Source organism: Sphingobacterium sp. BIGb0116, assembly GCF_024808035.1.
GTDB classification, from domain to species: domain Bacteria; phylum Bacteroidota; class Bacteroidia; order Sphingobacteriales; family Sphingobacteriaceae; genus Sphingobacterium; species Sphingobacterium paramultivorum.
Window position 1 is genome coordinate 288,358 of sequence record NZ_JANUDT010000003.1, and the last position, 57,671, is coordinate 346,028.

General features: G+C 40.6%; 56 protein-coding genes and 1 tRNA gene (1 of these 57 running past the window's edge). 30 read left to right on the plus strand and 27 right to left on the minus strand.

What is annotated here, in order from left to right:
* The 4 genes from M2419_RS10075 to M2419_RS10090 form a co-directional block, all read left to right on the plus strand.
* Positions 1 to 322, plus strand: partial view of a DUF4838 domain-containing protein gene (locus M2419_RS10075; protein WP_259254908.1) — the 3' portion only. 1,814 nt of this gene lie to the left of the window's left edge; only the last 322 of its 2,136 coding nucleotides appear in the window; its start codon lies beyond the left edge, outside the window; it ends in the stop codon at positions 320 to 322.
* Positions 303 to 848 carry a DUF1573 domain-containing protein gene (locus M2419_RS10080; RefSeq protein ID WP_259254910.1) on the plus strand — a complete coding sequence of 182 codons (546 nt, stop codon included), beginning with the start codon at positions 303 to 305 and terminating at the stop codon, positions 846 to 848. Before M2419_RS10075 ends, M2419_RS10080 begins: the two co-directional genes overlap by 20 nt.
* 165 nt (positions 849 to 1,013) lie before the next feature.
* A complete protein-coding gene (locus tag M2419_RS10085; protein WP_153845952.1) occupies positions 1,014 to 1,430 on the plus strand; it encodes a hypothetical protein in 417 nt (138 codons plus the stop codon).
* A 39-nt stretch (positions 1,431 to 1,469) separates the two neighbouring features.
* Entirely contained in the window at positions 1,470 to 3,062 is a 1,593-nt protein-coding gene (locus M2419_RS10090; RefSeq protein WP_259254911.1) for an AraC family transcriptional regulator, read from the plus strand.
* Positions 3,063 to 3,066: 4 nt separating this feature from the next.
* Here the strand turns inward: M2419_RS10090 and M2419_RS10095 are convergent, their stop codons facing one another.
* The 7 genes from M2419_RS10095 to M2419_RS10125 form a co-directional block, all read right to left on the minus strand.
* Positions 3,067 to 4,620, minus strand: a complete 1,554-nt coding sequence (locus tag M2419_RS10095; protein ID WP_259254912.1) for a M20/M25/M40 family metallo-hydrolase — start codon at positions 4,618 to 4,620, stop codon at positions 3,067 to 3,069.
* 118 nt (positions 4,621 to 4,738) lie between these two features.
* Positions 4,739 to 5,839: a DNA alkylation repair protein gene (locus M2419_RS10100; protein WP_259254913.1), complete on the minus strand. Its 1,101-nt coding sequence runs from the start codon at positions 5,837 to 5,839 to the stop codon at positions 4,739 to 4,741.
* Between the two features lie 84 nt (positions 5,840 to 5,923).
* Entirely contained in the window at positions 5,924 to 6,334 is a 411-nt protein-coding gene (locus tag M2419_RS10105; RefSeq protein ID WP_153845955.1) for a glyoxalase/bleomycin resistance/extradiol dioxygenase family protein, read from the minus strand.
* A gap of 96 nt (positions 6,335 to 6,430) precedes the next feature.
* Positions 6,431 to 7,114 (minus strand): ATP-dependent Clp protease proteolytic subunit, encoded by a 684-nt coding sequence (locus M2419_RS10110; protein ID WP_153845956.1) that lies wholly within the window; start codon positions 7,112 to 7,114, stop codon positions 6,431 to 6,433.
* Between the two features lie 12 nt (positions 7,115 to 7,126).
* Positions 7,127 to 7,399, minus strand: a complete 273-nt coding sequence (locus tag M2419_RS10115) for a hypothetical protein (RefSeq protein WP_153845957.1) — start codon at positions 7,397 to 7,399, stop codon at positions 7,127 to 7,129.
* The gene (locus M2419_RS10120) at positions 7,380 to 7,913 is read right to left on the minus strand and encodes an RNA polymerase sigma factor (RefSeq protein ID WP_259254914.1); all 534 of its coding nucleotides are present in this window, start codon (positions 7,911 to 7,913) and stop codon (positions 7,380 to 7,382) included. The genes M2419_RS10115 and M2419_RS10120 overlap by 20 nt, the downstream gene beginning before the upstream one ends.
* Positions 7,914 to 8,066: 153 nt before the next feature.
* On the minus strand, positions 8,067 to 9,023 hold the full coding sequence (locus M2419_RS10125; RefSeq protein WP_153845959.1) for a helix-turn-helix domain-containing GNAT family N-acetyltransferase: 957 nt from the start codon (positions 9,021 to 9,023) through the stop codon (positions 8,067 to 8,069).
* Positions 9,024 to 9,197: 174 nt separating this feature from the next.
* Between M2419_RS10125 and M2419_RS10130 the strand changes: the two genes are divergently transcribed.
* The gene (locus M2419_RS10130; RefSeq protein ID WP_153845960.1) at positions 9,198 to 9,977 is read left to right on the plus strand and encodes a class I SAM-dependent methyltransferase; all 780 of its coding nucleotides are present in this window, start codon (positions 9,198 to 9,200) and stop codon (positions 9,975 to 9,977) included.
* A 940-nt stretch (positions 9,978 to 10,917) separates the two neighbouring features.
* Positions 10,918 to 11,235 (plus strand): YegP family protein, encoded by a 318-nt coding sequence (locus M2419_RS27485; RefSeq protein ID WP_409049508.1) that lies wholly within the window; start codon positions 10,918 to 10,920, stop codon positions 11,233 to 11,235.
* Between the two features lie 185 nt (positions 11,236 to 11,420).
* On the opposite strand, the gene M2419_RS10135 is transcribed toward M2419_RS27485, so the two are convergent.
* A tRNA-His gene (locus tag M2419_RS10135) sits at positions 11,421 to 11,494 on the minus strand.
* A gap of 202 nt (positions 11,495 to 11,696) precedes the next feature.
* On the opposite strand from M2419_RS10135, the gene M2419_RS10140 reads away from it, so the two are divergent.
* On the plus strand, positions 11,697 to 12,257 hold the full coding sequence (locus M2419_RS10140; protein WP_153845962.1) for a DUF4230 domain-containing protein: 561 nt from the start codon (positions 11,697 to 11,699) through the stop codon (positions 12,255 to 12,257).
* Between the two features lie 134 nt (positions 12,258 to 12,391).
* On the opposite strand, the gene M2419_RS10145 is transcribed toward M2419_RS10140, so the two are convergent.
* Complete coding sequence (locus M2419_RS10145) at positions 12,392 to 12,607, minus strand: hypothetical protein (protein ID WP_088161489.1); 216 nt, start codon at positions 12,605 to 12,607, stop codon at positions 12,392 to 12,394.
* A 207-nt stretch (positions 12,608 to 12,814) separates the two neighbouring features.
* Here M2419_RS10145 and M2419_RS10150 point away from each other — a divergent pair, with 207 nt between their 5' ends.
* A complete protein-coding gene (locus tag M2419_RS10150) occupies positions 12,815 to 13,471 on the plus strand; it encodes a response regulator transcription factor (protein ID WP_182332113.1) in 657 nt (218 codons plus the stop codon).
* Positions 13,472 to 13,613: 142 nt separating this feature from the next.
* Here the strand turns inward: M2419_RS10150 and M2419_RS10155 are convergent, their stop codons facing one another.
* The 4 genes from M2419_RS10155 to M2419_RS10170 all read right to left on the minus strand — a co-directional run bounded on the left by M2419_RS10155 (position 13,614) and on the right by M2419_RS10170 (position 16,164).
* Positions 13,614 to 13,865, minus strand: a complete 252-nt coding sequence (locus tag M2419_RS10155) for a Rho termination factor N-terminal domain-containing protein (protein ID WP_182332111.1) — start codon at positions 13,863 to 13,865, stop codon at positions 13,614 to 13,616.
* Positions 13,866 to 13,952: 87 nt separating this feature from the next.
* Positions 13,953 to 14,507, minus strand: coding sequence for a type 1 glutamine amidotransferase domain-containing protein (locus tag M2419_RS10160; protein ID WP_259254915.1), 555 nt, complete (start codon positions 14,505 to 14,507; stop codon positions 13,953 to 13,955).
* 177 nt (positions 14,508 to 14,684) lie between these two features.
* Positions 14,685 to 15,419 carry a metallophosphoesterase gene (locus M2419_RS10165; RefSeq protein WP_259254916.1) on the minus strand — a complete coding sequence of 245 codons (735 nt, stop codon included), beginning with the start codon at positions 15,417 to 15,419 and terminating at the stop codon, positions 14,685 to 14,687.
* A 1-nt stretch (position 15,420) separates the two neighbouring features.
* The gene (locus tag M2419_RS10170; protein WP_159726798.1) at positions 15,421 to 16,164 is read right to left on the minus strand and encodes a nucleotidyltransferase; all 744 of its coding nucleotides are present in this window, start codon (positions 16,162 to 16,164) and stop codon (positions 15,421 to 15,423) included.
* Positions 16,165 to 16,394: 230 nt separating this feature from the next.
* On the opposite strand from M2419_RS10170, the gene M2419_RS10175 reads away from it, so the two are divergent.
* Together M2419_RS10175 and M2419_RS10180 are read left to right on the plus strand one after the other, a co-directional pair.
* Positions 16,395 to 16,880, plus strand: a complete 486-nt coding sequence (locus M2419_RS10175; RefSeq protein ID WP_259254917.1) for a DUF421 domain-containing protein — start codon at positions 16,395 to 16,397, stop codon at positions 16,878 to 16,880.
* Positions 16,881 to 17,014: 134 nt separating this feature from the next.
* Positions 17,015 to 17,248: a hypothetical protein gene (locus M2419_RS10180; RefSeq protein ID WP_153845969.1), complete on the plus strand. Its 234-nt coding sequence runs from the start codon at positions 17,015 to 17,017 to the stop codon at positions 17,246 to 17,248.
* A 33-nt stretch (positions 17,249 to 17,281) separates the two neighbouring features.
* Here the strand turns inward: M2419_RS10180 and M2419_RS10185 are convergent, their stop codons facing one another.
* Together M2419_RS10185 and M2419_RS10190 are read right to left on the minus strand one after the other, a co-directional pair.
* Positions 17,282 to 17,782: a hypothetical protein gene (locus M2419_RS10185; protein ID WP_259254918.1), complete on the minus strand. Its 501-nt coding sequence runs from the start codon at positions 17,780 to 17,782 to the stop codon at positions 17,282 to 17,284.
* Positions 17,783 to 17,855: 73 nt separating this feature from the next.
* Positions 17,856 to 18,464 (minus strand): DUF4142 domain-containing protein, encoded by a 609-nt coding sequence (locus M2419_RS10190; RefSeq protein ID WP_259254919.1) that lies wholly within the window; start codon positions 18,462 to 18,464, stop codon positions 17,856 to 17,858.
* Positions 18,465 to 19,121: 657 nt separating this feature from the next.
* On the opposite strand from M2419_RS10190, the gene M2419_RS10195 reads away from it, so the two are divergent.
* Together M2419_RS10195 and M2419_RS10200 are read left to right on the plus strand one after the other, a co-directional pair.
* On the plus strand, positions 19,122 to 19,709 hold the full coding sequence (locus tag M2419_RS10195; protein WP_182332102.1) for a ferritin-like domain-containing protein: 588 nt from the start codon (positions 19,122 to 19,124) through the stop codon (positions 19,707 to 19,709).
* A gap of 124 nt (positions 19,710 to 19,833) precedes the next feature.
* Positions 19,834 to 20,010, plus strand: coding sequence for a hypothetical protein (locus M2419_RS10200; protein ID WP_200845522.1), 177 nt, complete (start codon positions 19,834 to 19,836; stop codon positions 20,008 to 20,010).
* Between the two features lie 4 nt (positions 20,011 to 20,014).
* Here the strand turns inward: M2419_RS10200 and M2419_RS10205 are convergent, their stop codons facing one another.
* Both M2419_RS10205 and M2419_RS10210 read right to left on the minus strand, forming a co-directional pair.
* A complete protein-coding gene (locus M2419_RS10205; protein ID WP_153845973.1) occupies positions 20,015 to 20,506 on the minus strand; it encodes a low affinity iron permease family protein in 492 nt (163 codons plus the stop codon).
* A gap of 136 nt (positions 20,507 to 20,642) precedes the next feature.
* Positions 20,643 to 21,521, minus strand: coding sequence for an AraC family transcriptional regulator (locus tag M2419_RS10210; protein WP_153845974.1), 879 nt, complete (start codon positions 21,519 to 21,521; stop codon positions 20,643 to 20,645).
* Between the two features lie 167 nt (positions 21,522 to 21,688).
* On the opposite strand from M2419_RS10210, the gene M2419_RS10215 reads away from it, so the two are divergent.
* The 7 genes from M2419_RS10215 (at position 21,689) to M2419_RS10245 (ending at position 29,265) form a co-directional block, all read left to right on the plus strand.
* The gene (locus M2419_RS10215) at positions 21,689 to 22,117 is read left to right on the plus strand and encodes an L-rhamnose mutarotase (protein WP_182332099.1); all 429 of its coding nucleotides are present in this window, start codon (positions 21,689 to 21,691) and stop codon (positions 22,115 to 22,117) included.
* Between the two features lie 41 nt (positions 22,118 to 22,158).
* Positions 22,159 to 23,205: an alpha-L-fucosidase gene (locus M2419_RS10220; protein WP_153845975.1), complete on the plus strand. Its 1,047-nt coding sequence runs from the start codon at positions 22,159 to 22,161 to the stop codon at positions 23,203 to 23,205.
* Positions 23,206 to 23,253: 48 nt separating this feature from the next.
* Complete coding sequence (locus M2419_RS10225) at positions 23,254 to 24,474, plus strand: enolase C-terminal domain-like protein (protein WP_153845976.1); 1,221 nt, start codon at positions 23,254 to 23,256, stop codon at positions 24,472 to 24,474.
* Positions 24,475 to 24,483: 9 nt separating this feature from the next.
* Positions 24,484 to 26,127 carry a sodium:solute symporter gene (locus M2419_RS10230; RefSeq protein ID WP_153845977.1) on the plus strand — a complete coding sequence of 548 codons (1,644 nt, stop codon included), beginning with the start codon at positions 24,484 to 24,486 and terminating at the stop codon, positions 26,125 to 26,127.
* A gap of 57 nt (positions 26,128 to 26,184) precedes the next feature.
* The gene (locus M2419_RS10235; RefSeq protein WP_153845978.1) at positions 26,185 to 26,955 is read left to right on the plus strand and encodes an SDR family NAD(P)-dependent oxidoreductase; all 771 of its coding nucleotides are present in this window, start codon (positions 26,185 to 26,187) and stop codon (positions 26,953 to 26,955) included.
* A gap of 99 nt (positions 26,956 to 27,054) precedes the next feature.
* Positions 27,055 to 28,221, plus strand: coding sequence for an alpha-hydroxy acid oxidase (locus M2419_RS10240; RefSeq protein ID WP_153845979.1), 1,167 nt, complete (start codon positions 27,055 to 27,057; stop codon positions 28,219 to 28,221).
* Positions 28,222 to 28,605: 384 nt separating this feature from the next.
* The gene (locus M2419_RS10245) at positions 28,606 to 29,265 is read left to right on the plus strand and encodes a DUF6266 family protein (RefSeq protein ID WP_259254924.1); all 660 of its coding nucleotides are present in this window, start codon (positions 28,606 to 28,608) and stop codon (positions 29,263 to 29,265) included.
* A gap of 98 nt (positions 29,266 to 29,363) precedes the next feature.
* On the opposite strand, the gene M2419_RS10250 is transcribed toward M2419_RS10245, so the two are convergent.
* Positions 29,364 to 29,534 (minus strand): hypothetical protein, encoded by a 171-nt coding sequence (locus tag M2419_RS10250; RefSeq protein WP_167512273.1) that lies wholly within the window; start codon positions 29,532 to 29,534, stop codon positions 29,364 to 29,366.
* 79 nt (positions 29,535 to 29,613) lie between these two features.
* Positions 29,614 to 31,218: a fimbrillin family protein gene (locus tag M2419_RS10255; protein WP_259254926.1), complete on the minus strand. Its 1,605-nt coding sequence runs from the start codon at positions 31,216 to 31,218 to the stop codon at positions 29,614 to 29,616.
* A gap of 511 nt (positions 31,219 to 31,729) precedes the next feature.
* Here M2419_RS10255 and M2419_RS10260 point away from each other — a divergent pair.
* The 7 genes from M2419_RS10260 (at position 31,730) to M2419_RS10290 (ending at position 45,029) form a co-directional block, all read left to right on the plus strand.
* Positions 31,730 to 32,059 carry a DUF6660 family protein gene (locus tag M2419_RS10260; protein ID WP_153845982.1) on the plus strand — a complete coding sequence of 110 codons (330 nt, stop codon included), beginning with the start codon at positions 31,730 to 31,732 and terminating at the stop codon, positions 32,057 to 32,059.
* A 152-nt stretch (positions 32,060 to 32,211) separates the two neighbouring features.
* Positions 32,212 to 36,534, plus strand: a complete 4,323-nt coding sequence (locus M2419_RS10265; RefSeq protein WP_153845983.1) for a CusA/CzcA family heavy metal efflux RND transporter — start codon at positions 32,212 to 32,214, stop codon at positions 36,532 to 36,534.
* A 7-nt stretch (positions 36,535 to 36,541) separates the two neighbouring features.
* A complete protein-coding gene (locus M2419_RS10270; RefSeq protein WP_153845984.1) occupies positions 36,542 to 37,852 on the plus strand; it encodes an efflux RND transporter periplasmic adaptor subunit in 1,311 nt (436 codons plus the stop codon).
* A 34-nt stretch (positions 37,853 to 37,886) separates the two neighbouring features.
* The gene (locus M2419_RS10275) at positions 37,887 to 39,920 is read left to right on the plus strand and encodes a heavy metal translocating P-type ATPase (protein ID WP_259254928.1); all 2,034 of its coding nucleotides are present in this window, start codon (positions 37,887 to 37,889) and stop codon (positions 39,918 to 39,920) included.
* A gap of 162 nt (positions 39,921 to 40,082) precedes the next feature.
* A complete protein-coding gene (gene dinB, locus M2419_RS10280) occupies positions 40,083 to 41,267 on the plus strand; it encodes a DNA polymerase IV (RefSeq protein ID WP_153845986.1) in 1,185 nt (394 codons plus the stop codon).
* A complete protein-coding gene (gene dnaE, locus M2419_RS10285) occupies positions 41,248 to 44,184 on the plus strand; it encodes a DNA polymerase III subunit alpha (RefSeq protein ID WP_259254929.1) in 2,937 nt (978 codons plus the stop codon). Before dinB ends, dnaE begins: the two co-directional genes overlap by 20 nt.
* 47 nt (positions 44,185 to 44,231) lie before the next feature.
* Complete coding sequence (locus M2419_RS10290; RefSeq protein ID WP_153845988.1) at positions 44,232 to 45,029, plus strand: GIY-YIG nuclease family protein; 798 nt, start codon at positions 44,232 to 44,234, stop codon at positions 45,027 to 45,029.
* Between the two features lie 42 nt (positions 45,030 to 45,071).
* Here the strand turns inward: M2419_RS10290 and M2419_RS10295 are convergent, their stop codons facing one another.
* Positions 45,072 to 46,670 carry a sulfatase gene (locus M2419_RS10295; RefSeq protein WP_088161508.1) on the minus strand — a complete coding sequence of 533 codons (1,599 nt, stop codon included), beginning with the start codon at positions 46,668 to 46,670 and terminating at the stop codon, positions 45,072 to 45,074.
* 170 nt (positions 46,671 to 46,840) lie between these two features.
* Between M2419_RS10295 and M2419_RS10300 the strand changes: the two genes are divergently transcribed.
* Positions 46,841 to 48,043 carry an MFS transporter gene (locus M2419_RS10300; protein WP_153848675.1) on the plus strand — a complete coding sequence of 401 codons (1,203 nt, stop codon included), beginning with the start codon at positions 46,841 to 46,843 and terminating at the stop codon, positions 48,041 to 48,043.
* Between the two features lie 62 nt (positions 48,044 to 48,105).
* Here M2419_RS10300 and M2419_RS10305 read toward each other — a convergent pair whose 3' ends face one another.
* The gene (locus M2419_RS10305) at positions 48,106 to 48,906 is read right to left on the minus strand and encodes a GNAT family N-acetyltransferase (RefSeq protein WP_153848674.1); all 801 of its coding nucleotides are present in this window, start codon (positions 48,904 to 48,906) and stop codon (positions 48,106 to 48,108) included.
* A 7-nt stretch (positions 48,907 to 48,913) separates the two neighbouring features.
* A complete protein-coding gene (locus M2419_RS10310; protein WP_182332083.1) occupies positions 48,914 to 49,903 on the minus strand; it encodes a GlxA family transcriptional regulator in 990 nt (329 codons plus the stop codon).
* 176 nt (positions 49,904 to 50,079) lie between these two features.
* Here M2419_RS10310 and M2419_RS27490 point away from each other — a divergent pair, with 176 nt between their 5' ends.
* Positions 50,080 to 50,199 (plus strand): EthD family reductase, encoded by a 120-nt coding sequence (locus tag M2419_RS27490; RefSeq protein ID WP_202883770.1) that lies wholly within the window; start codon positions 50,080 to 50,082, stop codon positions 50,197 to 50,199.
* A gap of 51 nt (positions 50,200 to 50,250) precedes the next feature.
* On the plus strand, positions 50,251 to 51,177 hold the full coding sequence (locus M2419_RS10315; protein WP_227550369.1) for an SRPBCC family protein: 927 nt from the start codon (positions 50,251 to 50,253) through the stop codon (positions 51,175 to 51,177).
* A gap of 42 nt (positions 51,178 to 51,219) precedes the next feature.
* Here M2419_RS10315 and M2419_RS10320 read toward each other — a convergent pair whose 3' ends face one another.
* Entirely contained in the window at positions 51,220 to 52,089 is an 870-nt protein-coding gene (locus M2419_RS10320; protein WP_159726778.1) for an alpha/beta hydrolase, read from the minus strand.
* A 246-nt stretch (positions 52,090 to 52,335) separates the two neighbouring features.
* Between M2419_RS10320 and M2419_RS10325 the strand changes: the two genes are divergently transcribed.
* Positions 52,336 to 53,205, plus strand: coding sequence for a pirin family protein (locus tag M2419_RS10325; protein WP_182332082.1), 870 nt, complete (start codon positions 52,336 to 52,338; stop codon positions 53,203 to 53,205).
* A gap of 115 nt (positions 53,206 to 53,320) precedes the next feature.
* Here M2419_RS10325 and M2419_RS10330 read toward each other — a convergent pair whose 3' ends face one another.
* The 4 genes from M2419_RS10330 to M2419_RS10345 all read right to left on the minus strand — a co-directional run bounded on the left by M2419_RS10330 (position 53,321) and on the right by M2419_RS10345 (position 57,460).
* Positions 53,321 to 54,757, minus strand: coding sequence for an MFS transporter (locus M2419_RS10330; protein ID WP_227550368.1), 1,437 nt, complete (start codon positions 54,755 to 54,757; stop codon positions 53,321 to 53,323).
* 224 nt (positions 54,758 to 54,981) lie between these two features.
* Complete coding sequence (locus M2419_RS10335) at positions 54,982 to 56,217, minus strand: TCR/Tet family MFS transporter (RefSeq protein ID WP_327196885.1); 1,236 nt, start codon at positions 56,215 to 56,217, stop codon at positions 54,982 to 54,984.
* A gap of 135 nt (positions 56,218 to 56,352) precedes the next feature.
* Positions 56,353 to 56,823 carry an OsmC family protein gene (locus M2419_RS10340; protein ID WP_153848669.1) on the minus strand — a complete coding sequence of 157 codons (471 nt, stop codon included), beginning with the start codon at positions 56,821 to 56,823 and terminating at the stop codon, positions 56,353 to 56,355.
* A gap of 184 nt (positions 56,824 to 57,007) precedes the next feature.
* On the minus strand, positions 57,008 to 57,460 hold the full coding sequence (locus M2419_RS10345; RefSeq protein WP_153848668.1) for a DinB family protein: 453 nt from the start codon (positions 57,458 to 57,460) through the stop codon (positions 57,008 to 57,010).
* Positions 57,461 to 57,671 lie beyond the last annotated feature (211 nt).

Consider the following 57,671-nt stretch of genomic DNA (forward strand, 5'->3'; position numbering starts at 1 on the left):
TAATCAGGGCTGGTTCCTAGCGGGTGAAGATATCGTGGTTGACGGTATCATCCATAATGAGTCCGAGCAGAAAAAGAGATTTACACTACGTTGCCTGGTGCATGCCAAGCATCGAATGCTAGTGCCAGATCATGTTGAATTCTTTTGCAATGGCCGCAAAGTAGCAACTTATACGGCCGATGATTTTGAATTACAATCGGGAGTTGCTGTGTTGGAAAGGGAGGTCGGACTGGAAAAAAATGGAACGGTTCAACTAAGAATATACAAGAGTAAGGATATTAAAAAATCAGTAATTGCCTGTGATGAGATACGGATATATTAAAAATGCAATTTTCGCAGCTGTTATGCTGCTATTGGGGTCATGTATGGATATCGCAAACCGCAAGACCAGTATAGAAATTGAAGATAATGAGCGGCACTATTATCCATTGCTAGCCGGCCAGGAAAAAGATCTTTCTTTCAACTTGAAAAATATAGGTAAGAATCCGATGATGATCACTGATATCATTACTTCCTGTGGCTGCCTGAAAGTTGAAGAAGGGTTAGGGGCATTTTCCATCCCCCCAGGTAAGGAACGCTTATTGACATTCAGTTACAATAGCGCAAAAAATGTGGGTTACGTCAAACATTATATTACGTTATACGGAAATTTTGAGAAATCACCCATTCGCGAAATAATATTTGATATCAATGTGGTGCCAAATGCGCTGTATACGAAAGATTATGAAGAGCTCTATAGTGAAGAGATCCGGGCGCAGGGTGGATTGAAAACCCTGGTAGACGGTGCAGAAAATAATAAGGGATATTTTATGGATGAAGATTTTAATAAGAGCATTCATGACAAATAGCTATGGGCTATATCTTGGGAGATGTAATTCCTGTTAATTATTAGTTTATAATACGTTAGTGATGTCAGTCATTTTCGAGATGATAGTTGTCATTTTTAACAAAAATTTAAAATAGGATATTTAGCGCCGATGATAGGTTTGCCTATATGGTTATTTATCTAATATATGGATACTGTAATATACGAGCCGAAAGAATTGCTGGTGGCCTTGATTGAATTGGAGAAAAGGTTAGCCACGGCACTTGGAAAATATTGCCCAAATAATGAGTTACTATTATCAGAGGATCTGGATAAGGCACTCGAGGATTTTTTGCAATTGCGTGAAGTCGCCGACAATGAGATCGGTTATCTTTCCTCACAATTGGCCCTTATACATTTGGAACGGGAAATAGAGCGTACGATCGAAGTTGTTATTGATTCCAATAATCTACGCGCATACTACGATTACAATGAATATGTCGTGAGGAAAGATGTAAAAAAGTTAGTGCAAAAAAGACAATGGCAGACCAAAGATGTGTTCTTGGCTGCGTTACTCGGAGGACTATTGACACTACTGCTGTCGTGGTTTTTTGTTTTGGATTAGAATATAAGTTTTACGAATATTTTACTGCTGTATAGGTTTATGATGAAGCCATTTATTTTTGTTTTTTTATTATTTCTCGTTTTGCTACAGCATAGTTACGGCCAGAAATTAAAGGAGGATCAGTTCAACAAACGTTACCTGGATGTTGTTGTATCTTTGGTAGCCATTGACATAAAGGAGGCGGAACGCGTTGCAGACTCTTTGCGACATGTCGCTAATACCGATGAACAGAAAATTAAAGTTTATATGTTGTGGTCTAAGCTTTATGAAAATAAAGGTGATATGAAACAGAGTATTCAAAGTGCTATGCGCGCGGATACAATCTCCAATGCAACCATGAACTTTTCCTGGCAGGCAACGACCTCGGGCTCACTGGCAACCTCGTTCCGTCAATTGGGCCTACTGAAAGCATCCGAGAGTTTTTTGAGAAAAGCTGAAGTTTCCAATGAAAATCAAACTGATCCGATCATGAAAATGCTTACACGTATCAATATTTTACATGAAAGAGCATTTCATAGTTTTGCCCAGGGTAATTATTTGGATGCCAAAGCATATGTGGTTAAGGCTTCATCCTATATTCAACACAATGCCAATGATGATAAAAAGGCATTGCTCATTAAAGCTACAAATGATCAGCTTATGGGAATTTGTGCCTTGAATTTAGGCGATTTGGCGGCTGCAGATTCCTTTTTGAACTCTTCCTTCGATAAAATTAAAACGGTTGAAAGTAATCTCAAACCATATATCTATCGTGCTCAGGCCGAAGTGGCACTTGCACGCAATGATCTGAAAAACGCAAAGAAATACCTGGATTTGGTACAACCTTATCTCGAAAATGGTAGCATAGAGGAACTAAGCATGTTAACCTACGAAACGTTGTCAAAATATTATAAGGAAAGTATAGATGAAAAAAAGTCACTTCAATATCGTTCCCTTTTTATTGACCTCAAGGAGAAAAGAGACAATGTAGCGAAGAGTATTTCCGATGATCTCATAGAAAACCTCAATGAAAGAAAGTTTTTTTATAGGAATAGGTTAATCTTCGCATTGGGCGGTATCACTGTGATCTTACTTTTGGCGACTGGCGTGATCTTGTTTTTTTATGAAAAACAACGGAATTATCGAAAAAAGTATGTTGATCTAATGGAAAAACAACCTGCAAAAATGGTTATTGGCAGCCCGCAGATCAAGCCCGAACTTCTGCTAAATGAGCGCGTAGAAAATCCGGGCAATATCAAAGCGAAAGAGGTTAATATGTCTAAAGAAACGGAAGACCGATTATATCAGTTCCTGCTCAAAAAAGAAGCCGAGTTATTTTATCTGGAAAAGGGAGTTACACTGAGCCAGCTTGCAGCCAGCATGGGAACGAACAGCCGTTATGTAACCTATATCATCCAAAAGTTCAAAGGCAAAGACTTTTACGATTATCTCCAGACAAGGCGGATTGATTATATTGTGGATAAGATCCGTACTTCTCCGGAGCTCCTGGATTTTAAATTATCCTATCTTGCAGATATGTGTGGCTTTGCATCATTAAGTAAATTCTCTTCTTCCTTTAAAACCGTTACCGGAATGCCACCTTCGGCATTTGTACATTTTGTAAAAATGGAAATGGAGCAATATAACCTTTAGCAAGCTAGTTCGTTTTGGCACTAGTTTCATCGTCGTAGTGACGCATAATGTAATAAAAATAGTCTATCATCTTCAGGTAGTTTTCAATGCTGATGTATTCATTGGTACTATGCATACTCTGCTGTTCAGCGTGATTAATTTTAATGGGCATAAAGCGATAAATATGATCACTGAGATTTTGGTATTTGATAGCGTCGGTTCCGCCAACGGTCAGGTAAGGCGTAACAATAAGATCAGGGTATAGTCTGCGGATAGAAGCTTCCATCATCTTATACGCTTTAACGTCTGTTGGTGAGACTTTGGATGCTTCTCGGGCATTGTCGACCTGTTCGATCTCAACATCAAACCCGCTTGTAGCCTGCTCGACATGATTCCGAACTTCCTGTAGGGTGTTTTCAGGCAATAGCCTAAAATTGACGACAAATTGAACTTCAGGTGAAAGTACATTGGGGGCATCGCTGCCCTTCATCATCGTCAGTGCCGTAGTTGTTCGCACGAGGGCATTAGTCGAATGGTTTTTCGTTAGTTGAGCCAGAAGTAAAGGTTCCATAATCCAGCGATTAGCGATCGCAAAGCGGGAGGCAAAAGGCATACTACCACCAACCTGTTGAAAGAAGTTTTGGATAATAGGGCCGATCTGTGCTTTCATCTGGTGATTTTCTAAGCGCTGCATGATGACTGCCGCTTTACCAATTGCACTCGTTGTTGATGGCATCGAAGAGTGCCCACCAAGACCTTTAACCTTTATTTTCAGAGATAAAAATCCCTTCTCCGCACAACCGATCAATGCTACATCGGAGCTGATTCCCTTGACCGAGCCCTTTTCCAGAATGAGTCCACCCTCGTCATAAACGGCTTCGAATTTAAGGCCTTTTTCTTTGAAGTAGTCTGCTATTTTAGCTGCGCCGCGTACGCCACCAACTTCTTCATCAAAACCAAAAGCGAGGTAGATATCCCGCTTGGGCTGTACCTGTTCTCGAACCAACTGTTCCGTAGCTTCAAGTAAGGAGAAGAGCATGCCTTTCATATCTAAGCTTCCGCGGCCATAAATGCGGCCGTTGGCTACTGCCCCCGAAAAAGGTGCATAGTCCCATTCTTCGGCTATTTCGCTAACAGGCGGTATTGCCTGGTCTCTAGGCTTAAATAGCGTTGAATCGTTGTTTTTTATAGCAGCTGAACCGGGAGGAACAACATCCATATGCGAAAGAAAGAGTAGCGGAAGCAAGCTATTGTCGCTTCCCTTGAGTCGAATGACCAGCGCGTGGCCATTGACCGTATAGGTTTCCAGAGAGCGATAGATCAGTGGAAAATTGTGCCTGATGTAACTATTAAGTTCTTCAAAAGGAACATAGTTAAATAATGTCGAGTCGCCAATAGAGATTGTGGCTATTTTGATGCCGCCGGCAAATCGGGCAACAATGCTATCATTGACCGCTGGCTGCACAGGCGTTGCAGCAGATTTTTTGACACGCGTAAACGGGTAAGTCAGCGTTCTAATTAAAAGCCCAATGATAAATAGGATAAGTAAGACAAAAAGGATTAAGAGAATTTTCTTCATAACAGACCTCATATTAACATAAGAACTTACCTTATATACGCTGGGAAAAACCTGTCCAGCGTATATCCTGTTGTTTCTAGTAGAACACGAAAGCCCTTCGTTTGTTTCTTATTTCCCGTTAAATGTGCAATAGCTCAAATTCCTGTTGAACTGTTTCTTGCCCATTGACGATAATTGAAATTTTATGTTTCCCTGCATAGAATTTCCGGGTAGTAATCAATTTGAAAGATTGCTTTCGCTCGATACGGTTTATTTCAGTTCCCTGATAGGTTCGTTCACTAATTTTAAATACCTTTCGAGATAGCTGACCATTTGACTTTTGATAATACAACCCATACTCCAGACGTAGTGATCTGGCGCTGCTGCTTCCATTCTCAATTTCAAAGGAAAAAATAAGGTGTTCACCTATTTTAACTGCCGGTGTATGGATACTGAGATTCCTAATATGAAAATCGCTACTATCCAGTCCATAAAAGCTTAGAATCGCTGGATGTCCTTGTTTGAGTAAGGTACGGCAGCCATGTTTGATGATGGCATCTGTATTTTTACCGATGCCATTCCACTGCTGAGCAATGGTCAGAACGAGATGGGGATGATCTTTGGCAATATCGTTGAGATTGTTGGCCACACTTCTTCTTACGCTCTCGGATGGGTCATTATGTAGGTTTTGGAGGATAGGCAGGATAGGGGAAGGGTCGTTTTTCAACGCTGGAATTGCCATCGCCCAGGGGAGTCGGGGCCTAGATCCTTCACTTGTAAGGCGTCGAACTTGAGGATGTGGGCTTTTGGACCATCTTTCCATTTCCGCGATCATACGAGATCCATAGTTGATAATAAATGGACGAACGGCAAATTCGCAGGTTATGAATCTCGTGACGATTTCAAATGACTGCACAGCTGTTTCAAAATCTCCGATGCCGTAAGTTTCGATATAGTCCGGAAAAATAACATATTCAAGGCCCCCCCGATGCTTCGTTTCTAGGAGATGTTCCACCACTTGTGTTAGTAAGGCCGCTGCTTCGGGAAAGGATGCCGGCATAAATTCATGTAAGGCTGCTGTGCTGTGTTTTGTACGCTGTTTCCATTCCATTTCATGAAAACTGCCTGAAAAAACGCGTTTGATAAACTGTTCTCTGTTAAAACTGTGGTCAACGCGGTGGAACTGATCGGCAATAAACTGATAAAATTCCGGTGTATATATATCTTTAATTAGGGCCATGAGTTGAAGAAATAGCTGTTAAATATCGATTAAGGAAGACAAGATACTAATTTTTAGACTTTAGTATCTTGTCATGTGAGCGGATTAGTTCGTGGCTTCTACGCCAAATTTTTTGATCGCCTCAGGGCTCAGCGGAGTGAAAAAGTTAAGCATGTTACCATCGGGATCACAAAAAAGCAATGAGCGATTACCCCAAGGCATTGTTGTCGGCTCCTGAATGATTTTTGAAGCACTATTTTTGATCCGAATATATTCATGATCTACATTTTCCACTAAAAATTCAATAATAATAGGGGCCATGTTACCAAAGATAATGGGGCTGTCGCTAAACATTTGCATCGTACGAGTACTTCCTATAGCTATGGTAATCGAACTGGTGGAAAGCTCGGCAAAATCTGGTGTAAACCATTGAGCGGTGAGCCCCAGTATTTCTTCATAGAATCTGACGGACTGCTGAATGTCATTTGCAATCAGTCGAATGGATGTTAGTTTCATGCTGATATAAATTTATTGATGACAAAGTTAAAAGGGCCATTGACAATAGTCTGTCAATAGCCCGATTGAAACTGTCAATAAATTTACTTATCCTTGCTAGATTAGTACGTCGTCAATAATTCCAAATTCTTTTGCTTCTGCAGCAACCATCCAGTGATCCCGGTCGCTGACATCATGTACGCGTTGATAGCTCTGTCCACTGTGTTTGGCAATAATATCATACAGCTCTTTCTTGATTTTCAGCACTTGATTGGCTGTAATTTCGATGTCCGAAGCCTGGCCTTGAACACCGCCAAGTGGCTGATGAAGCATCACCCGTGCGTGTTCCAGCGCGCTACGTTTGCCGGCAGCACCGCCGCAGAGTAATATCGCACCAAAGGAGAGTGCCATACCGGTGCAGATCGTTGCAACATCCGGGCTGATCAATTGCATTGTATCATAAATGCCTAATCCGGCATACACTTCGCCTCCGGGAGAGTTGATATACAGTTGTATATCTTTTTTTGGGTCGACAGATTGAAGGAATAACAGTTGGGCTTGTACGATATTGGCGATGTTGGATTCTACGGGAGCACCCATAAAGATAATACGGTCAATCATCAATCTGGAAAATACGTCCATTTGTGATACGCGCAATTCGCGTTCTTCGGTGATATATGGCGTCATGGCCAGCGGAATGCGCGACTGCTCGATGCCTGAAATATAATGATCCACCAGATCTTTTTGGACATAACAATGCCCTACCGCAAATTTGCGGAATTCATTTTTGTCAATCGTCATGATGTTAGGAATTTAGGATTTGCTAAATAGCTTTATTATTTTTTTTCTAAAAGAGACATGTTCAGGATGCGTAAATAATGCCTGCGTTATGGCTTCAATTTCCATTTTCACTTGTTTGCGCCCAAATTGCCGAATAGCTGCATAAGCTTTTTGTTGCGCAATAACCTTGTGTGCCAACTCCTCGTCCAACACCAATTTCGCTTCAAAAAGCAGTGCATCTTCCGGCTCCGCTATTCCAAAGATATACGCTTCTATCTGTTGGGTTTCATTCCATGAAGTCATCATAAACCAGGGATTTTTGTTTAACGGATTCTCTAACTTTCTCCAGGCATTTAAATTTCTGTACAGTGGCGCTCCTTGCTCCCGAATAGCCATATTCATCTGCAATTTCCTGCAGTGACATTTGATCATAATAGAAGCTTTTCAAGAGTTCTAAACATTTACGCCCAGCAGTCTCCAAAAAACGAAACAGCCTTGTGCTAGAAGGAGACTCTTCGGTTGTCAAAGCAATATCCACTTGATCCAGGGGAAGGTTTGGACTGGATTGACCATACCGTTTTAACCATAGATTTTTGGCTGTTCCAACCAAATAGCCAATATCGTTGTTTAGTGGTGCTGCTGTTAAAAGAATCTTTTCATAATACACCAGCAAAGCGTCCTGAAATACATCTTTGGCTTCATCCAAATTACCTCCCATGCGACTGATATACTTAGCCACGATGGGAAATGTACTTTTATACAAGTTCATAAAGAGCACCTGCCGGTCTATTGTTCGATTTGAATTGATCAATTGTTGCATAGCAATATCATTTATAGACATGTACCAATTTAGCGAAAAGTATCACCTTTTATTTGAAAAATTAGTTAAACAAAAATGCTTCCCCAAAAAAGGGAAGCATTCATTCGCTTATCTGAGTTAGCTTATTCCAGTTTATGTTTCTACTGCTCAAGGCTATTTTTTTAAATCCAGTTCCATCTGAATATTACATCGTTGATAAGGACTTGGATAGCCGCTAATCTTTTGGAACCCCAACTTGTAATAGAGATTGATTGCAGGTTTCAAAATGGTGTTGCTTTCGAGAAACAGTTTTGAAGCCCCTAAGGTTTTTGCTTCTTCAATAATTGCTCTTCCCAAAAGGTAGCCTATACTTTTGCCTTGCACTGTTGGGGATACCGCCATTTTTGCCAATTCATAGTCAAAATCGGGATGATTCATTTTAATAAGTGAGCATACACCTACAGGTTCATCGTTATAAAGAGCAACCATAATTTTACCCCCTTTTGCCAAAATATACTCCTCTGGATTGTCAAGTGCTTTATGGTCAGTTTCTTCCATTTCAAAATAGGTAGAAATCCATTCCTCATTCAAAGACTTAAATGCCAGGCGGTATGTTGAATTGTATGGAACAATGTTGACATCCTTACTTTCACGCATTTTCTTTTGTTCCTGAACGCGTTTCAACAAGGATTTTTGTTCAAGGAGAAATTCCCATTCAGCTAAAGCTTCCCATAGATTGTGCGTGGCTTCCTGGATAATCCCATCTATGGCGCGATCGATATCGATGCATTGAATTTTCATTCTTTCCCAAAGCATTTTTCCTTTATCGGTCAATGCAACCATATTTCGCCGTTTATCCACAGAGCGAAGGTTATCCTCTACAAGACCTGCGTTGATCATTTCTTTAACGATTTTAGTGACTGATGGCTGGGAGTGGCCAATCTCTGTTGCTATATCGGTAATTGTTTTTGAATCACCCTCAGACAAGATAAAGAACACGGGAAACCACTTGGGCGCAAAATCAATCTGATAAAGCTCATGTAATCGGGCGGCCTCTTCTGTGATATTTGAAGCCATGTAGCGCAATCTGCTTCCTAATGCTATTTTTCCTGTTTTTTCAAATAGTTCCATTGTATTATAAGTAATTATATAACCAGTTATGTAAATGTAGGAAAATAATTTAAATGTTGTAAAATTTAAATTTTAAAATTCTGCTGAAACAAAAATATGTCGTTGCTTTTTTCGTTATATTTCAATAAATTCAAAGCATAAAAAACCAGAACCCCTTAAAATAGACCGAAGGACATGAACGAGTTAGAAACTTATTTCCGAAATAATGATGCGAAGCTAATCAATAAATGGATGCATTATTTCGATGTATACGACAGACATTTTAGTCGTTTCAAAGACAAAGAGATCGTGGTGTTGGAAGTTGGGGTTTTTCAGGGCGGAAGTCTTCAGATGTGGAAGAACTATTTTGGTGATCGTGCGAAAATTTACGGTATCGACATCAATCCGCACTGTAAGGAACTCGAAGAAGAGAATGTAGAGATATTTATTGGTTCACAGTCGGACCGGAAGTTCCTACGCCAGGTAAAAGAATCCATTCCGCCGATCGATATATTGATCGATGATGGCGGCCATACGATGATACAACAGATTGTGACATTTGAGGAGCTTTTTGATCATGTGAAAGATAATGGCGTTTACCTTTGCGAAGATTTACATACATCTTATCAGGTATTTTATGGTGGTGGCCATAAAAGGAATGGTACTTTTATTGAATACAGTAAAAATTTTATTGATTACATCAATGCTTACCATTCCGAACAACGTGGACTGAAGGTCAATGGATTTACGCGTTCGGTAAGTTCCCTACACTACTATGATAGCATCTTGGTCGTGGAGAAGCATCGAAGGGATGAAGCGCCGATACATATGAAGACAGGAGCGGCGACAGTGAAAGATTTCAATGCGGCTCCCACAGGATTCGATGGATTAAAATGGAAGATTAAGAAACCTGCTTTGACCATGATCAACAAGTTGCTCCGTTTTTTCCGTATTGGCGGGTTTATGTGGCGTTAATAGTTTGTAGAGATAGCACCTTTCATGTGTATTGTGTTGTTGTTATCTGAAAAAGATGCTTAAAACGTATTTTTCCCACCGTCACAGGGTAATAAAGGGTAAACGAGTCTTGAAAAATTATAAAATAGTTGAATTTGTAAACGGAAGGAATGATTATGGCAACATGTTTTATGCTTCAATAGATTACATTTGTAATGTAACAAAAACTACATCTACAAAAGATATACTTACCTCGCTTCGGTCTCCAAGAATCCGTCAAGTTCCGCCGGAGTGGGTAAGTTTCTTTACCCAATAATATATGTTCATTTATTCCTTTAGCACTGCAATATTTAATTAATTTGTAGTCTATCCTTTTTGATATTGACAGATTCTATTGTGTTAATGTTGGATGATCTTGCCGCAATATAATGCTCCATTTCGATTTTTCCGACGTAGATCCTCGGAATTTAGTTCAGCTTTCCTTTTAGAGAAGATTTAAGTAATATGTATGCTGTTAATATATGAGTGTCAAAAGTATAGTGTATATCATTTTATAGATTGGATAATTTGGTTTATTCCTTGCGCGATTTAAATTTTTACTTATACTATTTGTTGACTTAGAATAAAAAACAATAGAAAATGAATTCAAATCATTTTTTATTGTTTTTGAAGACTGATCAGATGAAAAAAAATACTAGCCTAGTTGATAAATAAATTTGTAAACAAATGGAATGATTAGGATAATGAAAGAAAGGACTAATGAATTAGCTTTGTTCTTATTACGATATGGCAAAATTATTAGCTATAACATTTAATTTGTCTAGTTCCGGTTCCCAAAGAATCCGTCAAATAGACTGCTAAAAATCCCACCGTATCTGTATGAGTGGGATTTTTTATGTTTTATAATGAATTCCCTTGGACAGTATAACTTTTTTCAAATTGGATAAGGGGAATATTTGAGATTACATTAACGAAATATGGCGAATATCCGTTTCAATTAATCGCAGACAATGGACAGGTAATTTTAAATAGTGAATGTTATATAACTAAAGAAAATTGTTTAAATAGCATTGCTTCCATCCGTAGAAATGCAAAAGATGATACTAAAATTAAGTGTAGAGCCATCAGTGGAAAACTCTATTTTGAGTTAACAGGGACTAATGGCCAGATCATAGGTAGTGGCCTAAAGTATGAAAGCTTGGCCAGTTTAATAAATGCAATTGAATTCGTCAGATCATTTTCTGAAACAGCATTGATCAATGACCGGACTCTTTCGTGATTGGTTTAATGATCTTAGGATAATATTTAATGTCCAATAATGTAGCCCTTTATTTTTCCTGAATGATCTACTTACAAAAACCTACTACATCGAACCGTATAGGTCAGTTCAGTTTTTTTGAATAGATTAGATTAACAAGGAGTTACAAGAAAACAAAAAAGGCAGATCATTTGATCTGCCTTTTGGGTAAGTAATCGGGTTCGAACCGACGACCCCTAGAACCACAATCTAGTGCTCTAACCAACTGAGCTATACCTACCATGATTTTGATGTCACAAAAGTAGTATTATAGCTTATATGTTCCAAATGTTTTTTAAACTTTTTGACTAAACAATTGTCTATCAAAAGGTATAATTTTCAAGCGTGCCCGTTTAGCGACCCTAGAGAATAATATTTAGGTAATATTTTCAGGTTAAATGCCTAAAAAAGCAGCTTGGTCTTTAATTTGTATACTATAGTTTATGGGAAAATTTTTAAAATTTCTAATTATCGTAGCCATTTTGGCAGTGGGCGCTTGGTTCGTGTATAAAAAATATAACAGCGGACCGACAGTGGAAAGCAAACATCAGTTGTTGGTGGATCGCATTGAAGCAATGGGAAAACTGGAATTGGTCAAATACCGCTATAGCGATGTGGTGGAGCATAAAAACGTGAATACGTTTTTGCCCGACGCTAGTGTATTGTTAATAGTCAAAGCAGATGCCGTAGGCTGTGTGAATCTTACAAAGCTTAGTCCGGAAGATATCAAGGTTGTAGGGGATTCGGTTTCCATCAAATTGCCTGCTCCAGAAATCTGTTACATCAAGATCGATCATGAAGCATCCAAAGTCTATGATACGAAAATGGCTTTCTTGCGCGAAGCAGAGCTTGTGGATGAAGCTTACAAAGCCGCGGAAAAAGCTGTTGCTGATGATGTTAAGAAATCAGACATTCTGCAGCAAACCAAGGCCAATGCAACCACCGTGTTTAAACCGCTCTTACAGGGATTGGGGTTTTCGAAGATCAACCTGACTTTCGAATAAATTCAAAAAAAGCTAGGCAATGTTAACATTGTCTAGCTCTCTACAATAAATCTAATCTCCAGCCATCTCACGATGGGAGGATTTCATAATTATGCTATTATCAAGCAAAGAACAATAGCTAAGTTATATTCGTTTTACTTTTTTGTCGATGTATCGGGCTGTGGTGTTGGCGGGATTTCTCCACGGGATTCTGCAGATGTGGTATCGCGATATTGTATCGTCGTGGTATCGTTGGGAACGGAGTCCCGCATCAGTTCCTTTGATTTTTGATCATCAGTTTTAACGCCATTACATCCATAGGCTGCTAAGCAAATTAGACCGACGGCAATTAATTTTGTTGGGTTCTTCATATTATTTATTGTTTAATGATGGCATGACGCTGCATACACTCAGCCGAAGAACAAAGCTCAGGTCAAAAGGGTTTCGGATTTTAAATTAGCTATTATAATAGAAAAAGAAATCCAACCTTATATTCTTTGTTTTTAGATAAATTGTAAAAAACTTTTTACAATTGAGTACTGTTCCTATGAGTACATAAGTTCATTAAACAGACAGATATGATTCAGATATTGCTTGTCGACGACCATCATTTGGTAAGATGTGGTTTTCGGCTGATTTTAGAAACGCAAGATGATATCGCTGTTTTGGCTGATGTTGAAAGTGCTGAGGCAGCCTTGGATGTTTTAAAAATCAATCATCGACCGGATATGATCCTTACTGATATTAATATGGGCGAGATGGGAGGGATAGCCCTCATTGAATTTGCCAAACAGAAATACCCCGATATAAAAATCCTTGCGTTGACGATGGAAAATGACAAACATATAGCGGCAAATGCATTACGTGCCGGAGCAGATGGCTATTTAGTGAAGGATAGTAGTTGTGATGAGGTACTTTTTGGCATTCGGCAAGTTGCTAAAGGAGAAAAATATATCAGTGGTTCCTTAAGTGCTTCCTGTCTTAATGAGTATAAAAACTATGCGGGCAGGGCCCTGGACCTAAACCGTATTTTGTTAAAATATGATATTTCAGAACGGGAATTGCACGTTTTGGAACTAATCGCTGAGGGATATACCAATGGTGAGATTGCTGACCGTATTTTTTTAAGCAAACGTACCGTAGAAGGACATCGACAAAAACTTATCGAGAAAACCAATACAAAAAATACCGCGGGCCTTGTCCGATTTGGTTTTCATCATATGCTTTTACATTAATTGAACAACAACAATAGATGAATATGGCTACAAAGAATGAAAACCGCGTTGTCGGGACCAAAATGGAAAAAAGAAATAAAAAAGACCCGCATCTGCTGCGGGTCTTTTTTATAGTGGCCGAACCTATCCGTTAAAAACGGGTCTATTTTTTGCCCTGTTTGTCGATGGCTTTAATAAGTTCATCTTTTGTCATATCATGACGTCCTGTGATATCCATTTTCTTTGCCATTTCCAAGAGCTCAGCTTTGGTTTTTTCGGAACTTCCATTTTGTGAACTCTTAGACGCAGAAGCGCTTTTAGCAGTTGCTGGAGCTGATTTTTTTTCTTTGTTGCTGCTGTTGCCCTGCGATTGTCCTTTGGCAGTCGTATGGCTTGAACTTTTTGTTGTATTCATAATGTTCTGTTTTATTTGTTACTTATATGCTGAACATGTTACAGGTACAAAAGGTTGGTCGTTTTAATACGTTATTGGATGGTACTATTACGCTTTGTTCTTTTTTTCCATAGCAAATGCTTTGATAATGGCTTTATTAAAAGCGGGTAAATCGTCGGGCGTGCGGCTCGTAATAAGTTTATCGTCAACGACGACGTTACTGTCTTCCCATAATGCGCCTGCATTAATCAGGTCCATTTGAATGGCTTCGACAGACGTTATTTTTCTATCACGTACCAAATCCGCATTAATAAGTAATTGTGGACCGTGACAAATTGCCGCGATCGGTTTATCGCGTTCCCAAAAAGCATTGATCAAAGCAATAGCCGTTTTATTGGTTCTCAATTTATCGGGGCTTATGACTCCGCCGGGTAGCAGCAATCCATCGTACTGATCCTCTTCTGCCTCCTGAAGAGCAACATCGACAGGATAATCATTTGACCATTCATCACCATTTTTTGCGCGAACTTTTCCTTTAGTCGGTGATAAAATGTCTGTTTTGGCGCCTGCATTTTCCAGCGCTTCTTTGGGACTGGTCAATTCAATTTCTTCAAATCCATCGGCTACCAATATGGCAATCCGCTTATTTTTTAAATTTTCCATATCTAAAGTTTGTTTGTATTATATGTTTTGTGTTCTTAAAGGGAACGGATCTAAACCTATGAAGGTTTGAAATAAATTACCTTCGAGCTGGGGTTTGTCAGTTGCCATAATGTGAAGCTAAAGTTGATTTTGAATAAAAAGTATCGGATAAAGCTACACCAAATGAATAAAATTTAATTAAATATCGATAAGTGCAAAGCATGTATCGTCGCCATGATGAGCTTTCAATACAGGTACTGCCACATTATAAATCGGTATTCCGGCGGGGGATAGGGCTTTGAATTTTCCCGCATGCGCATGCCCATGAAAGGCAGCAGTAACTTTACGCCGCTGGAGCGGCTCCATTAAATGTGTTGAGCCTAAGAAAGGATAAATCTGTTCGGGTTCACCCAATACTGTTTCTGCGATAGGTGCATAATGGAGCAAAGCGACTTTTTTTATAGCTGCATGCTCTTGCTCTAACCTTGCCAAAGCGCGGTCCAGGAGCAATGATTCGTTAACAGCTTCCTGCACAAAACTTTTCATGGCATCTTCGCCGAACATCGATAACAGATAACGGTCAAATCCTCCACCAAATCCTTTTATCCCAGCAAAACCAATATTTTCGATCACGATTGCTTCGCCGTCCAAAACCGTAATTTTACTGTCGGTCAAAATTTGGCGAATCTGTTTCTGCCGTCCCTTTTCATAATCGTGATTTCCTAATACGGCGACGACCGGAACTTTGATGGATTGAAGTTCGGCAACGAGTAATTCAGCTTCTTCTTCATCACCCGTGTCGGTTAAATCACCACACAATAGCAGGACTTTTGCCTTTTCTGAAATCTCTTCAAATTTTGTTTTCCATTTTCCATGCTGATTAGCATTCATATGTATATCGCCCAAAGCGGCTATTGTTGTCTTTTTATTCATCTCAAACAGTTTTTATGGTATATGATTTATACGCCCATTCTTTAATATCGATCTCATATTGCGTCTGGTCGATGAGCGGTCCCAGGCAAACTTTCTCTAAGCAAGGAGGTAGTTCATACTGATCTGCTGCCCGCTTAATAAGCTGATCAAATAAGTCCTTTGGAAGAATATCGCGATAGTCATGCGGATAGGTAAACTGAAAGATGAGCATTTGAGCCAACAAGAGGTGCCAATGTTGATCCATCCGCGCCAATAAGCGATCCCAGTCCAGTTTCTTCCCATATTTTAGCCAAATATGGTTTATATCGGCGCTGTCGTGCCGCTCTCTGTTTTGCACATACAGTTTACACCAAACGAGTTCCTCTGCGGGCATATAACGTACTGTTGTATCAAACAGCACTCCTTCAGGCCCCCTGTCAAACCAATCTTGTTCCACAGTACAATTGTGGTTAACACTATCAAAAATAATATCAATAAAGTAGGGGGGCTTGTAAATCTTGGCCAGCCATCTCACATCCGTCAGTTCTGTTTTATAACCGCTAGCGGCAAAATGTTTGAGAATTTTTGGGTATTCGCTGCTTTTGCAAAAAATATCCATATCCTTCGTAGGCCGTATGATCCCAGTGTAGTGAAACATGGCCAAACCACCACCTACCATAAATTGACATCCGTTCTCCTGCAGCAGCCTCAATGTATCCTGAAAGAAAGCCAAGCAATCCTCAGGTGGATTATCTAAATGAATCATATTGTCTACTTTTCCTTAAAGACAGTCAAATAAATGAAGTAGTTTGTTGATAGTCAATGAAAACGTATTATCCACCTGTTTAATAGGTAAAAGTACTCAATTTAAAAATTGTTGGAACTCGGAGGGCTCTTATCGATGTTCTGAAATAAAATGTTCTGAAATAAAGTAAAGGCTCATTGCCCGATGAAGTATGGATGGGCGTATAACAAAGGTATAAAAACAGCATAAATATGGACAGTTTTTTTGGCTCTGGTGAGGATCTCACGATGTTACAGATGGGATCGCGCGCGTTTATTATGTTTATTATAGCGCTTTTTTTGGTTCGATTAGGAGGAATTCGAATTCTAGGTCGAAAGTCGGAGGTGGATTTCGTAATCATTATTATACTAGGGGCAGTGTTGGCTAGAGGAATAGTTGGCGCCTCGCCGTTCCTGTCAACGGTGTTTGCCGGCTTTGTAATGATTATTGTCAATAAAATCCTGGCCCAGGTATCGGCCCGGCTTCCCTATTTGGGTAATATGGTAAAAGGTAAGCCGGCTGTTTTATACAAGAACGGTAAAATCCAATGGGATCAGATGGATCGACTGGGGGTAAGTCGCACAGATCTACTGACGAGCTTGCGGCTAGAAACAAACAGCAAGCACCTCGATGAAGTAGATATGGCTTTGATGGAACCGAATGGTCGAATAAGCTTTACACTCAAGGAAAGAAAATAAATACTTAACAGGTAACTTTTCCTTGGTAAAACTAAACTTCTACGTTAAAAAGGATCACCTGAATCAAAGCCTGTTGACACTCCGCATAGCTAAACTGGGAAGGGTTAAAGAAGAATAAATTAAAAATATAGATTATGATTAAATACGTGTATTTGGCCATCGCATTTGCTGCAACAGCAATATCTTGCGATAATAGCGCTAATAATGGAGGAGAGGAAACTAAGATAGACACCGTAGTCAACCAAAATGGTCTACCCTTGGACAATATCCACCGAAGCCGTGGAAAAGATACGACAAAAAATGAGGATGGGAGCGCAAAAGAAGGGGTGCCATTAGACAATTTGGATCGCGATAAAAGTACGGATTGACCTGGTTGTATCTTTTCGAACAATGGCGCAAAATTATTTACTTCCAGAACGATAATAGATCCAACCTCGCAACTGTTCCAATGGGTTAGGTATTTTCAGATCTACAAGTGTATTCAACCCTAGTTCTTGGGCTAATTTTCCGAATGCATCTAAGTCATGAACTGGGTAGAATATCGCGTGCTCATTGGGTATATCCACATTCCCTTGTAACCAGCGGTAGCCCTCAGCATGTAGATTATCGATAAAGGTATCAGTAATAACCTCCAGGTAATGCATCATTTTGTTGATCCAAATAAGTTCATCCCTCGATCGTGTCGGATAGTGTTCGTGTACGTATTCGAGAATCAGTTGTTCGCCCTCCATGTCCCAGCCATCGCGAATCATCGCTAGACCCATAGACCGCACTTCTTCCTGATAAAAATCCAGCCCATAACTCATTTTAATTTCGCCCGCAATAGGGCTTTCTTCAATTTTAGCACGTAGCGCCATTTGTCTATTAAGAAGTTCATGTTTGTAGTCGAATGTTTGTTCCATGGTATTATGAGAATTAACGAAGGACAGAGCCTTAATGACTTTGTCCTCCGGAGTGAATGAATGAAATATGATTTTATTTTAATGTCGGTTTGGGTACTTTTTTCTTGATTGCTGGAGATGGCGCATTGGGTGTAATGCGCATATCACTTATCGGAGGATCTGAAGGCTGCATATTTTTAATTTGATCAAGATGTTTTTCAAATGCGGGGATTTTATCAGTAGCGAATTTCTTAAGGTCAGCATCTGTAATTGCTGTACCTGTACTTGCATCTTTGAAAAGTGAAATAGCATCCTGATGGCTCTTAACCATCAGATCGGTATAGACGCGGTCGAAATTTGCTGTGTCCGCATTATTGAGTTGGTCGATCATAACTTTGTAATTTTGATCGTCACTCGTACTCAGCTGCCAATTTTTATTCTTTACAATGGTCGACAGTTCATTTCCAGCAGCAGTATGGTCGTCTGCGATCATCTGTGCATATTGTTTGATATTTGCGTTTTGTGATTTTGCAAGAGCAATGCTTGCTGCCTGCAGTTCGAAATTGTTGCTGGCCGTGGCTTTGCTGGCAAAGTCCAGGTCTCCAGGCTGTGGCTGAGCGGGGTTGCTGTCTTGCGCCTGTACTGTTAAAATGCAGGCAAAAATCACAAGCAGCGTTCCCAAAGTTTTTAAAATGGTTTTCATAATGCTATTGTTTAATTGTTAACGATGTATGCTTTTTCGGTTATCATTTCCTTCTTGTCCATAACTAAGGATGATAGAGGATGCTAAAAAGGATAAAGACGATCTGATGATATAAGCATAGACTCTTTTGTGTGTGTTTAATAGTGAACAGTGGTCGAGAAGTTAGGGTTTGGAACTGTTATATTTTACGTATTTAAATCGAAAACTGTGTTGTTTACGTAAATACATCGTACAAATTCGTATTACATCATGATTAAAGCTCTTATGTCAATTGGGGGACAGTCAAAAATCAATTTCTCAACTAAACTAAAAATAAAAAACAGACAGCTATGAAACAGTTGTTTTTGGATGCCCATACCTCGATGGGGATCCTGAACTGTACAATTTTTATTCATGCTACATTTAATTTATAATCATTTTGTTGATGAACCACCGCTGTTGTCAGATCGTTAATTGTGTTAGTACGCAATGTAGCATGATTTGTACGTTAATTGTGGCGTGGTTGTTCTTTTGGGGTCTTGTTTCGGAAAAACGTGTTTTTACTGGAGATATGTGGTAAATGCTTGATTTGAAAGTATCAGCATGACTGGCTGAACGAAAAAAGTTTGAGATCTGTTTATTTGACGAACAGCTCTTCGGAGCATAAAACTTATTATTATGGCAACAACAGCAGACAAAAGCAAAACAAGCACAAAATCAGGTAGCACATCAACTTCAGGATCTGCTTCGCAAGGAAGAAAGCTACGTGCCGAGGCAGGTGCAGCAAAGGATTTGGCCGAATTATTTGAAGATGGTCTGAAAGATATTTACTGGGCTGAAAAAGCGCTGACAAAGGCACTTCCTAAGATGGAAAAAAATGCAAGTTCAGAACAATTGAAATCTGCTATTTCTAAACATTTGGCGGAAACAGAAACACATGTGGATCGCCTCGAACAATGTTTTGAGTTTATAGGAGTGAAAGCAAAAGCTGAAAAATGTGAAGCGATGGCGGGCTTGGTTGAAGAAGCCGAAAGCCTTATGAAAGAAACAGAAGTCGGGGCTGTTCGGGATGCCGCTATTATTGCTGCGGCTCAAAAGGTGGAACATTATGAAATTGCTACTTATGGTACGCTGGCGGCTTTTGCAAAAGTGTTAGAGCACAAGGATGCATTGAAATTACTACTTGAAACACTGGGTGAGGAAAAGAAATGCGACGAAGATCTAAGCGCGCTGGCCGATACAAATCTTAATTCGAAAGCTAAATAGGTAGCTGTCTATAACAAGATTGTGAAAGCCGAAGGACATGATTAATGCGTGTTTTAATAAAAGCAACTACGTAAAGAAAATGTAAAAGGCTCAATTTCGTTGGGCCTTTTACAAAAAATGAGCTATGAAATATTCAGATAATATGGGAAGAACGGCTGCTATTGGTAAAATTGAATACCCAAAACCACCGTTTAAGAGCCAGTCTCAACCTTGGCCAGGACTCTGTTGTGAAATGGATCCTCGACCTAATCATGGCGAGGACAGTCATAATGGATCGGGAAGGTTGCCATCCATAATTTGAAATGCTAATCCGTCTTGTCTGTTCTATTATCGTCTGAGGCGTCGTATCTTTCTTTTCGAGCCTTCATTTTAAAAGCGTGATTTTCCTTTGCGGCATCAATTGAGTGTGTGCAGGTAAGATCACTTTCCTGAAGCGCCAGTTTAGCGACGTGGGCATAAAATTTCGCAAGCTGATCAAGTTCTTCTTCACTGAGATCTTCCAAATTAACCATTCTATTGCTAGTGCCTTCGTGAGAGGCAATCAATTCATTGAGCTTGAGGTGGATTGCCTTTGAATCCTTATTCTGCGATTTTTGAATAAGAAATACCATTAGAAAAGTAACAATGGTCGTACCTGTATTGATGACCAGTTGCCAGGTTTCAGAGTAGTTAAATATGGGGCCACTTACTGCCCAAATGATAACTGTAGAGGTTGCAATAATAAATGCTGCTGAACTACCAGTTGCGTGTGTCGCCCAGTTTGAGAACCGTTCAAATAAGTTTTTTCTCTTTTTCATCACTAAACTTTAAGTTTCTATAGAGACCCCACTGAAACCGAATTTGTTTGCATTTATTAGCTTTTACCTTAAAAGATCAGTTTTTCAAAGGTTTGTCTGCTCCATAGCTAAGAATGACCTACCTGCTTTGTTGCTACTACCGTATTTGAGATTTGTACTGACTAGGTGTGACTCCTTTAATTGACTTGAAAATTTTATTAAAGTTTGAAAGGCTATTGAAACCACAGGCATAAGCAATGTGCGTGATTTGATGCTTATTTTCAGCGATCAATCTACAGGATTCGCTAATGCGCACCTCATTGACAAACTGGACGAAGGTTTTCTGCGTACGGGATTTGAAGTAACGGCAAAAGGAATGTTTCGACATATTAGATAGCTGCGCAACTTGATCCAATTGAATTTCTCCAGTATAGTTGTTAAATACGAATTTAAAGATGCTGTCAATTTTACTATTGTCAATAGGACTATAGTTGTGGGTGTATCCCGCGCTGGAGAGGTAATCAAATTCATCTGTTGATAACATCAATTCGATAATCTCCAATAACAAAATGGTTTTCTCAAAGCCATAATCCAGCTGTACAATCTTTTTTAGCTTTACCTTCAATTGTTCCTTTGTTGCGCCACGGAATAGGAGACCACGTTTTGAGGCCGAAAAGAATGCTTCGATTTTGTGTGTCTGAAAGAAATGCCCTAAAAGTTTAATCATTAATTTTGGTTCTATATACAAGGCCAAAGAGCGGGATGTCTTTGTCTCCGCAATAGCAGAGCCTGGGCAATTTATATTGTTATTGTGCCAGACATGTGGCAGATCGGGTCCTACAAAAGTGAGTTCATCAGAAGCAAAGTTACTCACATTATCTCCAATGATCCGTTTTCCCTCACTTTCCACAATATAGGTCATCTGACAGGCGCTATGAAAGTGAAATTCGGTGGAGAAGAATGGTCGCTGGACATCTTTGGTCGCAAAAGTCGTAATAGCTGCACCTTCCAGAATTTTTGCAAAAACAGGTTTCATGCGTTTGGTTATTTTAATTAAGAACAAGCAAGATAGCTTATTTTGTCCTAAAAATAAGTAAACAGAGGTAAAAATGTTAATATAGTGGGAGAAATGAGCAATCTAGCAGTAGTCACGGTACTGTTAAGCACGTAATTTCGAATAGTATAAAATAACGTGCAGAACTTATGAATCCTAAATTATATCCTTATAGCATCATGATCGTCTTTGTCGTACTTTGTGCGACAGCCTTTCGGTCTGCAGAAAGAAGTCGTACTGTGACTCGCTACGCATCTATAACAGGATTAAAAGCAGAGAAAGTAGCTTATTATAAGAAACTTCATGCCAAGGTTTGGCCCACAGTACTTCGAAAGATCGACGCATGTCATATCCGCAATTATTCTATTTTTTTGAAGGAAATAGATGGTAAATTTTTTCTTTTCAGCTATTTCGAATATGTAGGACAAAATTTCAAGCTTGATATGCAGAAGATGGCGTCCGATCCAGAGACACAGCGTTGGTGGAAAGAAACGGATCCTTGTCAGCAACCCCTGTCCGATGCGCAGGAGAAAGGGGAAATATGGTCTGGTATGGCGGAGGTATTCCATACGGAATAAAGAAAAAGAATGAATGCTGTAATAACCAACATTATATAACCATGAGAAAGAAATTATTATTTAGTTTGGCACTTGCTGTATTGGGAACAAATCTCTGTGCTCAGACAAAGACTATTGTACCTGTTCCATCAATACATCCCAATGCTTATCAGCGGGAGCAAATTGACCGAAAATATGGTATGTTCGTTCATTTTGGCATGAATACATTTCATGACCAGGAGTGGACAGACGGATCTAAACCCGCTAGCTCGTATGCACCATCGGCTATTGAGGTTAAACAGTGGGTTTCGACAGCAAAGGAAGCTGGGATGAAGTACATGATTTTGGTTACGAAACATCATGAAGGTTTTTGTTTATGGGATAGTAAGTATACGGACTACGATGTGGCGAGTTCTTCAAACGCGACAAATGTTGTGCAGGAGCTGGCTAAAGAATGCGCCAAACAGGGGATGCGCCTTGGTTTATATTATTCTTTATGGGACCGAAAGCAGAATCCCAATGTAAAAGACATGTCTGCAGATGCAGCATATAATCAATATATGTTGAACCAACTTAATGAGTTAGTTGATATAACCAAAAAGTATACAGATATCGTTGAGCTTTGGCTGGACGGTGGCTGGGAAAAAGAGAACTATCGATGGCCCACGCAGGCGATTTACAATTTGATCAAGAAAAAGGTTACCGGATGTCAAATTGGTATAAACTGGAGTATAGGATCACCTGAGAATACAGACAAACACATAGTTTTGCCGAAAGATCAGCAGAATTATTACCCTATACGTTATTTTCCAAGTGATTTTAGGCTAGGCGATCCTTATCTTCCGATCAATCCCGATCCTAAGCTTTTTATTGCCCAGGGGAATACGTATTATATGCCTTTTGAGACAACAGTGGTACTTGGAGAACGCTGGTTTTATAATACCACGGACAAGAAGTATAAGTCTTTGGAAGAGCTTGCGGGGATTTATCAGACCGCAACAGCACAAGACAATATCCTGATCTTAAACGTTGGTCCCAATCGGATGGGACGCATAAAGGATTCGGATGTTGACATTTTGCGCAAATTAAAGGATAAGTTAAAGTTGTAATTCAAAATAGATTAACCTAAATACTAAAAACAAGTACGTTAAGATTTTATGATAAAGACGTTTGATATTCAGGATCGGAGATTTCCTTTGGCTACAGGTGCGGGCAGTGATGCGATACACAAGGATCCGATCTATTCTTATGCTGTGACTCGATTGGTAGATGATAAGGGGCGCGTAGGGACAGGTTTGGCTTTTACACTGGGAGCAGGAAATGAGCTGGTCTGTCGTGCTGCAGCTTTCTATGCCGAACGATTGAAAGGGATTCCAATTGAAGATCTTATGGCAGATTTTGGTCAATTGTTTAATAAGTTGAGCAACGAACAGCAATTTCGTTGGTTGGGTCCCCATAAAGGTATCGTTCATTTGGCCCTAGCTTCGGTAACAAATGCCTGTTTTGACCTCTGGGCTAAAACAAGAGGAGTTCCACTTTGGAAGCTGTTAACCGACCTCAGCGCTGAGGAGATTGTCAATACGTTGGATCTTTCCTATTTGGAAGATGAATTTACAAAGGCTGAAGCCATCAGCCTGCTGGAGTCGACTATCTCAACTGGTCATAAAAGAATGGACATTATTGAAAAGGGCTATGCGGGCTACGACACATCAGTAGGCTGGTTTAACTATTCTGATGAAAAAGTACGGGAGAACTGTAAACGCGCTTTAGACAACGGTTTCTCCGCAATGAAACTCAAAGTAGGCAGTGAAGATCCATTACGGGATATTCGTCGTGCGCATATTGTACGGGAGGTTGCGGGTGATGAAGCCAAAGTAATGCTCGATGCGAATCAGCAATGGACGCTACCTCAGGCGCTATCCATCTGTCAAGAGCTTAAGGAGATGAACCCTTTTTGGGTTGAGGAGCCGACACATCCCGACGACATTGTTGGGCATAAACGCTTAGCCGAGCACATTGCGCCGATAAAAGTTGCCATGGGTGAGCATGTGCCGAACCGCATCTTGTTTAAAAATTACCTTCAAATGGGTGCGGCGGGATTTGTACAGGTGGATGCTGTTCGAGTCGGCGGTGTGAGCGAGTTTATTTCAGTGAGTCTACTTTGTCGAAAATATAATATTCCCGTTGTGCCGCATGTCGGTGATATGGGGCAGCTTCATCAGCATCTTGTTTTGTTTAACCATATAAGCCTTGGGCATGAGGCTTTGTTTTTGGAGCATATTCCACACCTAAAGTCTCATTTTGTACATCCTGTGTCTATAGCAAATGGCGTGTACCGTACCCCAATGGATGTGGGAAGCAGTTGTGATTTGTTATAAGTTGACGTTATGTTAGGAAATTTAGATTTAGGTATCGCCATCTTTTATATTGTGTTGATTTTGGTTGTCGGCATATTGGCTGGCTCAGGGCGATTTAAGAAAGTAAAAGAAATAAGCGCTGAAGGGTATTTTTTGGCTGGAAAGACACTCCGGTGGCCGGCCATTGGGTTGGCGCTTTTTGCAACTAATATTTCAACGGTACATCTGGTTAGTTTGGCACAGAGCGGATTTGATACAGGCTTGCTTAACGGCAACTTTGAATGGATGGCTGCCTTTACTTTAATCTTATTGGCGCTTTTTTTTGTGCCATTTTACCTCAAATCGGGTGTTACAACCTTGCCCGACTTTCTGGAACGGCGTTATGATCGTGCCAGCAGAGATTGGCTCACGTTTATCTCCATACTATCGGCCATTGTTATTCATATCGCTTTTTCGATGTTGGCCGGAGGGATTGTGCTGCGAACACTTTTTGGATTTAATATGTATTTGAGTATTACGGTAATCTGTGTGATAACTGGAATATATACGATATTGGGCGGATTACGCGCTGTTGTGGTGACGGAATCTATCCAGACAATTGTGTTGCTTGCTGGGGCTTTTATTATCAGTTTTGCAGCTTTTGACAAGATGGGCGGTTGGATGCCGATGAAAGCTGTTCTGGTAGAGGATAATGCCCTTGATCGTCTTTCTATGCTCCGTGGTAGCAACGATGGAAGTGGAATGCCTTGGTATGCCGTATTGTTTGGCTATCCGATTTTGGGTATCTGGTATTGGTGTGCCGATCAGACGATTGTTCAGCGTGTTTTAGGAGCTAAGGACGAAAACCATGGACGTGTGGGCGCCCTTTTTTGTGGTTTTCTGAAAATTCTGCCAGTATTTATTTTTGTGCTTCCCGGGCTATTTGCGTATACCCTGTTTAAAACAGGTCAATTGGATTTAAGCAGTCTTGGCGTAGACCATCAAGGGCAGGTCAATTCAAAAGGTATCTATACACTCATGATTACGCAACTTTTGCCTTCGGGATTGATCGGTGTTTTGGTAGCGGCGCTCTTATCGGGTTTAATGAGTCAGATATCGGGTGCGCTAAATTCGATATCGACCATGGTGAGTTACGATATCTTTAAACAGCGGCGCCCTGCTGCTTCTGATGGGCAGCTAATTCGTATCGGGAAAATTGCCGCAGTTATTGCCATGGGATTTTCCCTGGCTCTTTTACCGCTATTGGATCGCTATGAGAGTATTTTTTATGGCATAAATGATGTGATTGCACATATTGCACCACCAATAACCTGCGTATTTCTTTTAGGTGTGTTTTGGAAAGGGGCATCGGCAACAGCTGCAAAACTTACCTTGTGGATAGGTTCTGTTTTGGGGGTTGCCGTATTTTTGCTGAATAAGCTGCTACCTGACTCGTGGGTAGGACAGACTCCATTTATGATGATGGCTTTCTATTTGTTTTTGATCTGTATGTTACTTCAGGTTTTGTTATCGTATAAGTATCCCGTGCAGCATACTGCACAAAGTCGGGATTTGTACTGGAAGAGCCCTATGGATCCACTTCGGGGTAAAGCCTGGCCGGGTATCGGGAATTACCGTATTTTGTCGGCATTGCTGTTAGCTATTGTCGTGATTTTATATGTAATTTTCAACTAATTTTTAATTTGTTCCGATTCTTTGGAACTTGATGCTAAATACAAGAATAATAAAAACGTGAAAATCTTAGAAGATAAAATAATATTGATTACAGGAGGAAGTGCTGGAATCGGTTTGGAATGTGTAAAAGCCTATGTCAAAGCAGGGGCAAAGGTGGCCTTTATTGGTCTCGATCAAGTATCGGTAGATGCAACAGCCGAACTGATCGGCGCGCCACATATTGGTATCTGTGCGGATGTTACGCAAGCCCGAGAAGTTGATTTGGCCATCCAAAAGACTGTTGCTGTTTTTGGGCGGCTTGATGCAATCCATAACAATGCTGGTCTGGCAAGCCCGTCAAAGCCTTTGCATGAAACTACGGACGATGAATGGACAAGGTTGCTGGAAACCAACATGAAAAGTGTTCTTCTAACTACGCGGTATGGTTATCCTCATTTAAAGGAATCTGCTGGTTGTATTCTAAATACGAGCAGTTTAGTGGGGGATATTGGCCAGGAGAACCATGCGGCATATGCTGCCACAAAGGGTGCTATCAACGCGTTGACAAAATCTATGGCCATAGATTATGCACCTGTCGGTATTCGTGTCAATTCGGTTATGCCTGCAGCTGTTATGACACCCATGCTCAACAAATGGACACTGGAGCAAGCGCATCCGACACAGGTTTTTGACTTTTTGAAGGATATTCATTTACTGGGATACTGTCCTGAGGGCGATGTCATTGCCGATGCCTGTGTGTTTCTGCTGTCAAACCAAGCACGCTTTATCACAGGGGTAAATCTACCTGTAAGTGGTGGTGCTGAATTGGGGTATCGCAGAAATGTATGACAGATTTTTTTATATTAGCTACAATTAGCTTGCATTTGAAATGCAATTTATCTAAGTTTGGCGCGCAGTCATAGACTGTTTATAAATAATACATCAATCATGAGCCAGAAATTTATATATAATACACGTTATCCTTCTGTTGAAGATCTAAAGATTAAAGCGAAGAAAAGGATTCCCCGATTTGCATTTGATTATCTGACCGGAGGTGCAAATGAAGAATTGAACCTTGCCAGAAATGAGAATGATTTTGATAATATTCTGTTGAAGCCGCAATATCTGCTTGCAAGTGAAGAAATAGACTTATCTGTAGAATTATTCGGTCGTCGTTATAGTGCACCTTTTGGTGTTTCACCTATTGGACTTCAGGGATTGATGTGGCCGAATGCACCGGAGATTCTTGCGAAAGCGGCGGCAAAAAATGATATTCCCTACATTTTGAGTACAGTATCAACAAGTAGCATTGAACGTATTGCCGAGGTATCTGATGGGAAAGCCTGGTTTCAGCTCTATCATCCTACGGAAAACAGGTTGCGCGATGATATTATTAAACGTCTGGAGGCTGTTGAATGTCCGGTATTGGTAGTTCTGGTGGATGTGCCTGCTTTTGGACTTCGTTATCGTGAAATAAAAAGCGGATTGTCTATGCCACCTAAAATGAGTATCGCCAATATCTTGCAAACCTTTGCCTGTCCGACTTGGGGAATAGAAACATTAAGACATGGAATTCCTTCTTTTGCAACATTGAAGCCCTACATGGAAAAGGGACTTGATTTAGCGCAGCTGGGACAGTTTATGAACAGGACATTTACGGGTAAAGTTGATGTTGAGAAAATTAAAGCTATTCGGGATCTTTGGAAAGGGCCCTTGGTGCTTAAAGGGATTGCCACCGATGAAGATATGCAGGCTGCTATCGCATTGGGTGTTGATGGAGTCATTGTGTCAAATCATGGTGGACGACAGCTCGATGCAAGTGAATCTTCGATCAATTCATTGATCCACCTGGCGAGCAACCCAGAATATAAAAAGAAAATAAAAATCATGTTAGATGGTGGTATTCGATCAGGGGTTGACCTTGCGCGGGCACATGCAGTTGGATCAGATTTCAATTTTATGGGAAGACCATTTATGTATGGCGTTGGCGCATTGGGCAATGAAGGTGGGGAACATACAATCAATATGTTTAAGACGCATTTGTTTCAGGTTATGAAGCAATTGAGTCTTTCAAAGATCGAAGATTTTCCAAAACGTCTGCAGGCTGTCCTATAACTGCAGTAGCAGGTCGAGTTTTCGATCCCGCTTTGGGGTGGCAATCAGACCTACGATAAAAAGAAGAAGATGTCTCTTATGTTTGTATTAAGCAAATGTAGGAGACATTTTTTTTGCTTTATAGGTTCGCATGAAAGGTCGTCGGCTTTTACCTTTTCTCCTTTAGTTCTTAGATGCAACAGATGGTAACCAAATTCCACTTTTAAACAGTGCTTGTTCAGTGCTCGTTCAGTGATTGTTCAGTGCTTGCTCAGTAAAGACTGAATAAACAGTGACTAATTACTGTCTAAGTATTGATTGAAAACTGTTGTTTGTTATAATTTGGTATGCGTATGTTTCCGTATTAATGTTTATCTTTATTATCTATAACATAATCAATCAATTATGGCAATCATCAAAAATGGTGTTAATGGAACTGTTTCCGGGAAAGCAGGTTCTGTTGTGTTTGTGTCGACTAAAACGGGAAATTATGTACGATCTCTCCCTCGCGTTAAAAAACGGGAGCCGACTCCTGAGCAATTGCTGAGTAGAAAACGCTTCAAAATTGTGAGGTCACATATTGGCCAATTAAAACCGATCATCAATATGGGTTATAAAGCGTACAGCTATCCTAAACGGGCATACGATGTCGCGATGTCTTATAATCTGAACGAAGCACTTATCCGGGAAGAAGACGGTTTTGTCGTTGATTGGCCAAAATTTATGATTGCCAAAGGAAGCCCCAATCCCATTACTTCCTACATAATGGATTTCGATCAAGAAAATCAAGTGCTTCTGGTCACCTGGGAATATGATGCCTATCTGGAGGAAAAGTTTGACACGAGATCTTACGATTCTTTCTTAATCCTGTATAATGCAGCGGATAACGGGGGTGGATATCCACTTGTGATGAACGATTTGAAAAGCAGCTTAATGTCTGGCAAACAGACTGTTGAAATTCCAAAACATAGAAAGGAAGCGACCTATGAGGTATATATCTTTTTTATCGAGAGTTATGGTGGAGGTAATACAGACAGTCTGCACTTGGGTAAGCTAAAGGTTTGAGTATAATGTGGATGACACGATCCTGTATTATAAAATTGCATAAAAAAGGGGCAATCCACTTGGATTGCCCCTTCCTTTTGTCTACTATTGAAAATAGTTTACCAGTCGATATTTCTATTATCTGTTGATCCTACTTCCCATTGTTCGTTTACTTTACCGCTGTTGGCATCTTCTGGTCTGGCGTAGGCCGAACCAGCTGCAATACCTTGCTCAAGTTCGATTGTCGTTGTATTAATTTTGGGGGCGATGTACGCTAATTTCTTTTCCATAATATCTATTTTTATCTTGCTTTTTTTTATGTTATATTCAGCAAGTTTTAGTCTTTCTGATTATTGATCTATTTATTGATTATTGGCAAGGGATTTTCTTCTTTCCAGCACCTACACCCTTGATAATAGTACGTCCATCAACAAGTTGGGTTACTTTTACAGTGTTGCTTTGTGTTGTACTCCAAGGGAATGTATTGAAGCTGTTGCCATTCACGAGTTTAAGTTCGTATAAAGGACCGCCGGATGTTTTACTACCAAACATGGTTACTTGGCCAGTTCTGCTGATGACAAGTTTGATCAATGGACTTGTACTTGTACCTTTCATGTTGTAAACCTGATCGATTCTTTTGTTGGTTTCAATATTGTTGCCAGCGTATTTGCTTCCATCAACAAACTGGATGTTTTGAGCAGAAGAAGCGCCTACCTCAAATTGAATTTCCTGTTTCGCTAATTTGACACCATTCACTTCCATGTTGAATGCATTGTCCAATTCGGTAATGTCGAAAACAAAACCATAGTCTGCGGCTGGAGCAGTAAAGCTTCTATCAATTGTTGTTCCATTGGCATAGAATTTACCGTCTTTCATAATACCGGTTTTGCCACCCGATGTTGTTGCTGGATAGCTCCAGTCCAGACCACTGCTGGTTACATTTTGTGTACAGGTTCTGAAGTTAAGTTTCAGATCGTATTTTTGTCCAGGATTGATCTTAACATTTGGAATGGTGATGTTTGTTTTGGTCTCATCATCAAGGGTTAGACTGCCGAGCATCAATGTTCCGTTGCTGGTTGTGGGGTGGATCAATAACGATGGGTTACTGATCACAGTACGTAAGCCATTTCCTAAAGCCGGGAATTGTGTGGTGACTCCGGCGTTGTTCAAGCCATTGTATGTTAATGTTTCATCTGAGAATTTCAAATTAGCACTACTGTGACTAGGTTTTAGTACTGCCGTCCCGATTTGAGTGATGGCTCCGGTCATACTTGGATCCATGGTCAATGTTGTGGTGATTTGGCTAAATCTGTGTTTTAATACAACATTTAAATTGTTTACACCGCTTTTTAACGTTAATGTACCTGTGTAATACATTAAATCACCGCTAATATTGCTCAAGTTCGCTGCAGAAAGCGTGTTTTGATTATTAATAGCCGGTAATGCTGTGGTGCTATTGATCGAATAGGCAATGAACGTATATGATTTTCCGGCGTCAAGAACGATACCCGCGGCAGTAGCTTCCTCACCGTAGCTATAATCTTTTGCCGTTACGTAAGCTCCTTGATTGTCATAGACAACAACTTTATACTTGACGTTTTTGTCCAATGGCTTCTCTTGTGTTTGGACAGCCGCTAGTTTGGGGTTGGATGAAGCGACGAGGCTTTTTGTAACCGCTGAATTGTTTGTTAGGACAACGTCAACTGAGCCTCCGTTTTCTAACGGTACAGTCATTTCCTGTACATCAGGTGCATTGCTTGATGAATGCGAAGCGTTTGCAGATGCTTGCTTTTGAACAGCACTGTTGTCTGTTTCATTGTAAGCTTCTACGCCCGATAGATTGATTTTAACGACAGTTTCTCCTGTTAATGCGGTGTTTTCTCCACTTTTGTTACATGAGTAGAGGCTAAGTGCGAAAGCACTGCAGCCTAGCATGAACAGGTTTGTCAGTCGGCGATGGGGGATTAGATTCATGTTAATTGACATTTTGTTTTGTTATTGATTTTTTGATTATTTGATTTCGTTGTTGATTTGTTTTGCAAAAACTCTTGCAGTTGTATGCCTATTTGTATTTAAAATATGGTATACCATTGCGTTTTTATTACTGTTATTTTTTATCGATGCAATTATATAAATAGCATTTTACTTAATCTACTGTATTTATGTTATCTTATATTTCTTGTAGAGAAACATCTACAATAGTGTTCATTTGTATTTAAAATGCTGTTTGAACATGTTTTATGTGTTTTTCTGTTAATTACAATTCGTTTTATTTGAATAATAATTTACTTGTAGTTAATCAGAACATCAAGCAATCATGTTGTGTAGGATTGTGCGGTTTTATGAGGCTTAAGAGATGAAAAAAAACGCTCAGTTGAGAGCGACTGTCTCCTTATTTTATTGGAGGTACTGAAGTTGATACTAACCAATAGATTTCCGGGGTTAAGGGGAGATTATGATTTATTTTTTTTAAATTTGCGTATTCATGAGGTTAATTGTTTTCATATTGATAGCATATATTATGGGACTTTCTTTTGTTCCCTGCAGTGATTCTAGCAATCGCTGTGAGCAGACAGCTATGGAAACACAATTAAACCAAACTCATAACCATAGTGATGATGCATCTGATGCCTGTTCTATTTTCTGCTATTGCAATTGTTGTAGTGGAAATATAACGGCTTATGCGTATCTATTTCCACAAATAGATGGTGTCCCGGTGTCAATTTATTTTGATAATCGTAATCCTGTCCTCAATACAGCGATTGTTTCCAGTTATTTTGGAAGCATCTGGCAGCCGCCAAAGGTTAATGCTTAATTTTTCGTAAAAATTCTAGAAACAAATCTGATGGAGCGCACTATGCTGTTCTTTATTCAGCTTTGTGCTCGGAATCCGTTTGTTGTATTTTATTACGACAAGCGATGAAGATATTCTAACGAGCTATTATTTAAGCATTAATCACGTATATTGTGTTAGATCATATTATAAAATTTAGCATTAAGAACAAGATCGTTATCGGTTTAATGACCTTGTTGCTTATCATTTGGGGGGCATGGAGTGCGACGAAACTACCCATAGACGCCGTTCCCGATATTACCAATAATCAAGTTCAGATTTTTACCTCTTGTCCAACTCTTGCCGGACAGGAAGTAGAGCAATTGGTGACTTTTCCAATTGAACAAAGTATTGCAACTGTACCTAAAATTGAGGAGATCAGGAGTATTTCACGCTTCGGACTTTCTGTCATTACCGTTGTTTTTGACGATGATGTAGATATTTATTTTGCCCGTCAGCTGATCGGTGAGCGTTTGAAAGAAGCGGTGGATCAGATTCCACAGGGTATTGGCAAACCTGAGTTGGCTCCAGTAAGTACCGGATTGGGAGAAGTGTATCAATATATTATCCATCCCAAAAAGGGAAGCGAAAAGAAATACAACGCAAAAGATTTGCGAACCATGCAAGATTGGATTGTTGCTCGTCAGCTTTATGGAACTCCTGGAATTGCCGAGGTCAATAGTTTCGGTGGCGAGCTTAAGCAATATGAAGTAGCTGTTGATCCGAATAGACTTAAGGCGATGAATATTACGATTCCAGAGATATTTACTGCCCTAGAGAAAAATAATCAAAATACAGGTGGTGCCTATATTGATAAAAAACCGAATGCATACTTTATCCGGGGGATTGGACTGGCGACCTCTTTGGAAGATGTCAGAAATATCGCTATCCGAAAATCAGGGTCTATACCGATTTATGTAAAAGATGTTGCAGATGTACGTTTTGGTCATGCTGTGCGTTATGGAGCCTTGACATACAATGGTGAGGTAGATGCTGTGGGTGGCGTTGTCATGATGCTAAAGGGTGAAAACAGCAATGAGGTGGTCAATCGTGTGAAAGAAAAACTACCGACTATCCAAAAGTCTTTGCCTGATGATGTGGTTATAGAGCCCTATTTAGACCGGACAGACCTCGTTGGGCGTGCGATCAGTACCGTTGAAAAAAATCTGATTGAAGGCGCCCTGATCGTAATTTTTGTCCTGGTATTATTTCTTGGGAACTTGCGGGCAGGCCTTATCGTTGCTTCGGCGATTCCACTGGCGCTGCTGTTTGCACTTGGACTGATGAACGTGTTCGGTGTAAGCGCCAATTTAATGAGTTTGGGTGCGATAGATTTCGGTTTGATTGTGGACGGAGCCGTCATTGTGGTGGAAGCGACGCTACACCATTTAGGCTTACGAAAGTCAACCGAGAAATTGACCCAGGCCGAAATGGATCATGAGGTATTTGAGTCTGCTTCAAAGATTCGTACCAGTGCAGCCTTTGGTGAGATTATTATTCTTATTGTCTATATTCCAATTTTAACATTGGTGGGTGTTGAAGGGAAAATGTTTCGTCCAATGGCACAAACAGTTGGGTTTGCCATTTTCGGAGCATTGATTCTCTCGTTAACCTATATCCCCATGATGTGTGCTCTGTTTCTGCCGAAAAAACACAGCGACAAGAAAACGTTGAGTGACCGGATGATTGCAGGACTACAACGTATTTATGAGCCTTTATTACAAAAAGCAATTCGGTTTAAATACCTGATCGTGAGTTTAACTGTTGCCATTTTTGCTTTGTCGGCCTTCTTTTTTAAGAACATGGGGGGCGAGTTTATTCCACAATTGCAGGAAGGCGATTATGCATTCCATTGCATACTTCCTCAGGGAAGCTCGCTTTCGCAAAGTATTGAAACCTCTATGCAGGCTTCCCGGATTATCAAGGAGTTCGATGAAGTGAAGATGGTCGTCGGTAAAACAGGAGCTGCGGAAGTACCGACAGACCCTATGCCACCGGAAGCGACAGATATTATGGTGGTATTGAAGCCTCAAAAAGAGTGGAAGTCGGGCCGTTCTTATGAAGAACTGGGGAGCGCTATTCTGGAGAAGCTAGAAGTAATTCCGGGTGTCTTCTTTGAGAAAAATCAACCTATTCAAATGCGTTTCAATGAGTTAATGACGGGTATCCGTCAGGATGTTGCTGTAAAGATCTTCGGTGAAAACATCGATTCACTGGCCGCTTACGCCAATGTGGTTGCCGCTCAGATTCAATCCGTTCAAGGAGCAACTTCTCCACAAGTGGAGCGCGTATCCGGTCTCCCGCAAATTAATATCGTTTATGACCGCACCCGTATAGCGAATTATGGATTGACAATTCAGGACGTCAATGATGTGGTGAGTACCGCCTTTGCCGGTCGGAGTACGGGACAGATCTATGAAAATGAACGTCGCTTTGATCTGGTCGTCAGGTTAGATACAACGCACAGAAATAGTATTGATGATGTGCGTAATCTGATGATTCCTACAGATACGGGCACACAGATCCCTCTTTCTCAGGTTGCTGCCATTGATTATAAATTGGGGCCGGCCCAAATCAGTCGCGAAGCTGGTAAACGAAGAATTGTGATTGGATTTAATGTGGCAGGGCGTGATGTTCAAACCGTAGTAAAAGATATCCAACAACAATTGACTGCAAATGTAAAACTTCCTGCGGGTTATTATTTCACCTATGGAGGTCAGTTCGAGAATTTGCAAAAAGCGAGTTCGCGCCTGCTGATTGCTGTGCCAGTGTCCTTATTGCTTATTTTTATGCTGTTGTATTTCACGTTCCATTCCTTTAAGCAGGCGACGCTAATTTTTACCGCAATACCAATGAGTGCTATCGGGGGTGTATTTGCATTGATGTTGCGCGGCATGCCTTTCAGTATTAGTGCCGGTATCGGTTTTATTGCCTTGTTTGGCGTGGCCGTACTCAATGGTATCGTTTTAATTGGGACATTCAATCAGTTGAAGAAAGAGGGCGTCGATGATATTTTTCAACGCGTTAAAGAAGGTACTTTGACTCGTTTACGTCCTGTACTGATGACAGCGACAGTGGCCTCACTGGGCTTTTTACCGATGGCAATCAGTACAAGTGCCGGCGCTGAAGTTCAGAAGCCTTTGGCAACGGTTGTTATCGGCGGGTTGACAACAGCAACTTTCCTGACGTTGTTTGTGCTGCCCTTATTGTATATAATTTTTAATTCTAAATTGAATATGAAACGAAGTAGGGGTGCTAAGACCTTTGTTACAGTACTTGTTTTCTTATTTATGGCCTTGGGATCTCAGGTGTTTGGCCAAGAGCGCATTTCTGTTACAGAAGCTGTGGAAACTGCGCTGAAGAGCAATCGCCAGTTTCAGATCAACCAGGCTGAAATCGTGGGCGCTGGTTTCAATGTTAAAACGGCGACCGAAATCCCCAAGACCGGGATTTTTGCAGAAAATGAAGATTACCGTCCTACGGATAAGGCCGGCTTATTGAAAATTGGTATAACGCAAAGTATTGCCTGGCCCGGGCTCTATGCGGCGCGCAAGGAGTATTTTAAACAGCAACTAAAATATGCGAATTTGAATACGGATGTATTGAAAACTGCGATTACCAAAGACGTAAGGACAGCCTATTTTCAACTTTGGTATCTCCAGGATCGCCAAAAGCTGTATATGGAGTTGGATAGCATCTATACAGCCATGTTCAAAGCAACTGAACTTCGCTTTAGAACGGGTGACGTGGCTGCGCTGGATAAGATCGCAGCTGAGGCAAAACTGAAGGAACTGCAGGCGCAGCTTGTTCAAAACAAAAAGGACATTGTTATCCAGCAACAGCAACTTATGCTCTTGTTGGACCGTAACGAGTGGATGCTCCCATTGGATCAGTCCTTGGAGAAGATTGTCGTGAACGCCAGTCCATCTGAGGAAACAGTACATCCTTTACTTGTTTTACAGCAGCAAAACGTAAATATCGCTTCATCGAATATCAGTGTTCAGAAAAATACAAATAAGCCTGAGTTCTCGGGTCGATTTTTCTCCCAACGTGTTTGGGGAGCCAAGGATCCCTTATCGGGATTTTCGGTCTCCGCATCTTTTCCGGTCTTTAGCCTAGGCGCGTATAAAAGTAAAGTGAAGGCTGCCAACGCTGAAATGGAAGTTCAACAGCGTAAGTTGGAATATGATACGCAGGTATTCCAGACAAATAAAGGGAATGCACTTGCTGAAATTGACAAGAATAGTGCGTTACTACAATTTTACGAGTCTTCGGGTTTAAAACAAGCTGATGCCATCATTAAAGCGGCTAGTTTGGGGTATAGAACTGGGGAGATCAATTTTGCTGAATTAAGTCAATTTTTAAGTCAGGCCATTGGGATTCGCCAGAATTATTTAGAAGTCCTCAATCAGTATAATCAATCAGCAATTCAATATAATTACTTCAATAACAAATAAGTCAACAATGAAAGTTTTCATAAAGATATTTATCGTATGTATAGCCGTTACTGTTTTTTACGGTTGCGGTTCTAATGAGTCGGAGCGTAAAGGTCAACCGGAGGGAAAGGAAGCGCCTAAATCCGAAGAGGGGCATGAGGAAGGACCGGTTACCGTAGCGGCACTGAGTGCGGCACAAATAAAAGCTGTGGGCATCGTTTTTGGAGGTATTGAAGAGAAGGAACTAACAGCTACAATCAAGGCCAATGGACTTTTGAGTGTACCCAATAACAATAAAGCGAATGCAACGACGCTTTACGGTGGTGTTGTAAAGACATTAAACGTGCAGTTGGGGGATAACGTACGCAAGGGGCAGGTGATCGCTACGATTACCAACCCCCAGTTTGTACAGTTGCAGGAGGAATATGTATCCCTCGCAAGTAAGATTACCTTGGCGGAACAAGAAATGGCAAGGCAACAGGAACTCAATGAAGGTAATGCGGGCGCACGGAAAAATCTGCAGGCAGCAACAGCAGACTTCAACAGTTTACGGGCTCGAAAGGCCTCGTTGCAACAACAGATCCAATTGATGGGCATAAATCCCAATAGCGTGAATCTTTCTAATATGCGGACCTCATTGGCCGTAACAAGCCCTATCAATGGAACAGTAAGTAATGTTTTTGCGAAAATTGGGAGTTATGTAGATGTCTCTTCGCCAGTGATCGAGATTGTTGACAATAGTCTGCTGCATTTGGATCTGCAGGTGTTTGAAAAGGATCTACCTTTGGTTAAAGTCGGACAGCTCATCAACTTTCAACTGACCAACAACCCGGATAAAACCTATACCGCCAAAGTTTTTACGATTGGATCTTCCTTTGAAAATGATAGCAAGACCATCGCTGTGCACAGTACGGTCGTGGGCAGCAAAGTGGGGTTGATTGATGGGATGAACATCACGGGTATGATCGGTGTCAATAATGTACGGACTCCGGCTGTTCCGAATGACGCAATCGTGGAGGCTGACGGTAAGTATTATATTTTTGTGGAGACAGACAAGAAACCTGAGGAGCATGAAGAAGGGCACGACGATCACGGGCATGCGCACGATGAAGGTGAAGCAAAACATGCGCATAAAAATGAGCAAGAAGCTGGGCAGCATGGTGAAGAACAGGCTAAAAACATCAATTTTGAAAAAATAGAGATTCAAAAAGGCGTGTCTGCTTTGGGATATACGGCGATTATCCCGGTTACCGAAGTTCCTGCCGGGACGAAAATTGTTGTAAAGGGTGCCTTTTTTATCAATGCTAAAATGAGCAATACAGGTGGGCACGAACATTAATTGACAGTATTTGTTAACATAATCAAAGCAAGTTATGGAACATCAACATAGTTATGATGCACAAGGCAGACAGCTTTGTTGTACACAGGCACAAAAAATATATAGTCAGGCGGGAGCAGAAGACCTTATTGGGAAAGCTCCGGCTTCCAGTCATGGTCATGATCATAGCCACGATGAAGACGGTCACGACCACTCAACGGCAGGGGCTAGTCAGATGCAGTTGTTTTTACCCGCACTAATTTCCTTTATTTTGCTCATTGCAGCAATAGCCATGGATAATTGGATTGCGCAAGCATGGTTTAAGGATTGGGTTCGTTCAGGCTGGTATATCGTATCTTATCTGCCTGTTGGGTATCCTGTAATCAGAGATGCCCTAAAGAGTATTGCTAAAGGGGAAATCTTTTCGGAGTTTCTTTTAATGAGTATCGCTACGATAGGAGCTTTTGCGATCAAAGAATACCCAGAAGCTGTAGCGGTGATGTTATTTTACGCCGTAGGCGAGGTATTTCAGACCTTAGCGGTGAGTAGAGCTAAAAGTAATATTAAGGCACTACTGGATCAGCGTCCGGATGAAGTGACCATTTTGGAGAATGGAAAGAGCAAAGTAATCAAAGCCGCAGACGCAGGTATCGGAGCAATTGTTCAGCTGAAACCTGGCGAAAAGCTCGGGCTCGATGGTGAATTGCTGTCTGAACAAGGCGCATTTAATACTGCTGCGCTGACTGGCGAGAGCAAGCCAGATACAAAAATGAAAGGTGATGTTGTGCTGGCAGGAATGATTAATATGAACACGGTGAGCCTAATTCGGGTGACAACAGCTTATCAAGATAGCAAACTGAGTAAAATCCTTGAGCTTGTACAGAACGCTACAGCTCAAAAAGCGCCTACTGAACTGTTTATCCGTAAATTTGCTAAGATATATACCCCAATTGTCGTGTTTTTGGCTATTGGAATTTGCCTCCTACCTTACTTGTTTGTCGATCAATATGTATTTAGCGACTGGTTGTATAGAGCACTCGTATTTTTAGTGATATCCTGTCCCTGTGCACTTGTCATCTCGATTCCTTTGGGGTATTTTGGTGGAATCGGTGCCGCGAGTAGAAATGGTATACTTTTTAAAGGCAGTAATTTTTTGGATGCGATGGCAGATATCCGGCATGTGGTGATGGATAAAACCGGAACAATGACTGCCGGTGTTTTTAAGGTGCAGGAAATTAAGTTACAGGCTGGTTACAACGAGGCAAGAATTTTAAAGCTCGTCAATAAAATAGAAAGCCACAGCAGCCATCCAGTTGCAACAGCGATTAGGGAATATGCAGGTGCGATCGACGAGTCTATTAATCTCCATAATATAGAAGAAATCGCCGGACATGGATTAAAGGGAATTACTGAAGGCAAAGAGTTGCTGGTGGGTAACTTTAAATTGCTGGACAAGTTTAATGTAGCCTATGATATCGATCCGAATAGTATCGTATATACGACCATTGCCATCGCTTTGGACGGTAAATTTGTAGGATTCATGACCATCGCTGATAGGATTAAAGCAGATGCCGCGCTTACAATTCAACTACTGCATAAGCTCGGTGTAAAAGCGACGATGTTGAGCGGGGATAAGACGACGGTAGTCGCCTATGTTGCCAAGGAACTTGGAATAGATCAGGCCTATGGTGACCTGCTTCCGGAAGATAAAGTGAATAAGGTCAGGGAAATAAAGGGGCTAAATGAATCTGTTGCTTTTGTTGGTGATGGCGTTAACGATGCTCCGGTTGTCGCACTGAGTGATGTTGGAATAGCGATGGGTGGACTGGGCAGTGATGCGACGATCGAGACGGCAGATGTCGTGATACAGGATGACAAACCTTCGAAGATTCCAATGGCCATTCGCATTGGGAAACAAACGAAAAAAGTTGTTTATCAGAATATTGGCCTTGCTTTTATAGTCAAAGGGATCGTGTTGATTCTTGGAGCTGGAGGTTTGGCAACAATGTGGGAGGCTGTATTTGCCGATGTTGGCGTATCGCTAATTGCGATATTGAATGCCATTAGAATTCAAAAAATGAAATTTTAACAATTGGCGCTAACTTACACCCGTCCTTTTCATTGAACGAAATGAAGGGCGGGTGTATTCCTATTTTTATTCGCTATCATTTATAAATACTAAATATATTAGTATATTTGAGCGTGATTTTTATTGCTTTTAGGCGATATAAGACGTCAATACATGAATGATATGGAAAGGAGCATCGTACATTGTGATCTTGATACATTTTTTGTATCAGTTGAGCGGCTGATAAACAGTAAACTTAATGGTGTACCGGTACTTATTGGCGGTAGCAGTGATCGGGGCGTGGTGGCTTCATGTTCCTATGAAGCCAGAAAATCAGGGGTGCATGCCGCGATGCCGATGCGCTTGGCATTAAGAATGTGTCCGGATGCTGTTGTCGTCAAAGGCGATCATGATCTCTACAGTTATTACTCCAATATGGTGACCGAAATTATTTCGCTTGAGACACCGGTTGTAGAGAAAGCAAGCATTGATGAACATTATCTTGATGTTTCTGGAATGGACCGTTTCTTTGGATGCTGGAAATGGACACAGGAATTGCGGCAGCGTATTATTCGGGAAACGGGGCTTCCGATCAGTTTCGGCCTTTCCGTCAATAAGACGGTGTCTAAAATAGCGACCGGCCAGGCGAAACCATGTGGTGAGCTGCAAGTAAATGGAGGTACAGAGAAGCAGTTCCTGGCACCGCTTTCTATTCGGAAAATACCGATGGTCGGCGATAAGTCGTATACCTTGTTGCGTAATATGGGGATTTCTAAAATTGGAACGTTGCAACAAATGGAGATTTTTACGTTACAACAGGTCTTAGGAGAAAATGGTGTAAATATCTGGCGGAAGGCCAATGGTCTGGATGATACGCTTGTGGTCCCTTTTCGTGAACAGAAATCCATGTCCAAAGAAACGACCTATCAGCAGGATACGATTGATATGGATGTATTGCGGCGGACACTCATCGGTATGGTTGATAATCTTGCCTTTGAATTGCGTAAAGAACAGCGGCTTACCAGCTGTGTTACCTTGAAGATACGTTATAGTAATTTTGATACCCATACCCAACAATTGCAGATCGGTTATACCAATTCCGATCGAAAATTGATTGAAGTTGCGCTATCCTTATTTAAAAAGTTATATAGTCGCCGCATGTTAATTCGGTTGGTGGGGGTTAAGTTTTCTGGTTTGATCTATGGAGCTTACCAAACCGATCTATTTGCGGATAATGCCGAAGAGGTAAATCTGATGCAGGCGATGGATCGTATTAAAAGTCGTTACGGTACAGCGTTTTTGATGAAAGGGATCTGTGTGCCCATGCCCGGGGAGAAAGGAGGGGTAGATGCCCTTAAATCTTCGTAGTTTCTATAGTTTGCGTTACGGCACATTGAGTCTGGAAGACCTTATCGAAGGTATTCAGTCCGGTGGTTACGATACTGCCGTACTAACCGATATTAATAATACTTCCGGGTCATTGGATTTTATTCGGTTGGGTCGGAAAAAGGGACTGAATTTACTCGCAGGAATGGAGTTTCGAGCCGATGATAAGCTTTGTTTTGTCGCTATAGCGAAGAACGAACGTGGTTTTCAGGAGATTAATGCCTATCGTACCAAACTCAATATGGAGCAACGATCGGTACCGCAACGTGCTCCTGATTTTGAAGAGGTATTTGTTGTTTATCCTTTTTCAGCAATCAGCCACCATGGCTTGCGCGACTATGAATATATTGGCATAAGGCCTTCGGAACGCACCAAAGTACGTTTGCTGGACCGGAAAATTTTGGCTAATTGTGTCATATTAGCACCGGTAAGTTTCCAACAAAATGACTATGTGTTACATAGGCAATTGCGTGCCATTGACAATAATCTGTTGATATCACAATTGGAAGCGGATCAGGTGGCCCATTCAGATGAAGTACTTTTGTCAAGAATGACCTTAACAGAAATGTTTTCGGATCTGCCCGAGCTTATGAACAATACAGAGCAACTGCTTGCCCAATGCTCTTTTTACTTCGACTTTGAGACAGTTAAAAATAAAACCACATTTACAGACAGTCATTATGCAGATCAGCAATTGCTTTTTAGTCAGGCATTAGCGGGACTGGAAAGACGTTATGGAAAAAATGATTCCGTTGCAATGGAACGAATCCAGCGGGAATTGGAAATTATTGAACAACTTAAATTTTCAAGCTATTTTCTGATAACGAATGATATCTGTCGCTATGCACGGCATAGCGACTTTCATTACGTAGGGCGTGGATCTGGAGCAAACTCTGCCGTTGCTTATTGTTTGGGAATTACCGATGTTGACCCCATCGCTCTGCATTTGCCATTTGAACGTTTTCTAAATCCGAAACGGAAGAGTGCCCCCGATTTTGATATTGACTTTAGCTGGAATGAACGTGACGCTATGTATAGTTATATTTTTAATAAGTATAAAAGTGGACACGTTGCATTGATGGGCGCAATGAGTACGTTTCGGTCGCGGAGCATTTTGCGTGAGCTCGGAAAGGTATATGGTCTTCCTAAAGGAGAAATAGATCGGTTGATCAACGAACCTGAACATATGCTTAACAAAAATGAGGTAACGAATACCATTTTGAGTGTCTATAATCGGATGGCGGATTTTCCTAATCAACGTTCAATTCATGCGAGTGGTGTACTCATTTCCGAGGCTCCCTTAACATGCTATGGAGCTATGGACTACTCTCCTAAAGGACTCCCCACGATGCAATTTGACATGTATGTTGCCGAAGATATTGGTTTTGAAAAATTTGACATCCTATCGCAACGGGGAATAGGGCATATCAAAGACTGTAAAGCAATCGTACGTGAGAATTTGGGCGAGCTGATCGATACCGACAACCCCAAGCTTTTCTTTCATGATCCGCTCATAGCAACGCAATTACAGTCAGCCCATACTATTGGGTGTTTTTATATAGAAAGTCCTGCGATGCGGCAACTTCTGACCAAATTGTCATGTAATACCTATAACACATTAGTGGCAGCATCTTCCATTATTCGTCCTGGTGTAGCGAGTTCAGGAATGATGAGCGAGTATATCCGACGTCACCACGATCCGTCTGTTGCGAATTATCCGCATCCAGTATTCAAAGAACAGTTGGAGGAAACTTATGGTGTGATGGTTTATCAGGAAGATGTGATGAAAATTGCGAATGCCTACGGTGGTCTTGACATGGCAGATGCAGATGTACTGCGACGAATGATGTCGGGCAAGTATCGTGATAAAGATCATCTTGCGGCCATCAAAGGACGTTTTTTTGCCAATTGCAAAACTCGAGGATACGAGGAGCAGGGAAGTTTGGAAATCTGGAGACAGATGGAGAGCTTTGCGGGCTATTCATTTAACAAGGCACATTCAGCCTCCTATGCTGTTGAGAGTTATCAGAGTTTATACTTAAAAACGTATTTTCCATTGGAGTTTATGGTTGCGGTACTCAATAATTATGGTGGTTTTTATAATCGTAAGGTTTACGTCAATGAAGCGCGCGTTGCGGGCGCTACCATCTGCCGGCCCTGTGTCAACCAGTCTCGTTTAAATGCACGTATTTTTGGAAAGGATATCTATCTGGGCTTTGATTGCCTGCAGCATCTGGAGGAAAAATTGGCTTTACGGATTGTTAATGAACGGGAATTGAATGGACCTTATCTCAGTTTAGAAAATTTTATTGGCCGGACGGAAATTAGCTTGGAGCAATTGATCATTTTAATCCGTGTGGGAGCCTTGCGTTTTACCGCCATAGGGAAAAAGCAATTATTGTGGGAAGGCCATTTGATGATGAGTAAATATAAACCTACCCGTGGCGGAAATGTTCTCTTTGAAATCGAGACCAGAAAACCGCTACTTCCTTTGCTTGAAGAAAACATCTTGGAAGACTATTATGATGAACTGGAATTGATTGGTTTCTGTGTTACGGGGACATTGTTTGATTTGGCAAAAAGCAGCTATAGAGGTGATATTTTTGCAGAAGACATGACGGCGCATGAAGGTGAAACAATTCGGATGGTCGGCGATTTCGTCTGTGAAAAAATTGTCAGGATGCGCAATGGAGGGCAGATGAAATTTGGGACCTTTTTGGATGCTGAAGGGCATTTTTTTGATACCGTTCATTTCCCGCAGACACTTGTCGAATTTCCACTTCGGGGAAACGGTATTTATTTGATCGAAGGGAAAATTGTGGTTGACTATGGTTGCCCCACACTCGAAGTGAGACGATGCGCCAAGATGCCCTTAAAATCTGATCCGCGAAGTGAATAGCCTATTTTTTAAATTACCTTTGTAAGATATTACCTGCTGTTAAAGTGATGACGAAAGAGCAAATTGCCGGATTGCTTGAAGGGGTACCCTCTGCAGTCGGCGTATATTATATTTATGATAAGCATGATGCGCTAATTTATGTCGGCAAGAGTATCGATATTAGAAATAGGTTATTGCAGCATTTTAGAAGTACAGATTTTAAGGAACGCAAAATCCAAGGAGCAGCCCGCAGAGTTGGATTTGAACTGACGGGCCATGAACTACTAGCGCTATTGCATGAATCTGACCTGATCAAAAAATATCAACCCTATTATAATCGGGCGCAGCGTCGAACCTACTACGGATTTGGCCTTTATCTAGCAGTGAATCCATTGGGCTATCAAGTTCTTCAAGTTGAGGCGCTTGATCCCGAGCGAGAAGAGTTCATGACTTTTTCGAGTTACCAGGAGGGGCGCGAGCAATTATTCAATATTGTGGAAGCGTATCAGCTCTGCCAAAAAATAAACAAATTACAGACGTATACGAAACATTGTTTTCAATATATGTTGAAGACCTGCAAAGGGGCATGTATTGCGCAGGAGCTTCCAGAAGACTATAATCGAAGAGTGCAGGAATTTGTAGCCTCTTCGGAGCTTCCGATGGGCGAAATATTTTTGGAGTTTTTAGGGCGTAATCCCAAAGAAAAGGGACTTGTTTACTTGTTGGATGGTCGGTATAAAGGATTTGGCTACTGTAATAAGCGTGTATATAGCGAAAAGAAAAAGCGAGAAGCCATCATCTTCAAAGCCGATAATAGAGATGTTAGACGTATTTTGAGACGTTATTTCAAACTCAACCCTGTTTAGATTTTTAACAACAATAATTTAATGGCTTAGTAGGCCAGTAAATTATTGTTTTACCTTCGGTAAAAACTTTTTGTCGTTCTCATCGGAATCTTTATAGTAGGCTCGGGCTTCGTCCAGTTTATGATGCATTTCTTCACGTACGTTTTGGTATGCTTGTACATTGTATACATTCTGCATTTCCTGTGGATCTTTCTCTAGATCGTATAATTCCCACTCATCTTTGTCATAATAGAAATGGATCAGTTTGTACCTTTCGGTACGAATCCCATAATGTCGTTTTACCATATGAATGGAAGGGTACTCATAGTAGGTGTAATATACTGCATCGCGCCATTGTTTTTCTTTTCCATTGAGTAGACCACGAAAAGATTTTCCCTGCATATCTTTCGGAATTGCAAGTCCTGCATAATCTAGGATTGTGGGGGCAAAATCAAGATTCTGAACAAGTGCTTTTGAGGATTGGCCAGCTTTAATTTCTGCTGGATAGCGGATCAATAAGGGGGTTCGGAGCGATTCTTCATACATAAAACGTTTGTCAAACCAACCATGTTCACCCAGATAGAACCCTTGGTCTGAGGTATAAATGACAATTGTATTTTCGTCGAGTCCATTGTCTTTCAAAAATTCCAATAGACGTCCAACACCGTCGTCCACTGCAGCAACGGTACCCAGATAATCCTGCATATAACGTTGATATCGCCAGCGCATCAGGTCTTCTTTGGACATGTTGTGATATTTCATCTTAAAATCTGCCATGATTGGGTTGTAGATTGAATCCCATGTTGCGCGCTGCGCTGCAGTCATTCTTCCTAGGTTTCCATTGAAGGCAGCTTTATCCCAGGATAGATATTCTTTTAGTCCCAATTCATCCATTAGCGCAGGAGGTATCTTGTTGTCACCAGCCCAGTTCATGTGTTTAAGGATATTCATTTCAGCGGTTTTAGCAGCAGTTCCTCTTCCTTCGTAGGTGTCGAATAGATTATTCGGTTCTTTGTAGGTTTTTGATGTATATTGTTGAAGATGTCGCAAAGCCGGTAGCCACTCTCGGTGTGGCGCTTTTTGATGATAGAGCACACAGAAAGGTTTGCTGGTATCTCTTTTAGCGATCCAATCTAGGGTCATATCGGTGGTGAGATCCGATACATAGCCTTGTATTTGTTGTTTTACACCATTGATAATAAAGTTTGGATTATAATATTCGCCTTGGTCAATAAGGACCGCTGAGTGGTTAAATCCCTGGGGTAGGCCATCCATATGGATTTTACCGATTAATGCCGTTTGATACCCATTTTTTTGGAGAATCTTGGCAAAGTTGTCCTGATTCCAATCGAATTTTGCCTCATTATCAATTTTCCCATTCATATAACTGTGCTTCCCAGTTAGGAGTACAGCCCGACTGGGTGCACATAATGAATTTGTCACGGTCGCACGTGTGAAAATGGCACCTTCCTTTGCTAATCTGTCAATATTGGGCGTTTCGTTCAATCCGTAACCATAAGCGCTGATCGCTTGATAACCATGGTCATCACTCATGATATATACAATATTTGGATGCTTTTTTGCATGGCCTTTTTGTGCCAATGCCCAAGAAGGTACAAGTGTGTACAAGGTGAAAGTAAGTATATAATGATGCAGTTTCATGGTTAAGGTTTGAATGTGTTATGCTGATCGATTTTACCTCAGGCTAATATAGGTGTTTTCATTGAGACAATGTCGGTGCTATTAGTTTAATGATAGGTTGTACTATTTAAATGATTTGTTTATTAAATTATTCTGATAGAAATTTGTGTTATTAATAATTTCAATTATATATGAAGAAGAGTTTATTAGCACTTGCACTGGGGGGATTGGGGATAGGAATTACCGAATTTAGTATGATGGGGATGCTACCGGACGTTGCCCAAAGTCTGCAAGTTTCAATTCCGGAAGCTGGTTATCTCATTACAGCTTATGCCTTAGGTGTAGTTATCGGTGCCCCACTGTTGGTGGTTGTTATGAATCGATTCTCGCCACTTAAGACCTTGATTATCCTCATGGGATTGTTTACCCTATTTAATGGATTATCTGTAGTTGCTCCAGACTATGGTCTTTTGTTGGTATCGCGTTTTATTTCGGGATTGCCACATGGTGCTTTCTTCGGGGTAGGGTCTGTTATTGCCAGTCGATTGGCCGATCCTGGTAAAGAAGCGCAGGCTGTAGCGACGATGTTTTCCGGATTGACAGTTGCCAATTTATTTGGGGTTCCATTGGGTACCTATATTGGACATCATTTTTCATGGCGTTATACTTTTCTATTGATTGTTATCGTCGGTATTTTGACCATGTTAGCCTTAAAGTTGTGGATGCCTAAAATGAAAGCAGCACCTAAAAATAATCCTTGGAAGGACTTTGGCATTTTTCGCAATGTGAATGTCTGGTTTATGGTTTTATTATTTTCAATAGCTCCAGGGGCACTGTTTGCCTGGATAAGTTATATAGCTCCGCTGATGACTGAAGTGTCTGGTGTTGCTGATAAATACCTGCCTTATATTATGGTTTTGGCTGGATTAGGTATGTTTGTGGGGAATTTGATCGGAGGGAAGTTGACGGACGCTTTTTCTTCAACAAAGGTGGTTGTAGCCGTACTGGTGGTTCAGATTTTATGTATGTTGGTTATTTACGGGCTGTCTGACAACGTTTGGGTATCCTTGGTGATGACTTTTTTAACCGGAGTCACTACTTTTGCGCTCGTACCTTCGTTAACCTTATTATTGCTTAACTCGGTAAAAAGTGATGCTGAAATGTTGGTTGCTTCTTTAGGACCTGCTTGTTTTAATATTGCGAATGCATTGGGTGCCTTTTTAGGTGGTGTACCCATTAATCAAGGCTATGGTTATACTTCTCCGGCTTTGGTTGGTGCGGTTATGGCAGCTTTAGGAATCGTAATTTCCCTATGTTATATCCAACGAAGCAAAAAGCAACCGGCTGTGGCTGCCAAAAAGGTTCTTGAGGATGCGGTAGGTCAGCTTTCGTAGAGTCCATTATGTTGTCTTGAAATTTGCTATCGGTTTTAAAAAAATAACGTATAGAATTGGTGTTAACCTAGATTTCCACCAATTCTATTGAAGATGGACTGAAATTGAACATCGATATTTTCACCCAGGTACATGCGCTTGGCCTGACGTTTTATTGGATAACCTTGGTTCAATAGAAAGGAAACTGCGGTTGTATTCTCTTTCGGTAGCACAACTTTGGAATTTTGCATTAAATACATTTTTAACAATGCCATTCCTGCAGCTTGTTCATTGGCAACAATAAGGCCTTCTCCCAAAGAAGGAAAATAATAACCGCGGAGCGTTTGGTTCTTCACATATAGAAAACCTGAAATGAAATGCGGTTCTATTTCGCATCGTCTATTTTCAGCTGCGGTTGTTAGGTCGAGCCTCAGAAGTTGCTTTTTGTATCGGGATTGATATTGCTGTATATTATTGTCCGCTTCTTCAAGATGGGGTGCTTGTATATCATCAAAGAAAAGATAAGAAGAAGATTCCTTGAAGCCGAGCTTTGTGTAAACAGGCGCGCCCATATCCGTTGCAATGAGTTGAATGCTGTTGCATTTTTTGTTGTTTGCTATACGAATAAGTTCTTGGGTGGTTTGTTTCCCATAGCCTTTTCCTCTTTCATCGGGAGCGACGATAATATGTCCGAGCCAGGCAACGTTGCTATGGATAATGGTCGTACCTATGGCCACAATTTTCTGATCGACCAGGAGTTTTATGGGGAAACAAAAAGGGCTTTCTATATAATGCTGTATTTTGATCGGCACATTACCCCATCCTTCTGGACTTAATGCTGTGATGACGGAGAGATCAGAAAACTGAATCGGTTCAAAATTCATCTAACATCTATTTTATTACTGCTTTATTGTACTTGTTTTTATATTCAAGGGGAGAGAGTCCTGTAAACCGACGGAATATCTCGCGAAAAGCCTTTATGTCCGTATATCCAATAGCGTACATCACTTCATTTACCGTTTTCCTCGAGCTTTCCAATTCTTTTTTTGCCGATTCTACTTTTATCCGTTGAAGATATTCCACGGGCGTATTGCCTGTCGCTTTAATAAATCTACGGTCGAAATTCCGACGTCCGACAGTGAATTTTTCAGATAACTTCTCCATGGAAATTTTTTCTGAAAAGTTATTCTCGAGATAGTCCTGTGCACGCATGACCATTTCATCTCCATGTGATTTTTGACCATTAAAGATCATAAAATCGGACTGTGTTTGTCTGGCAATATCAATTTGAAATATTTTGGAGCAATAAATAGCCGTCTGTCTGTCGTAGAACTTTTCGACCAGGTAAAGGAGGAGATTAAGGAACGAATAACCGCCACCATTGGTATAGATTCCTTGCTCATCAGTAATAATTTGTTCTGTTTTTAAGTTAACCTTTGGAAAGAGCTTATGAAAATTTGCCGCTGATTTCCAGTGGATAGAGCAGTTTTTGTTATCCAAAAGCCCTGTGGATGCGAGCAGATATGCGCCGGTACACATGCTTGCAACATTTGCTCCCTTGGTATAATGGTCTAATATCCATGCTGAGAGCATGCTATTACCAGCTTCTATCGCACTAAAATTAGAAATGACAGCGGGTACAATAATGAGGTCGGTCTTTTGAATCGTAGTGATATCTTTCTGCGTCATGACCGTTAATAATCCATTGACAAAGTTACTCTGTTTGGAAACTCCTGCCAATTCTATATTAAATATAGGTTCCCTGTTCAGTTTATCGTAATAGCGGTTCGCTTCTGTGAATACATGGTATGTTCCAACAATGCACGATATGGTATTAGGGCCTGTCTGACTGTCTGGAACTAAGATCGTTAGATGTTTCATGTTGAAAGTTTATAAGATTGAATAAACGATAATACGCTTATTTGATACTATCCAAATATACCGAAACGACTTGTCTAAATCAACCGCTGAGAATGTCTATTTTACACCCCTTTTTGTGTTTTGAAGTCCGCTATATTTGATCTATAAATTTAAATTAATACCACAAGATGGTACGAATGATCGCAATATACAAGACTCCTACGAATAGGGAGTTTTTTGACAAACACTATTTTGAGACACATATTCCCTTGGCAAAAACGCTTCCGGGACTTATTCGTTTAGATTTACATATTTGATTGAGGTATAGGAATATAAGAAGTATGAGTTAACGTTATAAAATACGATGAATGATGAAAAAGGAAGATTTTAAAATAAGCATTACCGTTGAAGCAGGTGCTCAACGTGTATTTGAAGCAATCAATAATGTCCGCGGATGGTGGTCTCAAAATATTGAAGGGCCAACTGCTGCTTTGCATGATGAGTTTATATATCATTATCAGGATGTACATCGTTGTCGAATACGAATAGAAACGATGGAAACAGATCGTAAAGTAGTCTGGCGGGTCCTCGAAAACTATTTTAAATTCACCCAGGATGAACGGGAATGGACTAATAGTTCCATTATCTTCGATATTGTGGAAGATGCGGGTACAACTACATTACATTTCACCCATCGTGGGCTTAATTCCCAGATGGAATGTTATCAGGTATGTCATGATGCCTGGACGTATTATATAGCGGACAGCCTAAGACAATTGATTTTAACTGGGCTGGGACAGCCTACTCCAAAGGAGGAAATAGCGCTGGGGGCTATGGAAGAGAATCGCATACCACATGATCTTGGGACAAAAAGTATCTACCATAGGCTGTTAATTGAAACTCCTGTAGAGACTGTTTACAAGGCGCTTACAACGGCGGAAGGACTAGCAGGCTGGTGGACACCAGATACCAAGGCAAAGCCGGAGATTGGTGCGATCCTGCGGTTTGGATTTGGTCCGAGCTATTTTAAAAATATGGAAGTTATTTCGCTGAAGCCTTATTCCAGGGTCGAGTGGCGCTGTGTCAAGGCATTTGAGGAATGGATTGGAACGACACTGACCTTTGAACTTGAACCTCAGCAAAAGGGATGTATGCTGCTGTTTCACCATGATGGCTGGGCAAATTATAGTGCGGAATTTGCTTCCTGCAGTTTTGATTGGGCACTATTTTTCAGGAGTTTAAAATTTTTCTGTGAAAAAGGAAAGGGTTTTCCTTATCCCGAATTTAAGGTATAAAATTCCTGAAGGGGCATAGTGTATTTTTGGTATAAAATGAGACTATCGCAATAGCTCGGCAATCGCATGCAGATAGTCTTTATTTTTAGAAAAATCATTATGTCCTTCCTTTGCCAAACGTATCAATTTATCCTGTTTTTTAAAAAAGTTACTCAGTTTAATGGAAGAATCAAAATAGACGGCATTATCCTGGTCTCCGTGGAAGATGATCGTTCTACATTTTACTTTTTGCAATGCCGCAGCATTGTCGAAATAAAAGGGGATCCCGCTTGTATCGAGTTCAGGAGCGACATGTTGTGTCCAATCTTGAAAACTATAGTAAGGTGCCTGAAGAATAAGCATTTTTGGAGAATTATGCGAAGCAATAGTTGAAGCAAGTGCCGTGCCCATAGATTGACCGATTATGATAATGTGATCTTCCGGATACTGTTGTGTCAGCTTATCATAGACCGTTTGCAGATCACGATAAAGTAGTTCTTCATTGGTTACTTTACCTTCACTTTTTCCGTAACCTCGGTAATCCAGCATAAAAAGATCATATCCGTTATCAGTATAGATATTGGCAATTTTACCCCAGGTATCTACAGCCCCATTACTGCCATGCAAATAGAAAATTAGTCCTTTGCTCTTGTCTGCCTTAAACAAGATTCCATGGAGTTTAACATGATCTGCTGTTGTGATAAATTGTTCTTCAAATTTGCCCTGAAAGCGGAACGTGGAATCTTGGAGCTTTTTACCTGGAAACAGTTGTTCTTCAAGTATTTCATTCCAGTTTGGTTTCACTTTAGATTTACTGTTGGATTGCGCATGTACTGCGGGGTATAAAAAGATGAATAGCAAGAGTAATAGTATTGGACGTAACCAAAGGTGACGGTAGAATTTTGTTAATGTGACGGTATTGTTTGAGTGCATAAAGATACTTGGTCTATGATTTTTATTGAAGTTACACATTTCTATGGCATCCAGAAAATGTGGGATTCCTAGTTTTAGCAGTATCTTTTCTTATAAACTTAATCTAGGTTAAGTTTATGCCTTAATCCAGGTTGTTGGAAGCAGGCTTCTTCTCGTCGTACCTTTGAGATAGCAATTTAAAATGAAGTGAATCAATTTGGGCTTCAACTTAAATTCATCAAGAACGATAAAAAAGGAGATCATAACATGAAAAAATCAATTGAAAGAATTTTCCAACGTCCAGCTCAACCGGGTATGGTAGGAGATGGATTTCGTGTATTTAATATGATACCAGGGAATGGGATTTCCCAAAAGAGGATGAGTCCATTTCTTTTACTGGATTTCAACGCAGCATTTGATTTTGGACCTTCGGATCATATCAGAGGCGTGGATGTACATCCGCATAAGGGATTTGAAACCGTTACTATCGCCTACAAAGGTAGTGTAGCCCATCACGACAGTTCGGGAAACAGCGGAGTTATTTGTCCGGGTGATGTACAATGGATGACTGCCGGTGCGGGTATATTACATAAAGAATACCATGAAGAGGAATTTTCAAAAAAAGGTGGATTGTTTGAAATGGTTCAGCTCTGGGTTAATTTACCAGCGAAAGATAAATCAACGGAGGCACATTACCAGGCGATTACAGCCAATCAGATGGGGAAGGTACTATTGCCTGACGCAGCAGGGGTAGTTAATGTCATCGCGGGAAAATTTAAGGATACGGTAGGGCCAGCGAGCACCTATACGTCTGTCAATCTATTTGATATCAAATTGGCGGAGCAACATGAAACGAATTTTTTAGTTCCACAAAATCATAATACTGCGATGCTGGTTGTGAATGGGGAGGTCGAGGTCAACGGTGAACTTGCGAAGGAACATAGTTTTGTTTTATTTGGTCATGATGGTGAAGAGATCTCGATAAAGGCCCATAAAAATGCGGTTTTACTTGTGTTAAGCGGTGAGCCCATCGATGAACCTATCGTGAGCTATGGCCCATTTGTAATGAATACACAGGCAGAGATTTACCAAGCCTTTGAAGATTTTCAAGCTGGCAAGTTTGGTGTGCTCGAATAAGTGATATAAGTTTCCATCCATGGCCTACATGTATAACATGTAGGCCATTAATGGATATCATCATATAGAAGATTTTCTGTTAATTAGCTTTTCTTTAGATTATGGTGTTCAACGACTAAGAAAATTTTTTTGGCCGTCTGTCGTAGCAGATATGGATGATGAGAACCAGTAGTGTACAACAAAAGCCTGTCGACACCACGCCATTCCATTGAAAGTATTTCCAAGCGAGAGGGGCCAGGTAACTACCCAATGATCCACCCGCAAAGTAACTAAACATATAGACTGTATTTAGTCGGTTGGTTGCCCCGATATTTAAGGCAAAGAAAGCAGATTGATTGCTGATATGCATTGATTGTAAACCCAGGTCAATTAAGATTACACCAGTTATTAATCCGATATAGCTATTCCCCCCGATGTAGAATACAATCCAGCTCAATAGCAGGATACATATGGAACCAAGAATAACGGTATACGTAGAAACACGCGTTGCGATCCGGCCGACCAATGCTGCTGCCAAAGCGCCAACAGCCCCTATTAATCCGAAGGATCCAGCTACAGCGGACCCCGCGTGGAAAGGAGCTTCCTGTAAATGAAATACCAATGTAATCCAAAAAGCACTGAATCCCGCAAAACCTAGGGCACCTCTGAGTGCAGATAGCCGTAACACCGGTTGAGTTTTTGTCAGATGGATCAATGAGTGCATTAATTGTAGATAACTTCCTTGAAATGTCGGTTTCACATCGGGGAGTGCGAAAGCTAATAATAACATGAATAGAACCATTAATGCAATCGCCATATAATAGATCGCCTGCCATCCCCAGATATCGCCAATAAATCCTGCTGCGACGCGGGAGAGCAGAATACCTAATAGTAAGCCACTCATGACCATTCCGATTGAAGAATTGCGTTTTTCGGGAGTAGCAAGTTCGGCCGTAAGGGGGACGAGCATTTGGGGAACGACTGAGCTAAATCCAACCATAAAGCTTGCGATATAGAGCAGCCCAAGAGTGGGAGCGAAGACCATTGCCAATAAGGAGGCTATGATGAGTAGAAAAATTGATAATATTAATTTCTTTCTTTTTATCATATCTCCCAAAGGAACGATAAAGAGTAGCCCTGTTGCAAAACCGATCTGGGTGAGCATAGCAATCATACTAATTGCAGCTTCACTAACGTGAAAGTCTTTCGCCATCAATCCCAAAAGCGGTTGATTATAATAGTTGTTGCCGACGACTACTCCAGTTGTCAAGGTAATAAGCCATAAAAGAGGCTTCGTCAGTATAGGTGTATCCCGTTTTGAGTTTACGTGGAGTTTTATGTTTTGATTTGTTATGTCTGTTGTATGTATCATTTTGAATTTTATCTCCTTGCCTGCAAATTTACAGCGATCAGTAATGTAGGAATTGAAGAATTCGATCCATGAATTGAAGAATTGAAGTTTGATTAACCTAAATTGATCCAGAAGTGAGATGATTGTGTACTGGACCAGATATTGTGTTTCTGTTTTTTGACTTAAGTCATGGTTTTCAATTGCGAGGCGTCTGGATGCCATTTTTAATGCTAGATGCCCTTGAAAAATATCGTTTATTGTTGGATGAGAATCCAATGGTTGTCAGAAGGCTATCCAATAGAATAGTTGCTTCTTATCTTAATATTTCACAGGAGATCGTGTGTCGTTTAAAGTCAAAGGTTTAAAATTCAACTGGCCTATGCAGTTCTTATATGCATAGGCCAGTTGAATTTTAGATGAAAATAGTGCAGACTGATCAATCAGGTTTAAAGATTTATTTGCTGATTTCTCTTTTTCCGAGAAGCATTATATACAATGATCACACTAATCGTCATCAGGATAAATGCTAAGAAAAACGGCGCGCCAGAAAATTTAAATGGTGCTTTGTCATGGGTGAAATAATAAAATAGGTTTGTCATCATCGGTGGACCAATAATCGATGTTGCACTCATTAAGCTCGTTAGTGCACCTTGAAGTTCACCCTGTTCGTTTGAAGGAACATTTTTGGTAATAACAGACTGAAGAGCTGGTCCACAAATACCACCCAAGCAATAAGGGATAAGGAAGACGAACATCATCCATCCCTCGCTTGCAAATGAGAATAACAGTAGTCCAATGGCATACAGGGTCAATCCATAGAAAATGCTTTTTTGTTCACCAAGTTTGGGTGTAGTCCATCGAATTAAAACACCCTGAACCAATCCAATCAATAATCCAATAACACCTAATGAGATACCTACCATTCTTTCTGTCCAGTCGAATTTATACATGGTGAAGAAGTTCCAGTTACTTTGAACTGCATGACCTGCGATATATATTAAAATTAAGGCAACGATTAATCCGGATATTTCTGGATGTTTTCCAAGAAACTTAAAGGATCCAATTGGATTTGCGCGTTTCCATTCAAAAGCTCTACGTTTTTCTTTATCTAAGCTCTCAGGTAAGATAAAATAGCCATACAGGAAGTTTAGCATACACAGTCCTGCGGCCGCATAAAAGGGAACCCTGGCACCATAGTGACCGAGTAGACCGCCGATAACTGGGCCGATGATAAAGCCTAGACCAAATGCAGCGCCTATTAGACCAAAGTTCTTTGCCCGATCTTCATCCGTGGATATATCAGCGATATAAGCACTTGCCGTTGTAAAACTAGCGCCTGTCAGTCCAGCGATAACACGTCCTAAAAATAGCCAACCTATAGTTGGCGCGAGGGCAAGAAAGATGTAGTCTACAGCAAACCCAAAAAGTGAGATCAAAATAATTGGCCTTCTGCCATATTTATCACTGAGGTTACCAACGACAGGAGAACAGATGAATTGTGTGAAAGCGTAGGCAAAGCCGAGCCAGCCGCCATATTTTGCCGCTTCACTGATGTCGCTATGAATCAATTCCTCGATAAGTTTAGGAACGACTGGAATAATGATTCCCCAACCCGTAATATCGATTAGTAGTGTAATAAATATGAATCCGATTGCTGCTTTTTTCTTGGAATTTTCCATCATGATTCAAAAGTAATGAAATCCTTAAAAACTTGTTTGTTATTTAATTACTAATTTGTGCTGCGTGTTATATTTTCGGTAGTGTTAACAAACAGAAAACAAGAAGTTTTTTTCTTTCGATAGAACGCCTAAGTCTGATTAGATCGCTTGACATTTTGGATGGTGCCGTACAGTAAAATTACATGAATTCGCAATAAAACACAGTTTATTTGCTTGGGCATGTAAGGATAAAGCAAGTTCTATCTGGGATTTATCTGTGATGAGAACCTCGGGGTGTAGTGTGACTTCTGTAAAACGACCACTTCCATCTCCATCCGTTTCGAGGGTAGCGATAGCATTGTCCGTATAGGATAAAACCTCGATGCTATTTTGTGAGCAGACGTACAAATAGGACATCATGTGGCAAGAAATCAGGCTGCTAAGCAGCAAATCTTCCGGATTGTACAATGCGGGGTCACCTTTGAATGCTTTTGCTGCGGAAACTTGCAGGTCAGCTTTCCCTTCGATCGCGATGTGATGGCTCTTTGTATAAATTTTTGAACCCACAGCAGTAGGCTGTTCAGGATTTTTCCAAGTTAAGGACGCTTTGAAGATATGTTTGTAACTCATTTTTGTTTCAAATTTAAGGTATTCTCCAATATTATAGGACGTCTAGTCCGCAAATTGCAAGATGTGCAGGATAGGTCGAATTGACTAGATCAAAATTTTATATTTATCATTTGGAGCAAATTGGCATTTCGATAAAACTACTTCGTTTGTAATCAGACTGCAGTGGTGTCTGATTACAGTACTGTTATGTGCGAACAAAAGTGATATAATCTGTGTTGATAGGCTCAATCCCATTTTTTCGCATTTCGCTTGCTATTTGCGCCCTGTGATAGGTGCCATGATTAAAGACGTGTAACAGAATGTCGTTGGCCTTATTATGAAAAGCCTGATGCTGTGTGTTTGTATAATTGATAATTTCATCCTCCATATCATTTCTGCGCTGAATCTGCTGCCCAAATCCTTCTGAAGTTAAATCGTGATACCTTTGGCAATCGATGATACTGTGCTCATCCCAAACACCAACAGGTGGTTTTTCACCAGTTAATCGACTTAACCAAATAATCTGCGCATTGACAATATGGCTAAAGAGCCGTATGCAAGAATGAGGTACTTTTTCGCCTTCACTTTTCAGTTTATCCAGTAGTGCTGTATTGGCCCAGTTATTATATAACCAAAGCTGCATAAAAGTAGTTGACATCTAATTGTTGTTTATGTGGGTTCTATAAAATTAAATATACGGAAGATAGAAGTAAATGAAAATTACCTAATTAATTAAAATTATAGAATAACGCTATTCTATATTGATAACCTAGCAAATTACTTTATTTGCTGGATGAACTAGCTGTTGTGTGCACGCTAAAAATCATAGTCATTTTAAAGCAATATATTTGTTACAATTTAATTATTTT

Excerpts from the sequence above, each read along its gene's own strand:
- M2419_RS10110 (WP_153845956.1), bottom strand. The coding sequence starts at position 7,114 with ATGACGATTGACAAAAATGAATTCCGCAAATTTGCGGTAGGGCATTGT.
- M2419_RS10335 (WP_327196885.1), bottom strand. The coding sequence starts at position 56,217 with ATGATGGAAAATTCCAAGAAAAAAGCAGCAATCGGATTCATATTTATT.
- M2419_RS10210 (WP_153845974.1), bottom strand. The coding sequence starts at position 21,521 with ATGAAACCTGTTTTTGCAAAAATTCTGGAAGGTGCAGCTATTACGACT.
- M2419_RS10180 (WP_153845969.1), top strand. The coding sequence starts at position 17,015 with ATGATTAAATACGTGTATTTGGCCATCGCATTTGCTGCAACAGCAATA.
- M2419_RS10140 (WP_153845962.1), top strand. The coding sequence starts at position 11,697 with ATGGGAAAATTTTTAAAATTTCTAATTATCGTAGCCATTTTGGCAGTG.
- M2419_RS10085 (WP_153845952.1), top strand. The coding sequence starts at position 1,014 with ATGGATACTGTAATATACGAGCCGAAAGAATTGCTGGTGGCCTTGATT.
- M2419_RS10220 (WP_153845975.1), top strand. The coding sequence starts at position 22,159 with ATGAGAAAGAAATTATTATTTAGTTTGGCACTTGCTGTATTGGGAACA.
- M2419_RS10215 (WP_182332099.1), top strand. The coding sequence starts at position 21,689 with ATGAATCCTAAATTATATCCTTATAGCATCATGATCGTCTTTGTCGTA.
- M2419_RS10205 (WP_153845973.1), bottom strand. The coding sequence starts at position 20,506 with ATGAAAAAGAGAAAAAACTTATTTGAACGGTTCTCAAACTGGGCGACA.
- M2419_RS10090 (WP_259254911.1), top strand. The coding sequence starts at position 1,470 with ATGATGAAGCCATTTATTTTTGTTTTTTTATTATTTCTCGTTTTGCTA.
- M2419_RS10150 (WP_182332113.1), top strand. The coding sequence starts at position 12,815 with ATGATTCAGATATTGCTTGTCGACGACCATCATTTGGTAAGATGTGGT.
- dinB (WP_153845986.1), top strand. The coding sequence starts at position 40,083 with ATGGAAAGGAGCATCGTACATTGTGATCTTGATACATTTTTTGTATCA.
- M2419_RS10325 (WP_182332082.1), top strand. The coding sequence starts at position 52,336 with ATGAAAAAATCAATTGAAAGAATTTTCCAACGTCCAGCTCAACCGGGT.
- M2419_RS10100 (WP_259254913.1), bottom strand. The coding sequence starts at position 5,839 with ATGGCCCTAATTAAAGATATATATACACCGGAATTTTATCAGTTTATT.
- M2419_RS10255 (WP_259254926.1), bottom strand. The coding sequence starts at position 31,218 with ATGAATCTAATCCCCCATCGCCGACTGACAAACCTGTTCATGCTAGGC.
- M2419_RS27490 (WP_202883770.1), top strand. The coding sequence starts at position 50,080 with ATGATCGCAATATACAAGACTCCTACGAATAGGGAGTTTTTTGACAAA.
- M2419_RS10155 (WP_182332111.1), bottom strand. The coding sequence starts at position 13,865 with ATGAATACAACAAAAAGTTCAAGCCATACGACTGCCAAAGGACAATCG.
- M2419_RS10295 (WP_088161508.1), bottom strand. The coding sequence starts at position 46,670 with ATGAAACTGCATCATTATATACTTACTTTCACCTTGTACACACTTGTA.
- M2419_RS10115 (WP_153845957.1), bottom strand. The coding sequence starts at position 7,399 with ATGATGACTTCATGGAATGAAACCCAACAGATAGAAGCGTATATCTTT.
- M2419_RS10305 (WP_153848674.1), bottom strand. The coding sequence starts at position 48,906 with ATGAATTTTGAACCGATTCAGTTTTCTGATCTCTCCGTCATCACAGCA.
- M2419_RS10345 (WP_153848668.1), bottom strand. The coding sequence starts at position 57,460 with ATGTCAACTACTTTTATGCAGCTTTGGTTATATAATAACTGGGCCAAT.
- M2419_RS10170 (WP_159726798.1), bottom strand. The coding sequence starts at position 16,164 with ATGATTCATTTAGATAATCCACCTGAGGATTGCTTGGCTTTCTTTCAG.
- M2419_RS10120 (WP_259254914.1), bottom strand. The coding sequence starts at position 7,913 with ATGCAACAATTGATCAATTCAAATCGAACAATAGACCGGCAGGTGCTC.
- M2419_RS10245 (WP_259254924.1), top strand. The coding sequence starts at position 28,606 with ATGGCAATCATCAAAAATGGTGTTAATGGAACTGTTTCCGGGAAAGCA.
- M2419_RS10340 (WP_153848669.1), bottom strand. The coding sequence starts at position 56,823 with ATGAGTTACAAACATATCTTCAAAGCGTCCTTAACTTGGAAAAATCCT.
- M2419_RS10125 (WP_153845959.1), bottom strand. The coding sequence starts at position 9,023 with ATGGAACTATTTGAAAAAACAGGAAAAATAGCATTAGGAAGCAGATTG.
- M2419_RS10160 (WP_259254915.1), bottom strand. The coding sequence starts at position 14,507 with ATGGAAAATTTAAAAAATAAGCGGATTGCCATATTGGTAGCCGATGGA.
- M2419_RS10195 (WP_182332102.1), top strand. The coding sequence starts at position 19,122 with ATGGCAACAACAGCAGACAAAAGCAAAACAAGCACAAAATCAGGTAGC.
- M2419_RS10290 (WP_153845988.1), top strand. The coding sequence starts at position 44,232 with ATGACGAAAGAGCAAATTGCCGGATTGCTTGAAGGGGTACCCTCTGCA.
- M2419_RS10165 (WP_259254916.1), bottom strand. The coding sequence starts at position 15,419 with ATGAATAAAAAGACAACAATAGCCGCTTTGGGCGATATACATATGAAT.
- M2419_RS10200 (WP_200845522.1), top strand. The coding sequence starts at position 19,834 with ATGAAATATTCAGATAATATGGGAAGAACGGCTGCTATTGGTAAAATT.
- M2419_RS10315 (WP_227550369.1), top strand. The coding sequence starts at position 50,251 with ATGATGAAAAAGGAAGATTTTAAAATAAGCATTACCGTTGAAGCAGGT.
- M2419_RS10225 (WP_153845976.1), top strand. The coding sequence starts at position 23,254 with ATGATAAAGACGTTTGATATTCAGGATCGGAGATTTCCTTTGGCTACA.
- M2419_RS10095 (WP_259254912.1), bottom strand. The coding sequence starts at position 4,620 with ATGAAGAAAATTCTCTTAATCCTTTTTGTCTTACTTATCCTATTTATC.
- M2419_RS10330 (WP_227550368.1), bottom strand. The coding sequence starts at position 54,757 with ATGGCATCCAGACGCCTCGCAATTGAAAACCATGACTTAAGTCAAAAA.
- M2419_RS10260 (WP_153845982.1), top strand. The coding sequence starts at position 31,730 with ATGAGGTTAATTGTTTTCATATTGATAGCATATATTATGGGACTTTCT.
- M2419_RS10130 (WP_153845960.1), top strand. The coding sequence starts at position 9,198 with ATGAACGAGTTAGAAACTTATTTCCGAAATAATGATGCGAAGCTAATC.
- M2419_RS10080 (WP_259254910.1), top strand. The coding sequence starts at position 303 with ATGAGATACGGATATATTAAAAATGCAATTTTCGCAGCTGTTATGCTG.
- M2419_RS10175 (WP_259254917.1), top strand. The coding sequence starts at position 16,395 with ATGGACAGTTTTTTTGGCTCTGGTGAGGATCTCACGATGTTACAGATG.
- M2419_RS10300 (WP_153848675.1), top strand. The coding sequence starts at position 46,841 with ATGAAGAAGAGTTTATTAGCACTTGCACTGGGGGGATTGGGGATAGGA.
- M2419_RS10145 (WP_088161489.1), bottom strand. The coding sequence starts at position 12,607 with ATGAAGAACCCAACAAAATTAATTGCCGTCGGTCTAATTTGCTTAGCA.
- M2419_RS10320 (WP_159726778.1), bottom strand. The coding sequence starts at position 52,089 with ATGCACTCAAACAATACCGTCACATTAACAAAATTCTACCGTCACCTT.
- M2419_RS10105 (WP_153845955.1), bottom strand. The coding sequence starts at position 6,334 with ATGAAACTAACATCCATTCGACTGATTGCAAATGACATTCAGCAGTCC.
- M2419_RS10250 (WP_167512273.1), bottom strand. The coding sequence starts at position 29,534 with ATGGAAAAGAAATTAGCGTACATCGCCCCCAAAATTAATACAACGACA.
- M2419_RS10185 (WP_259254918.1), bottom strand. The coding sequence starts at position 17,782 with ATGGAACAAACATTCGACTACAAACATGAACTTCTTAATAGACAAATG.
- M2419_RS10240 (WP_153845979.1), top strand. The coding sequence starts at position 27,055 with ATGAGCCAGAAATTTATATATAATACACGTTATCCTTCTGTTGAAGAT.
- dnaE (WP_259254929.1), top strand. The coding sequence starts at position 41,248 with ATGCCCTTAAATCTTCGTAGTTTCTATAGTTTGCGTTACGGCACATTG.
- M2419_RS10190 (WP_259254919.1), bottom strand. The coding sequence starts at position 18,464 with ATGAAAACCATTTTAAAAACTTTGGGAACGCTGCTTGTGATTTTTGCC.
- M2419_RS10230 (WP_153845977.1), top strand. The coding sequence starts at position 24,484 with ATGTTAGGAAATTTAGATTTAGGTATCGCCATCTTTTATATTGTGTTG.
- M2419_RS10310 (WP_182332083.1), bottom strand. The coding sequence starts at position 49,903 with ATGAAACATCTAACGATCTTAGTTCCAGACAGTCAGACAGGCCCTAAT.
- M2419_RS10275 (WP_259254928.1), top strand. The coding sequence starts at position 37,887 with ATGGAACATCAACATAGTTATGATGCACAAGGCAGACAGCTTTGTTGT.
- M2419_RS10270 (WP_153845984.1), top strand. The coding sequence starts at position 36,542 with ATGAAAGTTTTCATAAAGATATTTATCGTATGTATAGCCGTTACTGTT.